This is a genomic window from Novosphingobium sp. TCA1 (assembly GCF_009811895.1).
Taxonomy (GTDB): Bacteria; Pseudomonadota; Alphaproteobacteria; order Sphingomonadales; family Sphingomonadaceae; genus Novosphingobium; species Novosphingobium panipatense_A.
Genome location: NZ_BLJH01000007.1, coordinates 1 through 56498 on the forward strand (window position 1 = coordinate 1; position 56498 = coordinate 56498).

General features: G+C 65.9%; 50 protein-coding genes and 2 pseudogenes (1 of these 52 running past the window's edge). 28 read left to right on the plus strand and 24 right to left on the minus strand.

Going from position 1 to position 56498, the window contains the following annotated elements:
• Window positions 1–120: 120 nt before the first annotated feature.
• The 3 genes from NTCA1_RS10455 to NTCA1_RS10465 form a co-directional block, all read right to left on the minus strand.
• A complete protein-coding gene (locus tag NTCA1_RS10455) occupies window positions 121–2178 on the minus strand; it encodes a TonB-dependent siderophore receptor (protein WP_159830449.1) in 2058 nt (685 codons plus the stop codon).
• Window positions 2179–2285: 107 nt separating this feature from the next.
• Window positions 2286–3632, minus strand: coding sequence for a sensor histidine kinase (locus NTCA1_RS10460; RefSeq protein ID WP_159830575.1), 1347 nt, complete (start codon window positions 3630–3632; stop codon window positions 2286–2288).
• 59 nt (window positions 3633–3691) lie between these two features.
• A complete protein-coding gene (locus NTCA1_RS10465; RefSeq protein WP_201282465.1) occupies window positions 3692–4357 on the minus strand; it encodes a response regulator in 666 nt (221 codons plus the stop codon).
• 126 nt (window positions 4358–4483) lie between these two features.
• On the opposite strand from NTCA1_RS10465, the gene NTCA1_RS10470 reads away from it, so the two are divergent.
• The 6 genes from NTCA1_RS10470 (at window position 4484) to NTCA1_RS10495 (ending at window position 11424) form a co-directional block, all read left to right on the plus strand.
• The gene (locus NTCA1_RS10470; protein WP_159830450.1) at window positions 4484–5593 is read left to right on the plus strand and encodes an ABC transporter substrate-binding protein; all 1110 of its coding nucleotides are present in this window, start codon (window positions 4484–4486) and stop codon (window positions 5591–5593) included.
• A complete protein-coding gene (locus tag NTCA1_RS10475; protein ID WP_159830451.1) occupies window positions 5590–7074 on the plus strand; it encodes an OprO/OprP family phosphate-selective porin in 1485 nt (494 codons plus the stop codon). The genes NTCA1_RS10470 and NTCA1_RS10475 overlap by 4 nt, the downstream gene beginning before the upstream one ends.
• A 39-nt stretch (window positions 7075–7113) precedes the next feature.
• Window positions 7114–8415: a CitMHS family transporter gene (locus NTCA1_RS10480; protein ID WP_159830452.1), complete on the plus strand. Its 1302-nt coding sequence runs from the start codon at window positions 7114–7116 to the stop codon at window positions 8413–8415.
• Window positions 8416–8629: 214 nt separating this feature from the next.
• On the plus strand, window positions 8630–9697 hold the full coding sequence (locus NTCA1_RS10485) for an AbrB family transcriptional regulator (RefSeq protein ID WP_201282457.1): 1068 nt from the start codon (window positions 8630–8632) through the stop codon (window positions 9695–9697).
• On the plus strand, window positions 9694–10770 hold the full coding sequence (locus tag NTCA1_RS10490) for a biotin carboxylase (protein WP_159830453.1): 1077 nt from the start codon (window positions 9694–9696) through the stop codon (window positions 10768–10770). Before NTCA1_RS10485 ends, NTCA1_RS10490 begins: the two co-directional genes overlap by 4 nt.
• Before the next feature lie 6 nt (window positions 10771–10776).
• Window positions 10777–11424 (plus strand): YjbE family putative metal transport protein, encoded by a 648-nt coding sequence (locus NTCA1_RS10495; protein ID WP_086492495.1) that lies wholly within the window; start codon window positions 10777–10779, stop codon window positions 11422–11424.
• 50 nt (window positions 11425–11474) lie between these two features.
• Here the strand turns inward: NTCA1_RS10495 and epsC are convergent, their stop codons facing one another.
• Window positions 11475–12467, minus strand: a complete 993-nt coding sequence (epsC, locus tag NTCA1_RS10500) for a serine O-acetyltransferase EpsC (RefSeq protein WP_159830454.1) — start codon at window positions 12465–12467, stop codon at window positions 11475–11477.
• Window positions 12468–13073: 606 nt separating this feature from the next.
• Here epsC and NTCA1_RS10505 point away from each other — a divergent pair.
• Both NTCA1_RS10505 and NTCA1_RS10510 read left to right on the plus strand, forming a co-directional pair.
• Window positions 13074–13376 (plus strand): hypothetical protein, encoded by a 303-nt coding sequence (locus NTCA1_RS10505; RefSeq protein ID WP_086492493.1) that lies wholly within the window; start codon window positions 13074–13076, stop codon window positions 13374–13376.
• Window positions 13377–13515: 139 nt separating this feature from the next.
• Entirely contained in the window at window positions 13516–14232 is a 717-nt protein-coding gene (locus NTCA1_RS10510) for a hypothetical protein (RefSeq protein WP_159830455.1), read from the plus strand.
• Window positions 14233–14323: 91 nt separating this feature from the next.
• On the opposite strand, the gene NTCA1_RS10515 is transcribed toward NTCA1_RS10510, so the two are convergent.
• Window positions 14324–14806, minus strand: a complete 483-nt coding sequence (locus NTCA1_RS10515) for a MucR family transcriptional regulator (protein ID WP_159830578.1) — start codon at window positions 14804–14806, stop codon at window positions 14324–14326.
• 255 nt (window positions 14807–15061) lie between these two features.
• On the opposite strand from NTCA1_RS10515, the gene NTCA1_RS10520 reads away from it, so the two are divergent.
• The 6 genes and pseudogenes from NTCA1_RS10520 to NTCA1_RS10540 all read left to right on the plus strand — a co-directional run bounded on the left by NTCA1_RS10520 (window position 15062) and on the right by NTCA1_RS10540 (window position 22328).
• Entirely contained in the window at window positions 15062–15730 is a 669-nt protein-coding gene (locus NTCA1_RS10520) for a YceI family protein (RefSeq protein WP_159830456.1), read from the plus strand.
• 191 nt (window positions 15731–15921) lie between these two features.
• On the plus strand, window positions 15922–17967 hold the full coding sequence (locus tag NTCA1_RS10525) for a bifunctional diguanylate cyclase/phosphodiesterase (protein WP_236549230.1): 2046 nt from the start codon (window positions 15922–15924) through the stop codon (window positions 17965–17967).
• Between the two features lie 295 nt (window positions 17968–18262).
• Window positions 18263–18814: a hypothetical protein gene (locus tag NTCA1_RS10530; protein WP_159830458.1), complete on the plus strand. Its 552-nt coding sequence runs from the start codon at window positions 18263–18265 to the stop codon at window positions 18812–18814.
• Between the two features lie 12 nt (window positions 18815–18826).
• Window positions 18827–19174: pseudogene (locus tag NTCA1_RS29125) on the plus strand (PAS domain-containing protein); the annotation flags it as partial.
• 9 nt (window positions 19175–19183) lie between these two features.
• Window positions 19184–20929, plus strand: coding sequence for a putative bifunctional diguanylate cyclase/phosphodiesterase (locus tag NTCA1_RS29130; RefSeq protein WP_374705179.1), 1746 nt, complete (start codon window positions 19184–19186; stop codon window positions 20927–20929).
• Between the two features lie 232 nt (window positions 20930–21161).
• On the plus strand, window positions 21162–22328 hold the full coding sequence (locus NTCA1_RS10540; protein ID WP_236549231.1) for a winged helix-turn-helix domain-containing protein: 1167 nt from the start codon (window positions 21162–21164) through the stop codon (window positions 22326–22328).
• A 22-nt stretch (window positions 22329–22350) separates the two neighbouring features.
• Here NTCA1_RS10540 and NTCA1_RS10545 read toward each other — a convergent pair whose 3' ends face one another.
• From NTCA1_RS10545 to NTCA1_RS10555, 3 genes are read right to left on the minus strand one after another with little or no spacing between them, the layout of a single operon-like run.
• On the minus strand, window positions 22351–22884 hold the full coding sequence (locus tag NTCA1_RS10545; protein WP_159830461.1) for a GNAT family N-acetyltransferase: 534 nt from the start codon (window positions 22882–22884) through the stop codon (window positions 22351–22353).
• A gap of 8 nt (window positions 22885–22892) precedes the next feature.
• Window positions 22893–23951: a LacI family DNA-binding transcriptional regulator gene (locus tag NTCA1_RS10550; protein WP_159830462.1), complete on the minus strand. Its 1059-nt coding sequence runs from the start codon at window positions 23949–23951 to the stop codon at window positions 22893–22895.
• Between the two features lie 53 nt (window positions 23952–24004).
• On the minus strand, window positions 24005–24667 hold the full coding sequence (locus tag NTCA1_RS10555) for a pentapeptide repeat-containing protein (protein WP_159830463.1): 663 nt from the start codon (window positions 24665–24667) through the stop codon (window positions 24005–24007).
• A gap of 94 nt (window positions 24668–24761) precedes the next feature.
• Between NTCA1_RS10555 and NTCA1_RS10560 the strand changes: the two genes are divergently transcribed.
• Window positions 24762–26114, plus strand: a complete 1353-nt coding sequence (locus tag NTCA1_RS10560; RefSeq protein WP_236549232.1) for an MFS transporter — start codon at window positions 24762–24764, stop codon at window positions 26112–26114.
• 208 nt (window positions 26115–26322) lie between these two features.
• Here the strand turns inward: NTCA1_RS10560 and ftsH are convergent, their stop codons facing one another.
• From ftsH to NTCA1_RS10575, 3 genes are all read right to left on the minus strand, one after another.
• Window positions 26323–28254, minus strand: a complete 1932-nt coding sequence (gene ftsH / locus NTCA1_RS10565) for an ATP-dependent zinc metalloprotease FtsH (protein ID WP_086492484.1) — start codon at window positions 28252–28254, stop codon at window positions 26323–26325.
• 276 nt (window positions 28255–28530) lie between these two features.
• The gene (locus NTCA1_RS10570; RefSeq protein WP_159830464.1) at window positions 28531–30609 is read right to left on the minus strand and encodes a hydantoinase/oxoprolinase family protein; all 2079 of its coding nucleotides are present in this window, start codon (window positions 30607–30609) and stop codon (window positions 28531–28533) included.
• Between the two features lie 130 nt (window positions 30610–30739).
• Window positions 30740–32560, minus strand: a complete 1821-nt coding sequence (locus NTCA1_RS10575) for a hydantoinase B/oxoprolinase family protein (protein WP_159830465.1) — start codon at window positions 32558–32560, stop codon at window positions 30740–30742.
• A gap of 137 nt (window positions 32561–32697) precedes the next feature.
• Here NTCA1_RS10575 and NTCA1_RS10580 point away from each other — a divergent pair, with 137 nt between their 5' ends.
• A complete protein-coding gene (locus tag NTCA1_RS10580) occupies window positions 32698–33924 on the plus strand; it encodes an aminotransferase class I/II-fold pyridoxal phosphate-dependent enzyme (RefSeq protein ID WP_159830466.1) in 1227 nt (408 codons plus the stop codon).
• A gap of 29 nt (window positions 33925–33953) precedes the next feature.
• Here NTCA1_RS10580 and NTCA1_RS10585 read toward each other — a convergent pair whose 3' ends face one another.
• On the minus strand, window positions 33954–34661 hold the full coding sequence (locus NTCA1_RS10585) for an SDR family NAD(P)-dependent oxidoreductase (protein ID WP_236549233.1): 708 nt from the start codon (window positions 34659–34661) through the stop codon (window positions 33954–33956).
• A gap of 22 nt (window positions 34662–34683) precedes the next feature.
• Complete coding sequence (locus NTCA1_RS10590) at window positions 34684–36195, minus strand: replicative DNA helicase (RefSeq protein ID WP_086492479.1); 1512 nt, start codon at window positions 36193–36195, stop codon at window positions 34684–34686.
• A 328-nt stretch (window positions 36196–36523) separates the two neighbouring features.
• Here NTCA1_RS10590 and NTCA1_RS10595 point away from each other — a divergent pair, with 328 nt between their 5' ends.
• From NTCA1_RS10595 to NTCA1_RS10610, 4 genes are all read left to right on the plus strand, one after another.
• Entirely contained in the window at window positions 36524–37006 is a 483-nt protein-coding gene (locus NTCA1_RS10595; protein ID WP_086492478.1) for a UPF0262 family protein, read from the plus strand.
• A gap of 13 nt (window positions 37007–37019) precedes the next feature.
• Entirely contained in the window at window positions 37020–37739 is a 720-nt protein-coding gene (locus tag NTCA1_RS10600) for a glycoside hydrolase family 25 protein (RefSeq protein WP_159830467.1), read from the plus strand.
• Entirely contained in the window at window positions 37736–38173 is a 438-nt protein-coding gene (locus tag NTCA1_RS10605; protein ID WP_159830468.1) for a cytidine deaminase, read from the plus strand. The genes NTCA1_RS10600 and NTCA1_RS10605 overlap by 4 nt, the downstream gene beginning before the upstream one ends.
• A gap of 182 nt (window positions 38174–38355) precedes the next feature.
• Window positions 38356–38988, plus strand: a complete 633-nt coding sequence (locus NTCA1_RS10610) for an alpha/beta hydrolase (protein WP_159830469.1) — start codon at window positions 38356–38358, stop codon at window positions 38986–38988.
• A 48-nt stretch (window positions 38989–39036) separates the two neighbouring features.
• Here NTCA1_RS10610 and NTCA1_RS10615 read toward each other — a convergent pair whose 3' ends face one another.
• The 3 genes from NTCA1_RS10615 to NTCA1_RS10625 all read right to left on the minus strand — a co-directional run bounded on the left by NTCA1_RS10615 (window position 39037) and on the right by NTCA1_RS10625 (window position 41631).
• The gene (locus NTCA1_RS10615; protein ID WP_159830470.1) at window positions 39037–40194 is read right to left on the minus strand and encodes a M14-type cytosolic carboxypeptidase; all 1158 of its coding nucleotides are present in this window, start codon (window positions 40192–40194) and stop codon (window positions 39037–39039) included.
• Window positions 40191–40814 (minus strand): DUF4136 domain-containing protein, encoded by a 624-nt coding sequence (locus NTCA1_RS10620; RefSeq protein ID WP_159830471.1) that lies wholly within the window; start codon window positions 40812–40814, stop codon window positions 40191–40193. Before NTCA1_RS10620 ends, NTCA1_RS10615 begins: the two co-directional genes overlap by 4 nt.
• A 67-nt stretch (window positions 40815–40881) precedes the next feature.
• A complete protein-coding gene (locus tag NTCA1_RS10625) occupies window positions 40882–41631 on the minus strand; it encodes a hypothetical protein (RefSeq protein ID WP_159830472.1) in 750 nt (249 codons plus the stop codon).
• A gap of 264 nt (window positions 41632–41895) precedes the next feature.
• On the opposite strand from NTCA1_RS10625, the gene ykgO reads away from it, so the two are divergent.
• Window positions 41896–42021, plus strand: a complete 126-nt coding sequence (gene ykgO, locus NTCA1_RS10630; RefSeq protein WP_021235112.1) for a type B 50S ribosomal protein L36 — start codon at window positions 41896–41898, stop codon at window positions 42019–42021.
• Between the two features lie 121 nt (window positions 42022–42142).
• Here ykgO and NTCA1_RS29135 read toward each other — a convergent pair.
• Window positions 42143–42256, minus strand: a pseudogene (locus NTCA1_RS29135) (hypothetical protein); the annotation flags it as partial.
• Between NTCA1_RS29135 and NTCA1_RS10635 the strand changes: the two are divergent.
• The 5 genes from NTCA1_RS10635 to NTCA1_RS10655 all read left to right on the plus strand — a co-directional run bounded on the left by NTCA1_RS10635 (window position 42204) and on the right by NTCA1_RS10655 (window position 47078).
• The gene (locus NTCA1_RS10635) at window positions 42204–42752 is read left to right on the plus strand and encodes an HAD-IA family hydrolase (RefSeq protein ID WP_374705180.1); all 549 of its coding nucleotides are present in this window, start codon (window positions 42204–42206) and stop codon (window positions 42750–42752) included. The pseudogene NTCA1_RS29135 and the gene NTCA1_RS10635 overlap by 53 nt on opposite strands.
• A gap of 217 nt (window positions 42753–42969) precedes the next feature.
• The gene (locus NTCA1_RS10640) at window positions 42970–44406 is read left to right on the plus strand and encodes a circularly permuted type 2 ATP-grasp protein (RefSeq protein ID WP_159830474.1); all 1437 of its coding nucleotides are present in this window, start codon (window positions 42970–42972) and stop codon (window positions 44404–44406) included.
• A 10-nt stretch (window positions 44407–44416) separates the two neighbouring features.
• On the plus strand, window positions 44417–45364 hold the full coding sequence (locus NTCA1_RS10645) for an alpha-E domain-containing protein (protein ID WP_159830475.1): 948 nt from the start codon (window positions 44417–44419) through the stop codon (window positions 45362–45364).
• A 15-nt stretch (window positions 45365–45379) separates the two neighbouring features.
• On the plus strand, window positions 45380–46249 hold the full coding sequence (locus NTCA1_RS10650) for a transglutaminase family protein (RefSeq protein WP_159830476.1): 870 nt from the start codon (window positions 45380–45382) through the stop codon (window positions 46247–46249).
• 67 nt (window positions 46250–46316) lie between these two features.
• Window positions 46317–47078 carry a proteasome-type protease gene (locus tag NTCA1_RS10655; RefSeq protein ID WP_086492467.1) on the plus strand — a complete coding sequence of 254 codons (762 nt, stop codon included), beginning with the start codon at window positions 46317–46319 and terminating at the stop codon, window positions 47076–47078.
• A gap of 13 nt (window positions 47079–47091) precedes the next feature.
• On the opposite strand, the gene NTCA1_RS10660 is transcribed toward NTCA1_RS10655, so the two are convergent.
• The 4 genes from NTCA1_RS10660 to NTCA1_RS10675 are packed head-to-tail and all read right to left on the minus strand — an operon-like array spanning window position 47092 to window position 52999.
• On the minus strand, window positions 47092–48735 hold the full coding sequence (locus NTCA1_RS10660) for a family 43 glycosylhydrolase (RefSeq protein WP_159830477.1): 1644 nt from the start codon (window positions 48733–48735) through the stop codon (window positions 47092–47094).
• A 46-nt stretch (window positions 48736–48781) separates the two neighbouring features.
• Complete coding sequence (locus NTCA1_RS10665; protein WP_159830478.1) at window positions 48782–49783, minus strand: alpha/beta hydrolase; 1002 nt, start codon at window positions 49781–49783, stop codon at window positions 48782–48784.
• 58 nt (window positions 49784–49841) lie between these two features.
• Entirely contained in the window at window positions 49842–52730 is a 2889-nt protein-coding gene (locus NTCA1_RS10670) for a TonB-dependent receptor (RefSeq protein WP_159830479.1), read from the minus strand.
• Between the two features lie 44 nt (window positions 52731–52774).
• A complete protein-coding gene (locus NTCA1_RS10675) occupies window positions 52775–52999 on the minus strand; it encodes a hypothetical protein (RefSeq protein ID WP_133084159.1) in 225 nt (74 codons plus the stop codon).
• 131 nt (window positions 53000–53130) lie between these two features.
• Between NTCA1_RS10675 and NTCA1_RS10680 the strand changes: the two genes are divergently transcribed.
• Window positions 53131–54459 (plus strand): polysaccharide lyase family 1 protein, encoded by a 1329-nt coding sequence (locus tag NTCA1_RS10680; RefSeq protein WP_236549247.1) that lies wholly within the window; start codon window positions 53131–53133, stop codon window positions 54457–54459.
• Window positions 54460–54476: 17 nt separating this feature from the next.
• Window positions 54477–54848, plus strand: coding sequence for a cupin domain-containing protein (locus NTCA1_RS10685; RefSeq protein WP_374705181.1), 372 nt, complete (start codon window positions 54477–54479; stop codon window positions 54846–54848).
• Window positions 54849–54867: 19 nt separating this feature from the next.
• Here the strand turns inward: NTCA1_RS10685 and NTCA1_RS10690 are convergent, their stop codons facing one another.
• The 3 genes from NTCA1_RS10690 to NTCA1_RS10700 form a co-directional block, all read right to left on the minus strand.
• The gene (locus NTCA1_RS10690; RefSeq protein WP_159830481.1) at window positions 54868–55740 is read right to left on the minus strand and encodes an acyl-CoA thioesterase II; all 873 of its coding nucleotides are present in this window, start codon (window positions 55738–55740) and stop codon (window positions 54868–54870) included.
• Window positions 55733–56131, minus strand: coding sequence for a MerR family DNA-binding transcriptional regulator (locus NTCA1_RS10695; protein WP_159830580.1), 399 nt, complete (start codon window positions 56129–56131; stop codon window positions 55733–55735). Before NTCA1_RS10695 ends, NTCA1_RS10690 begins: the two co-directional genes overlap by 8 nt.
• Before the next feature lie 86 nt (window positions 56132–56217).
• Window positions 56218–56498, minus strand: the final stretch of a protein-coding gene (locus tag NTCA1_RS10700; protein ID WP_159830482.1) for a long-chain fatty acid--CoA ligase. Its footprint extends 1438 nt past the window's final position; only the last 281 of its 1719 coding nucleotides appear in the window; the start codon falls outside the window, past its right edge; its stop codon occupies window positions 56218–56220.

Below are 56498 nucleotides of genomic sequence, written 5' to 3' on the forward strand. Positions count from 1 at the left end.
CATGCTCATCCGCAGAACCGCAAGGTATTGCTACGCTTGAGACACTTTTGAATCGGGCTCTGAGAGCTTTCTCAACCTCGCCGCAGTGCGCCTATGGCTGAAATCTTATGTCAACGCGGCCTAGATCGCGCGGGAGAGGACCAGCGTCACCGTGCTGCCGTCGCGCATGGTGCGGGCGTCGGTTCCGGTCAACGGGTTCGCGCGGCTGGGTCTGTAGAAGCTGCGCAGGCGGGTGCTGTCGATCCCGGCGCTGGCCTTGAGCGTGATCTTGACGCCGGCCAGCGCCGTCGTCTCGACATAGGCGCTCCACTCGTCGCCGCTGCGTTCCGTCAGGTGTTCGTCGACATAGTAGATGTCGTAGCGTTCGGAGAGCGTGTAGCTCACGCCCCATGAGGTGCGCAGGCGCGGCAGGTCGTGGCGGAATTCGCCGGTGAAGCTGCGCGGCGCCATGTCGTCGATGCGGCGGTTGCGGCCGGTAATGGGATCGCGCAGGCTTGTCTTGCGCAAGGTGCCGTCCAGGGTCAGGCGCGCGCCGGGCAGGAGGGCGGTTAGCGGCAGGCTGGCCTGCGCCGTGGCGCCCCATTGGACGGCATTGCCCACGGTCCCCAGCGCCTGGTCGCCGCTGGGCAGCAGGATATAGCCGAGCATGCCCTGATGGCGCTGGTGAAAGGCCTCCACGGCGATGGCGCCGCCCTGGCCCCAGCGGTGGTCCAGTCGCAGCAGGGCGCGGCTGATCCGTGCCGGACGCAGGCGGGCATTGCCGCCGAGCGGCCGCCCGTCCGCCTGATCGACCGAAGCGGCAAAATCGCTGAAGTCCAGCTGGTCTACCGTGCGCCGCCACCCGAGCCGGACCTGGGTGGATTTGCCGGGCGACCAGACCAGCGCGCCCGAGGGCTTGAGATAGGACAGGCTCTGGCTCTGCTGGCTGTCCCCGGTGACGCGAATGCGCGAGAATTCCACTGCCAGCCCGACCTCCGCGTCCAGCTTTCCGGCAAGGCGCAAGTTGGCATTGGCGAAACCTTCTCCGCGCAGTTCGGTCACGCGGGTATCGGCATTGGTGAGGTCGACCGGCACCATGCCGCCGCCCAATCCGTCGTCCTCGCCATAGGCCAGTCGGCTACCGAGCCGGTTATAGGCCAGTTCCCCGCCGAATTCGGGGCGCAGGGCATGGTCCCCCTCGCGCGAGACGGTCGAGCGGGCCACGAGTTCCAGCGGTTTCTGGTCCTGCTGGGAAAGGCTGCGGAAGCCGTCCTGCCGGTAATCCTCGTCCTGCGAGGCCCGCTCGCCCCGCGCGAGGCCGACGAGCTTGGTGGACCAGTCGTTGCCGAGCGGCCGGGTCCAGTCGGCGCCGAATTCCGCGCTTGTCGATGTCTCGGTGTAGTCGATCAGGCGCTCGGCATCCGGGGCGCCTTCCGTGCTCTGCTCGCGGATGGCGATGCGGCGGCGGGACGAATATTCATCATGGTTGAGCCGCAAGTTCAGCGTCAGCGTGCCGCCCGCGAAGGGGCGCGAGCCGGAGGCGGTCAGGCCATATTCGGGCGCCTTGGCGCGGATCGCCTCGGCGCGCGATTCCTGGAGCGCGCCGTCCGCGCCGCGCGTGAGATAGTTGGCATCGGTGACGTAGCGTTCGTGGACGGCCGAGAGTTCGAGGCTCGCCTGCCAGGCGCCGATGCGGCGGGCATGGCTGATCCGCGCGGTCGGGGAAATGCGCCCGTCCTCGGTGCGCGCGAGTTCCAGCACGGCATTGCCCGAACCGGCCGCATCGGCCTTGCGGATCACGTTGGCCACCAGGGTCTGGCCTTGCGCCTCGGCCGCCTCGCTGCCGCGCAGCAGGACGATGCGGTCCACCTGCCGGGCGCCGATCCGGCGCAGGACTTCGGTGATGCCGCCTGCCTTAACGGTCGGGCGCTGGCCGTCGATCAGGACATTGCCCGCCGCGCCGCCGAAGCCGCGCACCGCGCTGCCTTCCGAAAGCAGGAATCCCGGTGTGCGCTCCAGCATGTCGAGCGCGGTCTGCGGCTGAAAGGCATCGTAGAAGCTGGCGGGATAGACCGGATCGGGGCCGGTCGGCACGACGGATGCGGGCTTTTCGCCCTCGGGCCGGGGCAGGGCTTCTTGCGCTTCGGCAGGACCGACGGCCACGGCCAGGCTTGCCAGCATCCATCGCATCGTCGTCATTCGTCGCTTTCGAAATACTGGAGGCCGAAACCCGGCATCCCGCAGCGACCTAATGTTGATATTGCGACCTATTAGCAACTTAAAACATGCTGCAAGGGATCGATTTCTCAGGAAAAATCCATAGCCTCGCTGTGGTTCGGGAAGATGACGGTAACCCGCAGGCCGGGCAGGGCATCCTCCAGCAGGAGGCCCGCGCCCAGCCGTTCTGCCGAGGACTGCACGATGGCGAGGCCCAGCCCGCTGCCGGAAGGCCCGTTCTCGCCCTGAAGGCGGGTGAAGCGCGCCATGGCCTGCTCGCGCTGCCCGGGGGGAATGCCGGGGCCGTCGTCGCTGACGATCAGGCGGGTGCCCCCGACGTCCTTCCGCAGACCGATGGTGACCTTGCCGCCGGGCCGGTTGTAGCGGATCGCGTTGTCGACAAGGTTCGAGAGCATCTCGTAGACCAGCGAGCGATGGCCCTGCACCTGGAATGCGGTCTGTTCCGGGCTGTCCAGTAGCAGTTCCACTTCGGCCTCGATCGCTTGCCGGATCCTGCGGGAAATCGCCCTTCGGCTGACTTCCACGAGATCGACCTGTTCCAGCGGCGGCAGGGCTCCGGCCTCGTCGGCGCGAGCGAGGGTGAGCAGCTGGGTCAGCAGGCGCTCCAGCCGGTCGCTCGCCTCGTCGATCTCCTGAAGCGCTTCCGCCGAACCGCGGCGGGCCAGCGCGACCTGCACTTTCAGCACCGAGAGTGGGGTGCGCATCTGGTGGGAGGCATCGGCGGTGAAGCGGCGCATGGCGCTGGTGGCGAGGTCAAGACGGCCGAGCAGTCGGTCGAACGAGCGCGAGAGCGGCAGCAGTTCGGCGGGCAGGGGGCCGGTGCGCAGCGGGGAGAGATCCGGCGCCGCGCGGGTGTCGCGCGCCTCGATGGCGGTGCGCAGTTCGGAAAGCGGGCGCAGGCTCCAGCCCAGCGCCGGACGGATCAGCGCGAGCGCGGCGCCGACCAGCACGGCCTCTCCCAGCAGCAGCGCCGCCATCAGCCGCTGGCGCAGGGCGTTGCGGTTGTCGAGCGTCTCGGCCACCTGCACCACCACCGGCGCCGGGATGCGCGGCAGATCGCGCCGCACTTCGCCGATGCGGATGCGCTGGCCGCGATAATCGGCATAGCGAAACTGCGGCGTCTCGGCCGAAAGGCGGGCAGGATCGGGCGCTGGCAGGTCGGCATAGCCGGTCAGCAGTTCGCTGCCCACGGCGATGCGGTAGTAGACGTTGTCGCGCTCGGAATTCTCCAGCATGCCGAAGGCGGCGGGCGGCAGGTCCAGCGTGACTTCGCCGCGCTCGACCTGCACCGTCTCGGCGATGGCGCCCAATGCGCCGCCCAGCACGCGGTCGTTGGTGCGGCGCACGACGTCGGAAATCAGTGCCCAGCCGATCAGGCCCAGCGCCAGCGCGGCGATCACCAGCGGCCCCAGCATGGCGATGCCTAGGCGGCGGCGCAGCGAAAGCGCTCGCTTCCTCCTGTCGTTTGCGGCTTTCACGAACGGTCGAGCATGTAGCCGACGCCGCGCACGGTGCGGATCGCCGGGCCGTCCGGCGCCAGCTTGCTGCGCAGGCGCGTGACGTTGACTTCGAGGGCGTTGGAGCCGACCGGATCGTCGAAGCCGAAGACTTCGGCCTGCAATGTCTCGCGCGAGACGATCTGCCCGGCGCGCGCCGCCAGCGCTTCCAGCACGGCCCATTCGCGGCGCCGCAGTTCGACCAGCCGTTCGCCCACTTCCACGCGTCCGGTCGAGCGGTTGATGGTCATCGCGCCGATCCGCACCTCTGGCGCGGCATCGCCGCCCCGCCTTCGTCCCAGAGCGCGGACGCGGGCTTCCAGTTCCTCGACGTCGAACGGCTTGCGCAAGTAATCGTCGGCGCCGAGGTCCAGCCCGCGCACCCGGTCGTCCAGCCCGTCGCGGGCCGTCAGCATCAGCACCTGCACCTGATCACCCCGCGCGCGGAGGCGGGCGAGCACTTCGAATCCGTCGATATCGGGCAGGCCGACGTCGAGAATCACCAGCGAGTAGGGCTCGGTGGCGATGACGGACAGCGCGTCCTCACCGCTGGCGACATGGTCGATCGCATGGCCCGCCGCGCGCAGCAGGGAAACCACGCCGCGCGCGAGCTGCGCGTCATCCTCGACGATCAGTACGCGCATGGGCAGGACGCGCATGGGCGAGACTCGGGATGCCGGTTTTCGTGAAAGGTGGATGACAGCTTCGGATCGTAGGGCATGTCTATCAGCTTATCCGACATGAGACGCGGAAAGCGAGAGGATACGGGAATGCGCAGCTTCATAACGGTTCTGACACTTGCAGCGATGATCGCCGTTCCGGCCGCGACCGCGCCTGCCGAAGCCCAGCGGCAAAGGGTCGAGCGCCCGGCTGGCTACCCGCGCTCCTACGATTCCCTGATCGCCGATGCCCGCGCCGAGGGCACCGTGCGAATCTACGCGAATGCCGACAAGGCGGAAATGGTGCCGGTGGTTTCGGCCTTCCGCCGCGCCTTTCCCGGCATCCGGGTGCTCTATGCCGATCTCGGGTCGGCCGAACTCTATCGCCGCTATACCGCCGAAGTGCGCGCGAAGCAGTATTCCGCGGACATCGTCTGGTCTTCCGCGATGGACCAGCAGGTCAAGCTGATCAACGATGGCTACGCGCAGCAATATGCCAGTCCCGAAAAGCCCGCGCTGCCGGAAGCGGCGGTGTGGAAGAATATGGGCTTCGGCGTTACCGCCGAGCCGATCGGCGTGGTCTACAACAGGAAGCTGGTGCCCGCCGCCCTGGTGCCGCAGAGCCACCGGCAGCTGGAGCAGCTCCTGCGCAAGCGCCGCGCGGCCTTCATGGGCAAAGTCGCGACATTCGATCCCGCCCGTTCCAACGTCGGCTATCTCTATCTCTCGCAGGATTTCCAGATCACCCGCGACACGCGCGGACTGGTGGAAGCCATGGCGGCCACGCGGCCGGTGCTCATGACCCATACCGAGGAGATGCTGCAAGGCGTCGCCTCGGGCAAGCTGGCCATGGCCTACAACGTGATCGGTTCCTACGCGCTCGAACGGGCGCGGCGCGATCCGAACATCGGCGTCGTCTTTCCGCGCGACTATACGATCGTCACCTCGCGCATCGCCTTCATCTCGCGCGAGGCGCGCCATCCGGCGGCGGCGCGACTGTTCCTCGATTTCCTTCTCTCCCGTGCCGGGCAGGCCCAGCTCGCCCGGCATAGCCTCTGGCCGGTGCGCTCCGACGTGCCCGCTTCTCATCGCCTTCCTGCCGGACAGGCGCGCCCCGTGCGCGTGGGTCCGCAGCTTCTCGTCAATCTCGATCGCCTGACCCGCGCCCGCTTCCTGCGCGACTGGAACGCGATCCTTGCCTCTGGACAGAACATCAGATGAAAATCCTTGCAGCGGGCACTGCCCTTGCCGCCCTGATCGCGGCGACGCCTGCCCTTGCCCAGGAACCGAGCAAGGAAGACCTTGCCGAACTGGTTCGCGCCCAGGCCGCCGAAATCGCCTCGCTGCGCCAGCGGGTGGAGAAGCTGGAGGCGGGAGCCACTCCCGCGCTGGCCGCCGCTCCGCAAGCGCCTGCCGCAACGCCGCCAGCTGCCGCACCCGAGCCCGCCCCGCAAGTCGTGGTGACCGAGCCTTACGCGCCGCAGCTTGTCCCCCCTGGACCGGCCGAGCGCGATATCGAGCGTGTGCGTGCTGCCGCCGTCTCGGCTTCGGGCGTCAGCACCGAATGGGGCGCGGGCCTGCCGGTGTTCCATTCGGCGGACGGCATGTTCAGCTTCAAGCCGCGCGGGCGCATCATCACCGATGTCAGCACCACCACGGGCTCGAAGTACAGCGGCCGCAACCTCACCACCACCGGCATGCGCGCGCTGCGCATGGGCCTCGAAGGCACGGTCGGCACGCATTTCTTCTATCAGTTCGAGAGCGACTTCTCCGAGAACGAGGTGGATGTCGTCACCGCCTTCATGGGCTGGCGCAACCGCATCGCGCCGGGCATGGACTATGACGTGCGCGTCGGCCACTTGTTCAACGACCGCAGCTTCGACGGCTCGACGGGGTCGGACTCGACGCCCTTCACCGAACGCTCGGTAGTCGCCACCGCGATCATCCCGCAGCGCGCCTTCTACGGCCTCGGCATCATGCCGCGCCTGTTCTGGAAGACCGGCCACGCCTCGCTGACCGTCACCGGCGACCGGATCGACGGCGACCAGAGCACGTCCGACAACCGCACCGTGCTGGCCCGCGCGCACTGGAATCCGGTGAAGTCCGACCGTCAGGTGCTCCACCTTGGCATTTGGGGCTTCGACGAGATGCTCCATCCGGGCAAGAACACGTTGACCCGCAACACCGTGATCGGCGGCCGCTTCAACGGTGCCTTGCGCCTTTCCACCGGCACGCTGCTCGGCGGCACCGGCACCACCGGCTATGGTGTGGAAGTGGGCGGCTATTCCGGCCCGCTCTGGATCATGGGCGAGGCGGGCGAGCGCCATGCCCGGCTCGACGGCGGACGGCCCGATTTCGTCAGCCGCGCCTGGAGCGTTTCGGGCGGCTGGTTCCTCACCGGGGATCTGCCCCCTTACAATCCGCGCCTCGGCAGCTTCGGCCAGCCCAAGGTCCTGCGCCCCGTCTTCGAAGGCGGCCCCGGCGCGATCGAGTTGACCGCACGCTACGAGAACCTGGAGTTCGACGACATCGTCACCCCCGCGCAAGGCTGGGCGGCGACGCTGGGCGTGAACTGGTATCTCAACAGTTTCACCCGCTTCCAGGTCAACGCGATCCACTGGAACACGCAGAACACCGCCGGTGCCTATACCGGGAAAGACGATGGACAGACTTTGACCGCCCGCGTCGGCGTCACGTTCTGATCCGTCCCATCCATCCATGACAGACATTCGGGGACAATCATGAGTCTCGCCCTTATTGGCTTCCTGATGGTGGCCACTTTCATGACGCTCATCATGACCAAGCGGATGACCCCGCTGGTCGCGCTGGTCGTCGTGCCTACGACGTTCGCCCTGCTCGCCGGTTTCCACGCGGGCCTTGGCGACATGATGATCGAGGGCCTGACCAAGCTGGCGCCCACCGGCGTCATGCTGCTCTTCGCGATCCTGTTCTTCAGCACCATGACCGACACCGGCCTGTTCGATCCGCTGGTGGGCCGCCTGATCCGGCTGGTCCACGGCGATCCGATGCTGATCCTGATCGGCTCGGTGGTGCTCTGCGCGCTCGTCAGCCTCGATGGCGACGGGTCCACTACCTACATCATCACGATGGCCGCCATGCTGCCGCTCTACAAGCGCTACGACATGAACCGGCTCTACCTCGTCTGCCTGCTGATGGTGACCAGCGGCGTGATGAACCTGACGCCCTGGGGTGGGCCGACCGCGCGCGCTGCCAGTGCGCTGAAGCTCGATCCCTCGACGCTGTTCGTGCCGCTGATCCCGGGCATGGTCGCGGGCCTGGCCTTCCTGATCCTGCTGGCGATCCATTTCGGCCGCAAGGAACGCCGCCGCATCGGCCGCGTCGAGGCCGCCACGCCCAAGGAACTGGCCGACTTTGCCGTCTCGCAGTGGCCCGAGGCGCGTCGTCCGAAGATGATCTGGTTCAACGCCGCGCTCGTCGTCGCGCTGCTGGTGCTGCTGGTCTGGGGCGTGCTGCCGCTGCCGATCCTGATGATGCTGGCCTTCGCCATCTCGATGATCGCCAACTATCCCCATGTGAAGGAACAGAAGGAGCGCATCGCCGCCCATGCGGGCAACGTGCTGGCGGTCGTCTCGCTGATCTTTGCGGCGGGCATCTTCACCGGCATCCTGTCGGGCACCGGCATGGTCGAGGCGATGAGCCGCGAAGTGGTGAGCTTCATCCCGCCCTTCCTCGGCCCCTACATGGCGCCGATCACCGCGCTAATCAGCCTGCCGGGCACGTTCTTCATCTCCAACGACGCCTTCTACTTCGGCATGCTGCCGATCCTGGCCGAGGCAGGCGCGCATTACGGCGTGGAGCCCATGGCCATCGCCCGCGCCTCGCTGATGGGCCAACCGGTCCACCTGCTCAGCCCGCTGGTGCCCTCGACCTACCTGCTGGTCAGCCTTGCGGGCGTGGACCTTGCCGACCACCAGCGCTTCACCCTGATCCCGGCGGCGCTGTGCTGTCTGGTGATGACGGTGGTGGGCATGCTGGTGCTGGCCTTCCCGTTCGTGGGGTGACGCGGTGACGTTCGCTCCCTTTGCTACCTTCGCTCTCCACCTCACGCCTCGTCACCCTGAACTTGTTTCAGGGTCCATCGGGCAGTCATGGCCGGAGTGTTGGACAGTAAACCGCGAATGCCGCAAGCGCTCGAAGCGTCCGGTTGAGGCTGAGGAATGGATCCTGAAACGAGTTCAGGATGACGGACTTCGGGCCTTGGATGACGAGTGACGTATGACGGGTACGCTGCGTATCTTCCCTGATCCCCGCATGATCCTGCGCTTCCTTGCCGCGCTTGCCCTCGGCGCGGCGGGAGGGGCCGCGTTCTGGGCTATCGGCGCGCCGCTGCCCTGGGTGCTTGGCGCGATGAGCGCCTGCGCGGCGGGGAGCATCGTGGGCTTGCCGATAGCCGCCTCGTCCGCCACCCGCCGCCCGATGTCGGCGGTTATCGGCGTCGTGCTGGGCAGTGCCTTCCATCCCGGCCTGATGACACAGGCGGCGGAGTGGATCGTGCCCATTGCCCTGCTGCCGCTGTTCCTCGCCAGCGCGGCGTTCCTCTGCGTGCTCTATTTCCGCCGCGTCGCCCGGTTCGACCCGCCCACCGCCTATTTCGCAGGCATGCCCGGCGGCATTGCCGAGATGGTGCTGATGGGCGCCGAGCGCGGCGCGGACGAGCGCATGGTCGGCTTGATCCACGGCGCGCGGATATTCCTCGTGGTCTTCATCCTGCCGTTCCTGATCCGCGCCTTCGAGGCGGACGTTCATGCTCCGGTGCTCGCGCCGCCGATGCTGACGGAGGCGACCGGCTGGCCGCTGCTGTTCTGGGGTCTCGGCTGCGTGATCGTGGGCGGCGCGATCGGCCGCGCGCTGAGGCTGCCCGCCTGGCACCTGATGGGGCCGCTCTTCGCCAGCGCGCTGGTGCATCTGACCGGCCTGTCCGATTTCCATATCCCCGCCTGGGCCATCGCCGCCGCGCAAGTGGGCCTGGGCGCCACTATCGGCTGCCGCTTCGTCGGCCTCGACCTCAGGACATTGACCCGCACCCTGCTGTTGGCGGCGGGATCGACCGCGATCCTGCTCGTCATAACCTTCGGCTGGGCCTTTGCGATCGGTTGGGCTACGGGGCTCAACCCGGCGCTCGTCGCGCTGGCCTATTCGCCCGGCGGGGTGGCGGAAATGAGCATGGTCGCGCTGAGCCTCACGCTGGAGGCGGGCTTCGTGATCGTTCACCATCTCGTCCGGGTGATGCTGGTCATCGTCGGCGCGCCGCTTTCGTTCCGCATCATGGGAGCCGCCCGATGACCCCGCCCGATCCTGCCGAGCAGATTATCGCCATCCTCTACCAGGCGCTCGAACCGCCGGTGATCGACGGTGCGCGCAAGGAAGCCAAGCCGGGCGGCTATTCCGACAGCGGCGCCGACATCGGCGTGGCCCTGCTGGCTGCAGGCTGCACTCTGGCGACGCCGGTGGCCGATCCCGACCCCACGCGCGTGTTCGACTGGGTCTGGCCCGATACCGAGCAGGGCATTGCCGCCGCGCTGGAAGCAGGCGCCACGCTGCTCTGGGCCAATACCGTGGTCTTTGAAGGACACCCCATCGAGCAGGCGAGCCGCAAGGCCTGGATCGTCGGGCCGGACCCTCAGGCCATGCAGGAGATCGACGACAAGGCGGCCACCAATGCGCGCCTGCTCGCAGCAGGCCTGCCGGTCGCGCAATCCTGGCTGATCGATGGCGACGGCGATCTCGACGCGCAACTCGCGCCCTTTGCAGACCGGACACCGCTGGTGGTGAAGCCGCTGCGCGGGCGCGGCAGCCAAGGCGTGAGCGTCGCCCGGACCACGGAGCAATTGGCCGCGCAAGTCCGCGACCTGGCTGAGAGCCGCCGCTTCGGCGCGGCGATCATGCTGGAGCAGTTCCTGCCGGGCCAGGAAATCACCATTACCGTCATGCCTGCCGCCTGCCGGGAAGGGGCCGCGTCGCCTTTCGCGCTGCCGCCCGTGCGCCGGTTCGACCAGCACGGCGACGTCGCCCCCTATAACGGCGACGTCCCGGTCAGCCGCAACAGCGCCGCGATGACGCCCGAGGAATGCGCCGATCCTGCCGTGACCGCCGTGACCGCGGCCTGCGAACAGGCCGCTGCCCTGCTCGAAATCCGCGGCACCATGCGGATTGACTGCCGCGCGGATGCCGAGGGGCGTTATTTCCTCTTCGACGTCAACGCGAAGCCCAACCTCACCGGCTCCGGCCGTCCGGGGCGCGAGGACGAAGACAGCCTTTCCACCATCGCCGCCGCCGCTTGCGGCTGGACTTATTCGGACTTCCTCCTTGCAGCCGCGCGCGGCGCCTGGAGAGAACCCCGAGATCAACAGGGATAATACCGCATGACCGACTTGTGGCAGCACATCGTTGCCGATTTCTCCAACCTCGGCTCACCCGCCGCGCTGGCCGCCTTCGGGCAGGTGGTGCTGATCGACGTGATGCTGGCGGCCGACAATGCCATCGTCGTCGGCGCGCTGGCGGCCGGGCTTCCCGCCGCCATGCGCCGCAAGGTCATCATGATCGGCGTGGTGGCCGCGCTCGTCCTGCGTATCGCCTTCGCGCTCGTCGTGACCCAGCTGATGCAGCTTGTCGGCCTGGTCTTTGCAGGCGGGTTGCTGCTGGTCTGGGTGGCGTGGAAGATGTGGCGCGAACTGCGCGAGGACGTCGGCGGCGAGGATGACCCCGTCGCCAAGGCCGCCCCGCGCAGCTTTGCCGCTGCCGCCTGGGCCGTGGCCGTGGCCGATATCAGCATGAGCCTCGACAACGTGCTGGCCGTGGCCGGCGCCGCGCGCGACCATCCCGGCATTCTCGCCATCGGCCTGATCCTCTCGGTCGCGCTGATGGGCCTTGCCGCCAATGTCCTCGCCCGCGTGATCGAGCGCTATCGCTGGATCGCCTATATCGGCCTGATGGTGATCCTCTACGTGGCGGGCAAGATGATCTGGGAAGGCTTGGTCGATCCCACGCGCGGCCTGCTCGTGCTGTTCTGAGAAATGTAACCTTCGGGATCACGGTGCATCCAGCACCGTGATCCCGTTTTTTAATTCAGCTGCCCGGCAGAGGGCAGCGCATTGCCCGTCTGCATGTTCGTCACCACGGCGCGGGCCTGCGATACGCGGCTATGCGGCGGAACGCCGTGGGTCAGCCAGACATTGCCGCCGATCTCGGATCCCTTGCCGATCGTCACCCGGCCCAGGATCGTCGCCCCCGCGTAGATCACCACGTCGTCCTCCACCACAGGATGGCGCGGCAGCGACCGGACGAGCGCGCCGGAACCCTCCTTGGTGAAGTCCTTGGCGCCCAGCGTTACCCCCTGATAGAGACGCACATTGTCACCCACGACGGCGGTTTCGCCCACGACCACGCCGGTGCCATGGTCAATGAAGAAGCCGCGCCCGATCGCGGCGGCGGGGTGAATGTCGATCCCGGTGGCGCCGTGCGCGATCTCCGTGAGGATGCGGGCGACCAGCGGCGCGCCCAGCCCGTGCAGGGTGTGGGCGAGCCGGTAATGAATGATCGCCAGCAGCCCCGGATAGCAGATCAGCACCTCGTCGAGACTGCGTGCGGCCGGGTCGCCGCGATAGGCCGCGTCGATGTCGAGGTCCAGCATGCGGCGGATCTCCGGCAGGCTTCGCGAAAAAGCCAGCACGATGGCATCGGCCTGCTGCTCTGCCTCGTCCGCGCCCTCTTCTGCATAGTTCAGTTCAAGCCGCACTTGCGCCTGCAAACGGCTGAGGGCGACCTGCAGGGACCGGGTGACGAAAGTTTCCTCGTTGTGGGGGCGCACGAAGTCCGGGCCAAGCCGCAGCGGGAAAAGCGCGCCGCACAGTTCTTCCGCCACTTTCGCCAGCCTCGTGCGCGAGGGAAAGCCCTGGGCGCCGTATTCGGCATGATGACTGCTGGCCGCGCGGCGGCTGCGGCGGACCTGGGCGAGTTCGCCCACGATCCCCGCGACGTTCCAGAAGTCGTCTTCCTGTGCGGGATCGGCGTAAAGATCGCTGCTGTCGGGTAAGGTCGGGTTCGGCGGTGACATCGTTCTACCTCATCGATGAGGGATCACGAAGCCTGGCGTTGTCGCCCCAGCGTCGCGCGCTTTAGCCGTTGGTAACGCGGAGCAAGCTGCATCCCGATCAAAAGCCGCGGGTCGACCGGATGAAAAGGCGGCACGTCGACCGGGCGCCGCCATCCCGGTTTATTCGGGCAGAGGCCCTGTCAGTCAAGGAACTGCGTCCGTTTCGGGAATAGAAATTCTGGCCGAGCCGAAACGGAAAATCGCGGCGTCCCCCGGAGCGGATGGCACCAGGCGCCTTGTGAAGCGTTTTGTTCATATCGTGTCCATCCACGGACGTTCATACCACGCCTAACCGGACACCTCTGGAATGCGTCCCGTGGGAGGAAAGCATAGCCTGGAACCGAGCGCATGGCGGCATCGGAAAGCAAGCATGCGTTTTGCAAGTTCCTGTAAAAACCAAGTATTATTCTGAGTCGCGAACAACTTATTGGCCCTGTTTGGCGTATGCCAAGTATCGTCCATCTTCAATTCGACCGATGGAATGCACAGTCGGACAGAATCGGATTGTCGAAACCGCGATGCTGGGCTTGGGAAAATGGACTGATACTAACCAATTGGAGGAAATCCATGTCGCCGTCTATGACGAAACTTGCCCCCGCGGTCGTAATGCTGGTTGGCGCTCTGGGTCTGGGTGGCTGCGCCACCAAGGGTTTCGTGCGCGAACAGGTCGCGGCTGTTAACCAACGGGTCGACGGACTCGAAACCAAGCTGCAGGCTACCGACACCACGGCGCAGCAGGCTCTCTCCGAAGCGCAGGCCGCTTCCGGTCAGGCCCAGCAGAACGGCCAGCGTCTCGACCAGCTCAACGCGCGCGTCGATGGCGTGGAACAGCAGCTGCAGCAGGCCCAGCGCAAGCGCGCCCGCAACTGATCTTGCGGCCGGGGCCGAGATTGGGGCGGGTATCGCCTTGATCGCCTCGGCCTGATAGGAAGTCCCGAACTTTCCGCGTCGGCGTCCTTTTGGCGCCGACCGTATTCCTGCCGTCTCTATCCCTGAGTTCATCGAGAATATGATCAATGTCTTCCCGGCACTTGCCGGATTTGGCGCCGGATTTGCGCTTCTTGCCGCCGTGCCTGCCCGTGCGGCGGAAGCTGCGCGTGCTGCCGATACCAAGTCCGAAGTGCCCGCCGAAGTCGTCAAGGCCGAAGCCGTTGCCGTCGAGCGGTCCGAAGACGCCACGCGCGTCGCCAACTGGATCGCCTCTTCGGGGGACAATCGATCCTTGCCCTATGTCATCGTCGACAAGAAGGCGGCCAGAGCCTACCTGTTCAGCGCGAAGGGCAAGGCACTCAGCGATGCGCCGGTACTGATCGGAGTGGCGCTTGGAGACGATGCCACGCCCGGCATCGGATCCAAGTCCCTTTCGGAGATCGGCCCGGCGGAGCGTACCACGCCCGCCGGTCGCTTCCTGGCGAAGTTCGGGATCGCCGCCGGAAACAACAAGGTGCTGTGGGTCGATTATGCGACCTCCGTGGCGCTTCACACGATCCCCGTAGGCAACAAGGAAAAGCGCCGCGAAAGGATGCTGTCCAAGACGATCGAGGACAATCGCATCACTTTCGGATGCATCAACGTTCCCAAGGTTTTCTACAACAAGGGGGTCGTGCCGCTGTTCCAGAAGAAGGGCGGCTATGTCTATGTGACGCCCGATATCAAGCCGCTTGAGGAAGTGTTCCCCCGGCTGCGGGTCCAGCCTTTCCTGGATGCTGCTGCGGCGGCGAATTGAGGGCTCTAAGCCCCCGACAGATTCTCAACGAAAAGGGCCGCCTCGAAACTTCGAGGCGGCCCTTTTCGTTGCTTTGCTGTGATCAGCGGGATTATTCGCTTACGGGAGCAGCCTCCGCCTTCTTGCGGCCTGCGCCCTTCGCCTTGGCGGGGGCCTTGGCGGCAGGCTTGGTGCCTGCCGATTCCTGCGGCTTGCGGCCGAGGCCGATCTTGTGTGCCAGTTCCTTGCGGCGCTGCGCATATTCCGGTGCCACCAGCGGATAGTCGGCCGGCAGGTTCCAGCGGGCGCGGTAATCCTCGGGCGTGAGGCCGTGGTCGGTCATCAGGTGGCGCTTGAGCATCTTCAGCTTTTCGCCGCATTCCAGGCAAGTCACGGTATCCGGCTTGACCGAGGCGCGCACCGATACGGCCGGCTTGCGCTGCTCCTCGACCGGCTCGGGCGCCTGGCCAAGCTTCGCCAGCGATCCGTAGACGGACTGGATCAGGCCGGGCAGGCGATCCGCCTCGACCTTGTTGTTGCTGACGTGCGCCGTGATGATGTCGGCAGCAAGTTCGAGAAGAGCTTCATTGACCATAGTATCGTGCATACCCGTTTTCATCGTTGCTTCCCCCGTCGTGTTCTTGAGCACTGTAAAACCCGTAGTGCAAGGTGTTTTTCTATTATTTGCGAAGGGTTTTTCGGATCATGATACGTTTTGGCACGTAAGCCCAATTTAGTATTCTTGTCATAAACCATGACCTAGCGCTGCGCCGGGTTGCGAATGGCTTTGACAGGGGATTTCCGGCGCGGCACCATCCGGTCAGACTGTGCAACAGGCGAAGGACCGAGCATGCGACGCTTCCTGGTACTTTCCACCATCATCGGCATGACCATCGCGGGCGGCGCCGTCGCCACCGCGCCGCTCTGGGCCCAGGGGCAGCCCTCCGCGCCTCCGGGCAAGCGCGACGCGGCTCTGGTAAAGAGCGGCACCTATGAAGCCGACCCTCATCATACGCTGGTGGAATGGCAGGTCGATCATATGGGCTTCTCGCCCTATTTCGGCCTGTTCGGGGACATTACGGGCACGCTGCAACTCGATCCCAAGGCGCCCGAAAATGCCAAGGTCTCGGTAACGATCCCGGTTGCCAAAGTGACCACCGCTAGCCCCGGCCTTACGGAACATCTTTTGCGCGGGCCGAAGGAAGCAGGCGGCAAGGCCGATTTCTTTGGGCCTTCACCGGCGGCGGCCACTTTCGTTTCCACCGCGGTCCGCCGCAAGGGCGCGGATGAAGCCGAGGTCACGGGCAATCTCACGCTGAACGGCGTGACTAAGCCGGTCACCCTGTCGGCGCGGTTCTATGGCGCCGGTCCGGTGCCTGCGCAGATGGGCGGCGGTGAAAACGTCGGTTTCGAGGCCACGACCAAGATCAGCCGCAGCGCTTTCGGTATCGGCTTCGGCGTGCCGATGGTTTCGGATGAAGTGCAGTTGAAGATCGCGGCGGCTTTCATCAAGAAGTAGCAGCACAGCGCGGCCTACCAAGTATTATGACAAATTGATGACGGTTTGCACTGGTTAATTATCTGACAGAATTAGAAATTGTTAGTGATTGAGCCTTAGCGGCACCTAGCGGGTGGTTTGCGAATCCGGTCGGATCGCGAAGAAACGTCGGGTGCATGATGTTCAGAATTTCCAGAAGCATGAATTGGGGCATGGGGCGTTTCTTCGCGTCTCTGGAAACCAGGCTGATCGGGGCGCTGTGCCTGATCGCGGCACTCAGCGTGCTGCTGCAGGTCGTGACCCAGCGCGAGGCTTTCGCGCTCCGCAAGGAGAGCGAGGCGCTCATCCAGATGTCGGGGCTGGCGGAAAATGCCGAGCAGTTCTCCGAAGCCGTGGGCAAGCTGCGCATGGCGACCAATCGCGGATTGGTGGCCAGCAATGCCAGCAGCACCAGCGACGAACTCACCGACGCCGCGATCGCTATCGGCGACCAGCTTGCCAGGCTGCGCAGCAGCGGCACTTCGCTTTATGACCTTCCCGAAGCCTCCAACCCATTCGCGGACCTCGACCGACACGTCGCGGCGATCCTGGAGGTCCAGAGCGGCGCCGCCGGTGGACAGAAGCTGATCGCGCGGATCGAGAAGCGCAACAGTGCCATGGCCCGCTTCGCCGACGAACTGGTCGATCGCGCCCGCGCCAACCGGGAGGCCGCGCAAAAGCGGTTGATCGCCTCCATCGAGCGCTGGCAATTGCTGGTCTTCGGCACGGGACTGGTGACGATCCTGGTCGTGCTGCTGGTCCTCTTCGATATCCTGCGCAACATCCTGCCTGCGATCCGCCGCATGCACGGCCATCTCCAGGGGCTAGCCGAAGGCGATCTCGATCAGGAGATCGGCACGTTCCGGCTGAAGGAACTGAAGGCCTTGTCCGGCCCGCTGGAAACCTTCCGTCGCAATGCCAAGGCGGTGAAGAACCTTGCCTTCAGCGACGCGGCCACCGGCCTGCCTAATCGCCGCGCCTTCCAGGAAGACGTCGGCAGGCTGCTGGCGGCAGGCGCGGGGCGCCGGTTCGCCTGCATGGTGATCGACATCGACCGCTTCAAGCATATCAACGACGACTACGGCCATGCCGCGGGCGACGAACTGGTGCGCCTGATCGGAGAGCGGATGAAGACGATCCTCGGGTCCGAAGGGATCATCGCCCGCGTCGGGGGAGACGAGTTTGCACTGTCCATGCCGCTTGCCGCGCGTGGAGATGCCGTGGATGTGGCCAACCGCCTGGTCGATGCGGCCTGCGCGCCCTTCAGTCTCGGCGCCTATTCCGTGGTTGTCACCGTTTCGCTGGGGGTGGTCGAACTGGACGGCGGCGAGCCGGTGGACATCGACGAGATCCTGCGCAACGCCGACATGGCGCTCTATGCCTCCAAGAAGAACGGCCGCAACTGCGCGACTCCCTTCTCGCCATCGATGGCGGAGGAGCGCGCGATCGACCGGGCGCTGGAAAAGGACCTGGAATCGGCTTTCGACAAGGACCAGCTGCGCATGGTCTACCAGCCGATCCATTCGGTGCAGGACAGTACGCGCGAAGTCGAGGCGCTGGTGCGCTGGAAACATCCCGAGCTTGGCGAAGTGCCGCCGTCCACGTTCATCCCGGCCGCGGAACGCAGCGGGCTGATGGTGCGGCTGGGCGAATGGATCATCCAGCGGGCACTGCGCGATTTCGCGCACTGGCCGGACATGGACATGAGCATCAACCTCTCGCCGCTGCAACTGCAGCACGACGGTTTCAGCACGTTCCTGCTCGACTGCTGCCGCCAATACGATATCGCGCCGCGTCGCCTGTTCCTGGAAGTGACGGAATCGCTCTCGATCGAACGCAATACGCGGGCGCTTCTGACGCTGAACATGCTGCGCAACATGGGCTTCCGTATCGCGCTGGACGATTTCGGAACGGGCTATTCTTCGCTTTCCATGGTGAAGAGCTTCAAGTTCGACCGCATGAAGCTCGATCGCAGCCTGGTCATGGACCTCGGGCAGGATCCCGCATCGGTAGCGGTGCTGGAAGCGGCAGTGACCATGGCGCGCCATGTCGGCGCCGAAGTGGTGGCGGAAGGTATCAGCGACGCGCACCTGATCGGCGCCACCAAGAGCGCCGGCTGCACCCATCTGCAAGGCTACTTCTACAGCCGCCCGATCGAGGCGGACGCCGTGCAGGACTATTTTGTGGACAGCGAGGCGCGCGCCTCCGCAATGGCGTGATCGGATTCTAAGCTTCTGGTTTTGCGCGCTTTCCCAAATTTTCGCCGTCTGCAAATATTAAATCCGGCAGTGGGAATTTGTTCGAGGGCGTTAGTTCCCTTTGCGTACGCAAAAACCGAAATGCGTGCGCACATTTGCCCGGATTGATTCTTAATTATTCTGTGCGAGCACTTTCGTCCCGGAACATGCTATATGGACGAGAGTGAAAATACTAGAAAGCCTTCGGGAGCCGGAGGGGCAGTCTGAAGCCCTGATAAGGGAGCAATACCTGAGCCTGCGTCAGCAGATTCCGCTCATGTACCTGCTCATGACCGTCAATGCTGCGTTCCTGGCCGCCGTCGCCAGCCGCGATACGCCGTTGGTGCTGAGCCTGGGCGTACCGGCGGCGCTGGTTATGGTGACCAGCCTTCGCGCGGTAGTCTGGCTGGCGCGGCGGCGACAGGAACCGTCGATCGCCCGTATGCGCCGCCAACTTCGCGGCACCAAACTGGCCGCGGCCGTTCTCAGCCTGCTGTTCGGTGCCTGGGGACTCGTGCTCTTTGCGCAGGCCGATGCGCTGCGCGGAAGCTCCATCGCGCTCTACGTCTTCGTCGGCGCCATCGGCTGCTGCTACTGCCTCCAGGCACTGCCCTCGGCGGCGCGTCTGGTGCTGCTGTTCGGTGCGGCGCCGGTGACGGCGCGGCTGCTGCTGTCGGGGAACTGGTACTTCTTCGGCACCGGCGTGACCTTCCTGCTTGCCGCCGCCGTCATACTGCGCACCCTGGCGACCAACCGCTCCGCCTTTTCCGAAGTTCTGCGCTCCCGCTCGGAGATGAGCGTGCTGCTCCATGCGCTCGAACAGAGCTAGGAACACTATCGCTACTCGGTGGATCTCAATCCCCAGATCCCCTGGATCAGCGACCCGGACGGTTCGATCTGCGAGATCAGCCCGCGTTGGACCTTGCTGACCGGCATGACGATCGAGGAAGGGCTCGATGCGGGCTGGACCCGCGCGGTCCACCCGGAGGACCTGCCCCGTGTGCTGGAGCAATGGAACATCGCGCTCCATTCGGCCGATCAGCCGGTCGCCGATGTGCGCTATCGCCTGCGGCGGGCCGACGGCCACTATTGCTGGGTGCGTGCGCGATCCTATCCGCGCCGCGACGCCGAAGGGCGGATCGTCAAGTGGTACGGCAACCTGGAAGACATCGACGATCAGGTCGCGGCCGAAACGGCGCTGCGCGACAGCGAGGAACGCTACCGGCTCGCCTCGCGCGCGACCAACGACCTTATCTGGGACTGGTCGCACATTACCGACCGGATCGAATGGGCCGACAGTGTCGAGAGCATCTACGGCCATGTCGAGGCGGCGGCGGGCGTCGACATGGAATGGTGGCGGGCCCATATCCATCCCGAGGACCTCGCCAGTGTAGACGCCACCTGGGCTGCCGTTCATGGGCGCCGCCGCGATAGCTGGAGCCACGAATTCCGCTTTCGTGCGGCGGATGGCTCCTACGTTCACCTGCTGTCGCGGGGCTACGTCCTGCGTGACGAGCACGGCAGGGCGCGCCGCTCCATCGGTGCCTTGCAGGACGTCACCCAGGCCCGGCGCGCCGAAGCCGAGCTGCGCCGCGCCGCCTACCATGACGTTCTGACCGACCTGCCCAACCGCGCCCATTTCGCCGCCCGCCTCGAACAGGCGCTGGCGGCGGCACGGGCCGACGACACACGGGTTGGCGTGGTCGTCTTCGATGTCGACAATTTCAAGGCGATCAACGACAGCCTCGGTCACGGCGCGGGAGACACCGTGCTGCGGGCGGTGGCGCAGCGGCTTTCCGCCGGACTTCCCCCGGACGCCTTTGCGGCGCGGCTCGGCGGGGACGAATTCGCGATCATCCTGCCCGGTCTCGACGAAAGCGCATCGGCGCTGATCCGGCGCCTGCTCGAAGCCGTGGGACGGCCGATGACCATCGACGAGAGCGTGGTGGAAGTCGGCGTCAGCGCAGGCGCGGCGGTCTGGCCTGCCGACGGCAATGATGCCGAGGCGATCCTCAAGAGCGCGGATCTGGCGCTCTACACCGCCAAGGCCCGTAGCGCCGGTGATGTGGAGAGCTTCCATCCCGAACTGCGCGATGCCGTGGAAACCCGCAATTCGATGCTGCGCGATGCGCGCGATGCCCTGGGCGAGGAGCGGATATTCCCGTTCTACCAGCCGAAGATCTCGCTCGCTTCCGGCGAGATCGTCGGCTTCGAGGCGCTGCTGCGCTGGCAGCACCGCGAGCGGGGCCTGCAACCCCCCGGCACCATCCACGCCGCTTTCGAGGACAGCGCCCTGTCCACCCAGCTGACCGACCGCATGCTGGAACGGGTCCTGCGGGATCTGGCGGACTGGCAGGAGCAGGGATACGAAACCGGCCGCATCGCCATCAACGGTTCGCCGGTCGATTTCCGGCGGGACGATTTTGCCGAGCGCATCCTTTCGCGTCTCCATGCCCTGGGCCTGCCCGCCCGGCTGCTGGAACTGGAAGTCACGGAAAGCGTCTTCCTGGGGCGCACTGCGGAGACTGTGGAGCGGGCATTGCGCACGCTGGCCGGAGAAGGGGTGACGATCGCGCTCGACGATTTCGGCACCGGCTATGCCTCGCTGACCCATCTCCAGCAGTTCCCGGTGGACGTGCTCAAGATCGACCGCTCCTTCGTCTCGCGCCTCGGCAGCACGAACAGCGCGGACTTCGCGATCGTCCACGGGGTGATCGACATCGCCCAGCGGATGGACATCCAGACCGTGGCCGAGGGGGTCGAGAACGAGACGCAGCTGGACCGGCTCTGCGAACTGGGCTGCGACGTGGCGCAAGGCTTCCTGTTCGGCGGCGCGCTGGGCGCGGGGCGCATCGGCGCTTTCGTGCGCGGCTGGCCGCAGGCGCGGCAGGGCTATTGCTGGCAGGGCGCTTCGAACCGGCCGCGCTCGTTCGGGCAGGGGTGATAGAGGGTTTGCTAGCGCGCGATACGGTTCGCCGCGTCGCCATAACGTGTCGTCGTGCTACGGGATTGTGCATATTTGAACAGTTGGTCTAGGGGCGCGCTGCGGCCCGGTTGCGCCCCAATGCAACTGGCCGCCCTCGAGGAAAGGACCGTCTCGGCCCCCCGGACGGTCCTTTTTACCTCTCCTCCCTTTTCCCTTTCGATGTCGCAATTTACGGCATAGCTTGCCTCGGGTGACGAACCTCGAACGCATTGGCCTGCCGCTGGCACGGCGCATCGCGCTGGCTGCGCAGGGATTCGGGGCGGGATTCGGCGCACGGCGACCCGATTCGTCGAAACCGGCCCATCTTCGCCGCGTTCTCGACCATGTGCAGTTGTTCCAGATAGACAGTGTCAACGTCCTGTCGCGCGCGCACTATCTGCCGGCTTTTTCGCGGCTGGGCGCTTACGAGCGCACCGATCTGGATCGGATGGCCTGGGGAACCGGCCGGGCGCGCAAGCTGTTCGAATACTGGGCGCATGAGGCCTCGCTGCTGCCGTTCGAGATGCAGCCGATGCTGCGCTGGCGCATGGCCCAGGCCAATCGCGGCGAAGCGGGCTGGAGCGGCATGCGCGTCTACGCGCAGGAGCGCCGGGCCGAAGCCATGGCCTTGCTCGACCGCATCCGCATCGACGGCCCGCAGGCGACGTCGGACTTCGAAACGCACAAGGGCCAGTCCGGCTGGTGGGAGTGGAGCGACACCAAGCGCGCGCTCGAATGGCTGTTCTGGGCGGGGCACATTACCACGGCCACGCGGCGCGGCAATTTCGAGCGAGTCTACGACCTGACCGAGCGCGTCATTCCCGCAGAGGTACTGGCGATGCCGACCCCGAGTGAGGCGGATGCGCACCGCGCGCTCATTGCCCGTGCCGCCGCCGCGCACGGCATCGCCACGGGCGGCGAACTGCGCGACTATTTCCGCCAGTCGCCCGAGCAGGCGCGCGCGGCGATCCATTCGCTGGCGGAGGAGGGCGTGCTGGTGCCGGTCGAGGTGCCGGGCTGGCGCCACGCCTGGCTTCACCGCGACGCCCGCCGTCCGCGCCGGATCGCGGCGCAGGCCTTGCTGGCGCCATTCGATCCGCTGATCTGGGAGCGTGACCGGACCGAACGCCTGTTCGGCTTCCACTACCGGATCGAGATCTACGTGCCCGCCGGGAAGCGGCGCCACGGCTACTACGTGCTGCCGTTCCTGTTCGGCGACCGGCTGGTCGCGCGGGTGGATCTCAAGGCGGATCGGCAGGCTTCGCGCCTGATCGTGCAGTCGGTCCATTTCGAACCGGGCGCCCCGGAAGAGGCAGCGGGTGCGCTGGAGCAGGAACTCGCGCGGATGGCGGGCTGGCTGGGTCTCGAAAGCCCCTGACCTCCAGGATTACTCCGGCGGGTTACTCCGGCAGGTCAAGCCGATAGAAGCGCGTGTCCACGTTCATGCGGGGAAAGCTCTGGGGCAGGTCTGCGGGCGGGACGGGCGTGAAGCCATGCTTTTCATAGAAACGATGGGCGGCGAGAAACCTGTCGGTCGTTCCCAGAAAGATCCGGTGCAGGCCGTTCTCGCGGGCGAGATCCAGCACCGCGTGCAGGAGCCGCCCGGCAAGGCCGCTCCCGCTGCCCCGATGGTCTGCGGCAACGAACATCTTGCGCAGGGCGCCGTTTTCTGCGCCCCCGTTTCCCTGGCCCCCGTTTCCCTCCCCAATGTCCTTCATGCCGATGGTGCCGACGATCCGGTTCCCACTCTCGGCAACCAGGAAGGCACCTCTGCCGGTCTGGTAGAAGGCCGGAACCGTGCGCAAGTCGGGCTGGTCCGCAGCGGTGATGGCAAGCCCGAATTCCTCGCGCTGGATCTGCAGGATCAGGTCGATCACGCCTTGTTCGTCGCCGGGCCGGAAAGCTCTGATCCGCGCCTCATCCGGTACGGGCATCGCCGCCGTCATTGCCCGATCGGCGGCACTGCGTCCGACTGGCGGCGGCGCAGCTCGAACGGCAGGCGCAGATGCTCGGGATCTGCGGAAGCCTCGTCCTGCCCGTCGGGCCAGAGCCGCGTGCAGAGTATCGCCATGGCCTTGCGGCTCATTTCCTTGATCGGCTGGCGGATGGTGGTGAGGCGCGGCCAGATTGCGTCGGCCAGCGGAGTATCGTCGAAACCGCAGATCGAAAGTTCGCCGGGCACGCTGATCTTCATTTGGTGCGCGATGGTGACGGCGGCGGCGGCCATGTCGTCGTTGCAGGCGAAGATCGCGGTGGGGCGCTCGGCGCGGCCCAGCAGGCGTTCGGCGGCGATCAGGCCGGAGCGGTAGGAGAAATCGCCTGCCTCGATCAGGTCCTGCTCCAGCGCCATGTCATGGTCGCGCAGGGCATCGACATAGCCGTGGCGGCGGCGGGTGCTGCTGCGGTGGCGGCTGGTCCCCTCGATCAGGGCGATGCGGCGATGGCCGAGTTCGATGAGATGCCGGGTCATTTCGTAAGCGGCGCCGCGATCGTCCGTCGAGACAGAGGCCAGGGCTTCGGTCTCCCGGTCGGGCGCGATCGCCACTACGGCGATCCCGGCGGCGGTGAGGCCCTCCACTAGCTCAGCGCGGTCGCACAGGGGCGGGGGCAGGATCACGCCCGCGACATGCGCCTCGACGATCTGCGCGACCAGTTCCGGCATGGTGGCGCGGTCCGGGCACTGTTCGACGGTGAGGTGGACGTTGCGGGCCGGGGCTTCGTCCAGCGCGCCCAGCAGCAGTTCTCCGAGATAGGCCGAAGTGGTGGCGCCGCCGTGGAGCAGGGCGATGCGCCGCACGGTCCTGCCCGCCAGCATCCTTGCGGAGGTGTTGGGCACATAGCCCAGTTCCGCGACGGCCGCCGCGACCGCCTCGCGCGTTTCGGCGCTGACACGCGGTTTCCCGTTCAGCGCGCGCGATGCGGTCATGGCGGAAACGCCTGCGCGCTGCGCGACATCGTGAAGGGTGGGAGGCTTGGGCCTGCTGGGATCGTGTCTGGACATCGGACACTGCCTTTAATGCATGTGTCCGGCAGGTAAACAAGGACTCTTGTGGTTCAGCGAACCTCCAGGCCGAGCTGGGACAGGAGTTCCGCCGCCTGGATGCGGGAGATCACGGCGCCGCGGAACAGCCGCGCGTCGCGAAGTTCGATCCCGCCGAGGTCGGCGCCGCGAAGGTCCGCCTGCTCGAACCGGCAGCCGTCGAGCGTGGCATTGCGCAGCGAGCAATCCTCGAAACTGGCCATGCGGAAGTCGCATTTGCGCAAGTCTGCGTCCGAAAAGTCGATGCGGTGCAACCTGGCCTTGCGGAAGGACATGCCGGGCAGCTTGGCGAAAGACAGCAGGACTTCGGCAAATGTCGCGCCCAGCAAGCCTGCATCGGTCAGGTCGGCGCCGGTCAGCTTGGTGCCTTCGAAGCGCGTTCCGGTCAGCCGGGCATGGCGGAACAGGCCGTTGCTGAAATCGCAGCCGAGGATCGCCGCATCGCCGAGCTCCGCTCGGACGAACCCGGCTTCGGGACCTCGGCAGCGCAGGAAGCGCGCGCCGGAAAGGTCGGCGCCGTCAAAACTGGCACGGGCCATGGTGCAGCGTTCGAACGTCGTGCCGCTGAGGTCGAGGCCGGAAAAGTCGCCCTCGTCCAGATTGCAGCCGGTAAGGGTCCTTGGCCCTTCGGCGGCAGGTTCCAGCAGGGCTTCGCGCGTGACGGTGCATTCGATCATGGGCGTCTTATGCCCGAGCGGCGCGCCGCCGCAAGTTCCGGTCCATTCAGGGCGGTCATGGAAACGTCATCGAGCGCCCTTAACGGCATGCGCCGTGGAACCGCGCGATTCTTCGCAAGCCCAACGCAAGCCCGGCCGCCTCGGTCCGGCGCGGCTGGCCGTGTTCTCGCTTCCCGTGCTGCTGTTTCAGGCTGTCGAACTGGCCTGGCGTTCCTACCTGCCTGCGTTTCTGACACAGACGGTCGGCGTGTCGCTCGCGCTGGTCGGGGGGCTGATGCTGGGCGTGCGCGTGTTCGATGCGGCGGCCGACGTCGTGCTCGGCTGGGTCAGCGATACCACCACGACGCCGCTCGGCCGCCGGGCGCCGTGGATGGCGCTGGGGGCGATCATGGTGCCCGTAGGCGCGCTTGCGCTGTTCCTCGCGCCGCCGGGATCGGGGGTCTTGCGGGTGGTCGGCGCGGGTGTTCTGCTCCACATCGGCTATTCGTTCATCGTTACGCCGCACGGCGGCTGGGGGCTGGAACTGTCCGAGGACGAAGCGGAGCGCACGCGGATCATGGGCGCCAAAGTCTGGTTCGGCGTGATGGGCTCGATCGGCATGTTGGCCCTGATCGGCCTGCTGGAGCGGCGCTTCGGCTTCAGCATCGCTTCGCTGGCGGCGATGCTGGGCATCGTCATCGCGGCGGCCGCGCCGCTGGCCGTCTTCGCGGTGCTGGCCACTTTCCGGGAGCCGCGCCCGAAAGCGGCAGGGACCGTGCTTGCTGCGCCGTCGCTGGCCGAACTGCTCAGGGTCATGATCGGCGATCCCGACCTTCGCAGGATTCTTGTCCTCTACATGCTGTGCGGCATGGCGGATGCCTCGACCGCTGCGGTTTTCCTGTTCCTCGCCGAGCCGGTGCTGGGATTGAAGGGGCTGGGGGCGATGCTCCTGCTGATCCAGCCGGTCATGGTGCTTTTCACGCTTCCTCTTTGGGCGATCATGGCCGACCGGTTCGGGCGGCGGCGCGTCCTGGCGGTCGGTTTCGGGTGGCAGGCCCTGACGATGCCGCTGGTGCTGCTGGTGCCGACCGGCAATGCCGCGGCATTTGCGCTGTTCCTGGCGCTACGGGGTCTGACCTTTGGCATCGACTACATGCTTTTGCGCGCCATGGTGGCCGATATCGCCGAAAAGGGCTCCGGCAGCGGTCCCCGGATGTCGGGTAGCTACTATGCCCTGTCCAGCGTGACCCTCAAGCTGGCGCTGGGGCTGGGGGCGGGTTTCGGTCTCTGGCTGGTGAGTGCGTCCGGGTTTCAGGTGGGCACTGCTCCGGGGGCGACGGCAAGCCTGGCGATCCGTCTGGCCTATACCCTGCCTTCCGCCTTTGCCGGGCTTTGCGCGCTTCTGGTTCTTGGCGGACGGGGGGCAGCTGCTCCGCAAGCGATGGTGCATGATTTGCAATTGAGCTGACGCTCGCCCGCGTCCATTGCGGCCGGGCCTTTCAGGCATCCTCTCCCAAGACTTTTAAAAGCCGGCCCCTTCTTTGGTGGCCGGCTTTCTTTTTGCCTGCCGCACCGAGGACCTGCGTTCGAGGCCTGGAAACGGCAAAGGGGCGCAAGACCGTGAAGTCTTACGCCCCCTCCTGCATTCTCCCGAGGGAGAACTCCTGTTCGGGAAATCAGGCGCCCTGCGGCGTCGCGCTGCCGGAGAAGCGGCGGCCTGCCTTGGGAATGGACGAACCCGTCAGCGGACGGGGCGCACCGGGGCCGCGCGGCTCGCTGGGGCGGTCGATCCGGCCGGTTTCGAGGAGCTGGTTGATCTCGTCGCCGGACAGCGTCTCATATTCCAGCAGGGCCTGGGCCAGCGCTTCAAGCTGCTCGTTGTATTCGTTGAGCAGCTGGGTGGCGCGGGCGTGGGCGGTATCCACCAATACGCGGATCTCGCTGTCGATCACCTTGTTGGTCTCGTCCGAGGCCATGGTGCGGTGCGTCCCGCCCATGCCGAGGTAGCCTTCCTGGCTTTCCTCGTATTGGAGCGGACCGAGCTTGTCGGACATGCCCCACTTGGTGACCATGTTGCGCGCCAGGCTGGTGGCGTACTGGATGTCGGACGAGGCGCCCGAGGAAACCTTGTCGTAGCCGAAGATGATCTCTTCCGCCACGCGGCCGCCCATGGCGACCGAGAGGTTCGCCAGCATCTTGTCGCGGTGGTACGAGTAGCTGTCGCGTTCCGGCAGGCGCATGACCATGCCCAGCGCGCGGCCGCGCGGGATGATCGTGGCCTTGTGGATCGGATCCGAAGCCGCCTCGTGCAGCGAGACGATGGCATGGCCTGCCTCGTGATAGGCGGTCATCTTCTTCTCGTCGTCGGTCATGACCATGGAGCGGCGTTCCGCGCCCATCATGACCTTGTCCTTGGCGTCCTCGAATTCCTGCATGGCAACGAGGCGCTTGTTGCGGCGCGCGGCCAGCAGGGCGGCCTCGTTCACGAGGTTGGCGAGGTCGGCGCCCGAGAAGCCCGGCGTGCCGCGCGCGATCACGCGGGCATTGACGTCGGGCGCCAGCGGCACCTTCTTCATGTGGACGGCAAGGATCTTCTCGCGACCCTCGATGTCGGGCACGGGCACCACGACCTGGCGGTCGAAGCGGCCCGGACGCAGCAGCGCGGGGTCCAGCACGTCGGGGCGGTTGGTCGCCGCGATGATGATGATGCCTTCGTTGGCTTCGAAGCCGTCCATCTCGACCAGCAGCTGGTTCAGCGTCTGTTCGCGCTCGTCGTTCGAATTGCCGAGGCCGTGGCCGCGATGGCGGCCGACCGCGTCGATTTCGTCGATGAAGACGATGCAGGGCGCGTTCTTCTTGGCCTGTTCGAACATGTCGCGCACGCGGCTTGCACCGACGCCCACGAACATCTCGACGAAGTCCGAGCCGGAGATCGTGAAGAACGGCACGCCCGCCTCACCGGCGATGGCGCGGGCGAGCAGGGTCTTGCCGGTGCCGGGCGAACCGACCAGCAGCGCGCCCTTGGGGATCTGGCCGCCCAGCTTCGAGAAGCGGGTGGGATCGCGCAGGAACTCGACGATTTCCTCCAGTTCCTCGCGCGCTTCGTCGATGCCTGCGACATCGTCGAAAGTGACGCGGCCGGAACGTTCGGTCAGCATCTTGGCCTTGGACTTGCCGAAGCCCATCGCGCCCGAACCGCCGCCCTTCTGGACTTGGCGCAGCGCGAAGAAGGCGATGCCCACGATCAGCAGGAAGGGAAGGGTCTGCGCGAGGATGTAGACCAGCAGGCTGCCTTCCTCGGGCGTCTTGCCGGCATACTGCACGCCGCTCTGCTGAAGCAGCGGGGTCAGCGTGGTGTCGCCGGGGACGGGGACGGTGCGGAACGAATCGCCGTTCTTCATCTTGCCGTCGATGCTGTCCTCGCCCACTTCGACGCTCTGGACGCTGCCTTCGGCAACTTTGGCGCGGAAATCGGAATAGGCGATCATGGGCCCGCTCTCGCTGCGGGTATTGAACATGGATACCACCATGAGAAGCGCGAGAAAGATGCCGCCCCATACGAGCAGGCTCTTGACCCAGGGATTGCCGCTAGGCTGGTCGTCGTTCATCTTAGGAGAAACCGTCCTTTCGCCCGTCAATGTAGGGTCGGGCGCCTGAATCGCAAGTTAGCAGAGGCCGTCAGTGTAATCGTTTCGGCTCTTCGACGCGACATTGCTGACCGAATCGCCGGACGATTTGCGGTGCGGGCGGCGGATAGGCGCGATTTTCGACGTGTTTTCGGGTGTTTCGCAGGCGTGGAGAACTGCCGTTCGATCTTCGTCCGGCCATGGCGATGGACTCAGCGCGACGTTTTCCAGAGGAAATCGGAGCGAATCGGAACGAAATCAGCCGCATTTCAAAAGCTGATAATCGCCTGCGCTGTCGACCTGGGCGCGCCAGCCGGGATAGACGACGATGGTGGTAAAGGTTTCCTCGATGATCGCGGGCGAGCCGACCTCCATGCCGGGTGCGAGGTCGGCGCCGCGATAGACCGGGATTTCCTCGAAGCCAGCCCCCAGATTGGCGCGGCGGTGACGGATCGGTTGCGCCTGCGCACCGGTCGGGACCAGTTCTCCACCGGCTGGGGGAGAGGGCGTCTCGACGTGTGCGGCAAGGCGCAGGCCGGAAATCTCCGGCACTTCGTGCTCGCGGATGTGTCCGTATTCGGCAAGGTAGCGGGCATTGAACAGGGCGATGGCGTGCGCAGCGAAAGTCTCGTCGATAAAGCCGAGATCGCCCAGTGGGGAGCCGGCGGCAAAGTCGAACGAGAGCGAGAAGTTCTGCCCCGGATAGCGCATGTTGAGCCGGTAATCGGCGCGGATGTCCTCCGCGCGGAACTGCGCGGCGGTGAAGTAGCGCGCGGCGCGGTCCGACAGTTCGGTCCAGAGCTTGCGTATGCGTGTCATATCCAGCGCCGAGGCGGGGGCGATGTAGGAGCGTTCCTCGTCGATGGTCGGGTTCGCGACTAAAGTGCCGAGGGCCGAGAAGGTCGGCGATGCCTTGGGCACCAGCACGCGGGTGATGCCAAGGTCTTCGGCCTGAATCGCCGCGAAAGCGGGGCCGTTGCCGCCATAGGCGAGCATGACAAGGTCCTTGGGATCGATGCCCTTGCCCGCCGTGGTGCGGCGTACGCCCTGGCTCATATGGGCATTGACCACGCGCCAGCAGTCGAAGGCGGCGCGTTCGGCGTCGTCATGGCCGAGGTCCTGCGCGATCTTGCGGAAGGCTTCCTCCACGCCCCCGCGGCTCAGGCGGAAGCTGCCGCCGGCGAAGCCTTCCTCGGTGGAAAGGATGCCCAGCATGACCAGCGCATCGGTCACAGTCGGCTCGGTGCCGCCGCGTCCGTAGCAGATCGGGCCGGGCTCCGACCCCGCCGAGCGCGGGCCGACTTCCAGCGCGCCGTTGTTGACGTGGCAGATCGAGCCGCCACCCGCGCCCAGCGTCTCCACTTTCACCATCGGCACACCGACGAGATAGCGGTGGTGCATGTTCCAGCCCGCCTCGGCCGGGGCCTCTCCGTTCAGCACCAGCGCCATGTCGTAGCTGGTGCCGCCCATGTCGACGCAGAGCAGGTCCGGGCAGCCCTTCGCGCGGCCCGCATGGGCCGACCCGACCACGCCGCCTGCCGGGCCGGAGGCGAGCACACGGATCGGCGCGCCGTCGATATAGTCCTTTGTCATCACCCCGCCGGAGGCCTGCATGACCATCAGCTGATTGCGGTATCCGCCTTCGCCAAGCCGCTGCACCAGCCGTTCGAGATAGCCGGTGACGCGCGGGCCGACATAGGCGTTGACCACCGTGGTCGAGGTGCGGTCGTACTCCGGCGCGCGGGGCAGCACTTCGTGGCTGGCGGAAACGTAGGCGTTCTGGATTTCCTGCTGCACGATCTCCTTGGCGCGGCGCTCATGCTCCGGATTGACGAAGGAGAACAGGAAAGAGATCGCCACCGCTTCCACGTTCTGCAGCCGCAGCTTGCGGCAGGCTTCGCGCAGCGCCGCTTCGTCCAGCTCCTTGTGGATCGATCCGTCGTGCAGCACGCGCTCGGGCACCGTCAGGCGGCGGCGGCGCGGGGTGATCTGCTGCGGCGCTTCGAGGCGGACATCCCAGATATCCTCCTTGTAGCCGCGGCGATATTCGATCTCGTCGCGGAATCCCTCGGTGGTGATCAGGCCGGTGAGGGCGCCGTTCATCTCGATCAGGGTGTTGTCGGCCACGGTGGTGCCGTGGACGATCGCCTCGCAGCGGCGGAGGAATTCGGGGAGGGGCAGGCCTTCCTTCTCGGCCAGCTTGCCGAGGCCTTCCATCACCCCCAGCGAGCGGTCCTCCGGGGTGGAGAGGTTCTTGTGGAGCACCACTTCGTTCCCCTTCAGGAGCGCGAAGTCGGTGAAGGTGCCGCCGATGTCGATGCCGACCCTGTAATTCATGGAACGTCCTCTCCGAGCCCCACCCCTTTAGGGAGAGGTGGGGGCTTTCGATCGGGCTCCGCGTAGCCGGAGAGCCCCCACCCCCCGACTCCCTCCCCTGAAGGGGAGGGGGAGTGGCTCCGTATTTTCGCTATTCCGCGGCCTCGGCCATGCTCGCCATCTCGGCCCTGAGCGCCTCGGTTGCGGGGTGATCCACCGCCAGCGAGTAGTCGTCGAGGCTGCCGGTCAGCACCACGCCGTACTTCGCCTGCGCGGCCTCCGGGCTGACGTACTCGTCGAGCACGTCCTCCTTCACGGCCTCCGCATCGCGCTGGAGCGGACGGCCGAACCCGGCGCCGCCGCCGTGCTGGTAGGCGATCACCGCGCCCTCCGGCAGCAGGTCCTGCGCGGTGTGAAGAATGGCACGCTCGTTGGGGGAGCCTACCTCGAAGCGGTTGGTGTAGGGGATCGCATCGTCCCCGCCGCATAGGCCCCGCAAGGGGTGGTCGGCCGAGACCATCCACGCCATCGCCGAAGTCGGCCGCAGCACTTGCTTGACGTTGAGCGAGCCGGGGCAGCCGCGCCACTGGCCGGCGCCGCCGCCATCGGTGGTCATCTCACGGCTGATATTGAGGATCGGAAAGCGGCTTTCCGCGTCCTCCGCTTCGGACAGGATCAGGCTGCCCAGCGCGGAAGGGCAGGAGCCCCAGCCATCGAGCCCTTCCACCGCCGAAACGTCCATCGATCGGCAATCGACGCCCTGGTCCATCCACATCATGCCGGCCTCGTCGAAGCCGACGACCATGTTGGGCATGCCGATCTTGTAGAGCTGCGGCTGCGCGCGTTCTGGCGCCACATTGGACAGCGCGATGCAGACCGCCTCGGTAATCTCGCAGGCCGGGTGGAACGATCCCAGTGCGGCGGGCTTGTTCGGCGGCGGCTGAGCGATGCAGCCTTCGGGGATCAGGATATCGACGGCGTTGAAGAAGCCTTCGTTCTTCACGATCGTCGGGTCCATCGCCGCGACCACCTGACACATCACGTAGCTGCGCGAATTGGCGAACGTGTTCCACACGCCGACAAGGTTCTGCCGATCGTCGGTGCCCTCAAGGTCGACGGTCAGCTGGTTTCCGGCGATAGTGCAGGCGACGTGGACCTTGATGTCCTTGGTCCCGGCCGTGTCGTGGTCGATCCAGACGGTCGCCTCGTGGCACCCATCGGGCCATTTCGCCACTTCTTCGCGTACGCGGCGCTCGGTGTGTTCGATCGAGTGGTTGATCGCCGCCTTGATCGTCTCCCCGCCCCACTTGGCAATAAGGTCGTCCAGCATCCGCACCGCGTGCTGCACGCCGCCGATCATCGCCGCGATGTCGCCCGCGAACGTGGCGAACCGGTTGTTGCGCACCACCGTATCGAACACGTCGCGGCGCAGTTCGCCACGGTGGACCAGCTTGAGGCACGGGTAGATCACACCCTCGGTGAAGACGTCGGTAGCGTCGAGCGAGAAGCCGCCCGGATCCTTGCCGCCGGTGTCGCCTTGATGCGCCTGCAAGGTCTGGATGCAGATCAACTCGCCCTTGTCGTCATAGACCGGGCCGTAGATGCAGTAATCCGGCAGATGGCCGCCGCCGTGATCGGGATCGTTGCCCAGAAGGACGTCGCCCGGCCCCCAGTCGTAACGGTCCTGATTCATCAGCCCCCAGCGCGTCTCCATTTGGTTGACGAAAGTCAGGTGCGGCGTGCCCACCGCGCCCATGGCAAGGCGGCCGTGGGCATCGACGATGGCGGCATTGCGCTCGTTCGACTGGTTGATGATCGGGCTGGAGGCTGCGCGGCCGAGGTAAGTCGCAGCCTCGAAACAGACTGTTTCGAACGCGCCGCGAATGATGTCGCCGGTTACCGGGTCGATTTCCGCCGCGGTCGGCAGGGGCCCGCGCCGCTCGGCGAGCTTGCGGTTCAGCGCGTAGGACACGTCTTGCTCTCCCTTGTGGTTTGTCCGAGGTAGGAGCGGAGAGGGCGCGCTTCTCGACAGCGAGCGCATCGGCCCATGCAGATCACGAAACACCGGCGCCGGTCTTGTCCATGGCCGCCATTGGAGCAGCACTGAGAATGAAGACGGCTGGCCGCATCCACCCGGTCTATGCGGAAATGGAGCGCACGGTGTTCGATCGCATGTCGGCACTTGCGCGCGAGCATGGCGCGATCAACCTGGGGCAGGGCTTCCCGGATGGCCCGCCGCCGCCCGCGCTGATCGAGGCGGCGAGCCGGGCCCTGTACGAAAGGTCCAGCCAGTACCCGCCCGGCGCGGGGCTTATGGAACTGCGCGAGGCGATCTGCGGCTATTATGCGCGGCGCCAGGGGCTGGAGCTTGCACCCGAGCAGGTGACGGTCACGTCCGGCGCAACGGAAGCACTGGCCGCCGCCGTCTTCGCTTTCGTGAAGCCTGGGGACGAGGTGATCCTGTTCCAGCCCGCCTACGATGCCTATGCCCCGTTGGTGCGCCGGGCTGGCGGCATTCCGGTCTCGGTCCCGCTCCTGCCGCCCGATTTTCGCTACCCGGCCGAGGCGCTGGAGGCTGCCTTGCAGAAGCGGTCCACCCTGCTGGCGCGTTCTGGCCTGCCCGATCCGGCACCGGCGAAGCCGCGCGTGCTGATGCTGAACGATCCGCTCAATCCGGCGGGCACGGTCGCCAGCCACGAGGAATTGGCGATGATCGCCAAGGCCTGTGTGGAGCACGACCTGATCGCGATCTGCGACGAAGTCTGGGAGGACGTGCGCTTCGACGGGGTGCCCCACCGCTCGCTGTTGCGCTTTCCCGGCATGGCCGAACGGACGGTGAAGATCGGTTCGGCGGGCAAGATCTTCGGGCTTACCGGCTGGAAGATCGGCTGGATGATTGCGGCGGGTCCTCTCGCGACGGCGTTGGCCGGCGCACACCAGTTCCTGACCTTTGCGACGGCCGTGCCGCTGCAGTGGGCCGTGGCCGAGGGGCTTGCCCTGCCGGATGCGGTGCTGGACGGGCAGCGCGGGCAATGGGCCGCCGCCCGCGAACGGCTGAAGGCCGGGCTGACCGGGGCAGGCTACGCGGTTCTCCCCAATGCGGCGACATGGTTCCTGACTGTCGATCTTGCGGCTTCCGGGATCGGGCTGAAGGACCGCGTGTTCAGTGAACGCGCGGTGGTCGAGGCCGGGGTGGCGAGCGTGCCGGTATCCGCGCTCTATCAGGGGGAAGAGGTGCCCGAGCACCTCGTCCGCTTCTGCTTCACAAAGCCGATGGACGTGCTGGATGAGGCCGCCGCGCGGCTGGCGCGGTTCAGGGCGGAAATCGCGGGTTGAAAACCGCGCCTACGCGTTGAGCCCGCCGTTCACGCTGTGATCTTCGCCGCCCCGTCCGAACAGAGGAACAGCGCCAGCGGGGCTATGTCGTCCGCCGTGGGCAGGCCGAGCCCTGCCTTGCGCGCGGCACGGGCCATGCGCTCCGAACCCATGCGGACGGCGCTTTCGCTGCCTTCCACGAAGCTGGTGGAGAGCGCATGGGCGCGGATGCCGTCGCGGGCGGATTCGACGGCGAAATTGCGGATGAAGCCGATCGTGCCTGCCCGCGCCGCGCCGATCAGGCTCTGGCGCGGGGCGGCATAGATCCCGGCATCGGAAACGAGGGCGATGAACGTGCCGCCCTGCGTGGAGAGAAAGCCGTAGCTGGCCAGCGCCAGGCGTTCCACCCAGCCCACCGAGACATTGAGGAAATCCCCGAAGGTCTCGGGCGCCGTTTCCGGCAGGGGGCCGGTGATGCCGAGCGGGCCGGTGGCGACGCAATCGATCACCGCGTCGATCCGGCCATATTGCTCGCCGACTTCCGCGATCAGCGTTTCCGCGGCGTCCTCTTCCCAGACATCGGCGATGAAGCCGTCCACGGTGCCGAGATAGGACAGACCGGTGACGAGCGCGGCGACCTTTTCCGGCGTCCGTCCGTGGAGAGCGACCTTCCAGCCGTGGGCCAGGGCCTGCCTGGCCAGGGCACTGCCGATCGAACCGCTGCCGCCGGCGAGAAGCAGGACTTTCTGGTCGCTCATTCTTGTCCTTTTTCGGGGAAGATCAGTCGCTTTCGAAGGCCGATCGCATATCGTCGTGGGCGAGGTCGGAGAACTTGGTGATGCGGGCTTCGAAGCGCAGGCGCACTTTGCCGGTGGCGCCGTGACGCTGCTTGGCGATGATCAGTTCGGACAGGCCGGTAACTTCTTCCATCTTGGCGCGCCAGGATTCCCACTTGTCGCGCACGTCCGGGGAATCGGTGTCGCTGGGAAACTTCGGCTCGGTGGCCTTCACGTAGTAGTCTTCGCGGAACACGAACCAGACCATGTCCGCGTCCTGCTCGATCGAGCCCGATTCGCGAAGGTCGGACAGCATCGGGCGCTTGTCCTCGCGCGATTCCACCGCACGGGAGAGCTGCGAGAGCGCGATCACCGGAACGTGGAGTTCCTTGGCCAGCGTCTTGAGCCCGCGCGAGATTTCCGAGATTTCGTTCACGCGGTTGTCGGTGGCGCGGCCCGAGCCTTGCAGCAGCTGCAGGTAGTCGATGATGACCAGGCCGATGTCATGGCGGCGCTTGAGGCGGCGGGCGCGGGTGCGCAGGCCCGCGATGGTAAGGCCGGGCGTGTCGTCGATGAACAGCGGCAGTTCGGCCAGGCGCTGGCTGGCGAAGGAGAGCTGCTGGAAGTCCTCGCGGCTGATCTTGCCCATACGCAGGGCTTCCGAGCTGATGCCCGACTGTTCCGCCAGGATACGCGTGGCCAGCTGGTCCGCGCTCATTTCCAGGCTGAAGAAGGCCACGGCCGCACCCACCGATTTCTCGGTGGCGATGCCGTCGGCATTGTCGCGCTGGAGGCGGTCGGCCGCGTTGAAGGCGATATTGGTGACGAGCGAGGTCTTGCCCATGCCCGGACGACCGGCCAGGATGATAAGGTCGGAATCGTGCAGGCCGCCGATCTTGTCGTTGACCGAGGTAAGCCCGGTGGTCTTGCCCGAGATGTGACCGCCCGAGTTGAACGCCTTCTCGATGGCGCCGATCGCGGTGCGGGTGGCGGCGGCGAAGCTCTTGGCCTCGTTCGCGGTGGAGGCGCCTTCGGCCACTTTGTAGAGCGCGGCCTCGGCGCGTTCCACCTGCTCCATCGGCTCCACCGATTCGGAGGTGTCCATGGCTTCGGCCACGAGATTGCGGCCCACCGAGATCAGTTCGCGCAGCAGGGCGAGGTCGTAGATCTGGTCCGCCAGTTCGCGCGGGGCGAGCAGGCCCTGGCCGTCGGCCGTCAGGCGCGCGAGGTAGGACACGCCGCCCAGCGCCTTCAGCGCCTCGTCCGATTCGAAATAGGGGCGCAGGGTCACCGGCGTCACCACGGCCTTGCGGTCCAGCAGCTGGAGAATGCGCTCATAGATGCGGGCGTGGACGGGTTCGTAGAAGTGCGTCGGCGAAAGCTGCGTCTGCAATTCCTCGATCACGCGGTTGTCGATCAGGACGGCGCCCAGGAAAGCGGCCTCGGCCTCGACGTTGGCAGGCAGGGTGCGGGCTTCGGCCTCTGGGGCAAGCGCAATGGTGGCAGGTTGTGACATGAGGTTGCCGACAATGCCTCATCTCGCCCCCCGCCAGCAAGCGAGCAGGAAGAGGATATTAATCCACAGGCTGTTAATGGAGGGGGAATTGTTTGAAAATCCGCCATGGGCGGATTTTAGCGGCACCAGCCCACGCCCCCACCCGACCTCCCAACGATTGTACCCTAGTGGGAGGTCGGGTGGGGGCGTGGGCTGGTGCCGCAAGCCTTCGACGGATGTCGAAGGCGTACCAAACAAAGACTCGGGACGATTTGAAAATCAGCCTCCAGCGAATTTTCAAACCGTCACTTGCGACCCCATGCTGCGAACGCGTAAAGGCCAAGGGAATATGTCCGATCCGCGCATCTCCCATATCGAACTGGACGACGCGACCATCCTGTGGCGCAATGCCGATATCGAGCAGGAGCGGCGTATCGCCATGTTCGATCTCATCGAGGACAACGTCTTCAAGCCGGTCCGCGCCTTCGAGGCGGGGCACGAGGGGCCTTATCGGCTGCGCCTTTCGGTGCGCGACGGGCGGCTCTCGCTGGAACTGTGCGACGACGCGGGCGAGCTGCTGGAGACGATGGTGCTGGGCCTTGCCCGTTTCCGCCGTCCGGTGCGCGAATACTTTGCCGTCTGCGAAAGCTACTACCAGGCGATTCGCAAGGCTTCCGCGCAGGAGATCGAAACGATCGACATGGCCCGGCGCGGCATTCACGATGCGGCGGCCGAACTGCTTCTAGAACGGCTCGACGGCAAAGTAGAAACCGACCACCCCACCGCGCGCAGGCTTTTCACGCTGATCTGCGTCCTGCATATTCGCGGCTGAAGGGGGCTTCACGATGATCAGGAAGGGTTCGGCCGCAAAGGCGCGCGCGCGCATCCTGTGGCGAATCGGCGCGGCATTGCTGCTGGCCGTGCTGATCGCCGGGGCGTGGGGCTGGTGGCATCTGCGCCACTGGACGCCGGAACGCGCGATCTATCCCGTGCAGGGCGTCGAGATCGGCGCGGCGGACGGCGAGGTGAACTGGAAGTCGCTGAAGGCCGTGGGCGTGGACTTCGCCTATATCGACGCCAGCGCAAGCGTCAGTGCCTTTGCCCGCGACCCGCGCTTCGTCGCCAATTTCGGCGCGGCCCGGTCGGCGGGGCTACAGGTGGGGGCGGTCCACCGCTACGATCCCTGCCAGCCCGCCGAGATGCAGTCGGCCAATTTCGTGACGACCGTGCCGCGCGATTCGGCGCTCCTGCCGCCCGCCATCGATCTCGATATCCTGGCCGATCATTGCCCCACCCCGGTTTCCGACGCCAAAGTGGAAAGCGAGTTGATGACGTTCATCAACCAGATCGAGACTCACGCGGGCAAGCCGGTGATCCTCAAGGTCAGCAAGGCTTTCGAGGACCGCTATCGCATCGCCGCCAAGCTCGACCGCAACCTCTGGCTGGTGCGCGACCGGCTTCTGCCCGACTACGGCGGGCGCCCCTGGTCGCTGTGGACGGCGAACGGGTCGCTCGCCAGCGAGATTGCGCAAGGGGGCCTGCGCTGGGTAGTGGTGCAGCCATGACTTTCACCACCCAGCAGCGCGACGCGCTGATCTCCGCCGCGCGCGAGGCCGCCACGCGGGCCTATGCGCCTTATTCGAAGTTCCATGTCGGCGCCGCGCTGCTGATGGCGGACGGCTCGGTCGTCACCGGCGCCAATGTCGAGAACGCAAGCTACGGCCTGTCGCTCTGCGCCGAGACGGTGGCGGTCTCCGCGATTCTCTCGTCGGGCGACCGCAAGAAGCTGGAAGCCGTGGCGGTTACCGGCGGCGCGCCCGGCGCGGCGGGGCAGGGCGACACCGTCACGCCCTGCGGGCGCTGCCGCCAGATCCTGAACGAAATCGCGCAGATCGGCGAGACCGATCCGGTGATCTGGTGCGACGGCGCCGAGAGCGTGCTGGAAACGCGCCTGTCGGAATTGCTGCCCCACGCCTTCGGTCCGGCGAACCTGCTGTAAGAAAAAGCGGCTTTCAGTACCGTACACGATCTGCAGCGTCCGCTCCGTTTCGGAGCGACGTGGCAGATCGTCGTTTCGTCGGAATCCTATTGTCAACTTGATTGGTTGAGTTATGGTGCTGGCTGTCGGGACGTAGACAGAGTCGACCGGCGGTATCCCAACAGCGTTGGAGCACCTCCCTCATGACACACTATCGCTATCCCCGTGCGCAGGACCACGTTCCGCTCATTCTCCTGGTGCCCGGCGCGCCGCTTTCCGATGGCCACTGGATGAACCGCTGGGCCGGATGGAGCGAGCATTGCCGCGTGCTGGAACTCGGCCTCTGGGACGAGCCGCACCGCAATACCTGGGTCAACAAGCTGAACCTGGCCATCCGCCGGGCCGACCGGCCGGTGGTGATCGTCACCGATGATATCGCCGCGCTGGCCCTGGCCTGGTGGGTGGAGTTCGAGGCGGTGGCACAGGAAAACCCCGTGCTGGGCGCCATCGTCGTCAATCCGCCGAACATGGACCTGCCCGGAGCCGACCGGCGCCTTGCGCGCTTCGGCGCCTGTCCGCGCCAGACGCTGCCGTTCACTGCCTTCATGGTCGGCGATCTCGATGCCTCGGCGGCGCAGCAGCGCTCGACGATCCGGCTTGCCAAGGACTGGGGCGCCTCGCCGGTCTGCGATCACGTTCGCGGAGACTGGTCGGCGGGCTGGATGATGCTTCAGGACCTGCTGGGCGAAGTACCCAGCACTGCGGTTTCACCCGACTGGACGTATGACGAGAACCTCGCCGTGCGGCAGGCCCTGCGGCAATGGGCCGGAATCTGAGTTTCCAGGGCCATGCAGCGGACTAGCCCGCTGCATGGCCCGTGCAATTTACTTCTTTTCCCGTTCCACGAACCATTCGAGCAGGGCGCCCATGCAGTCCTTGCCGAGCTGGGCCGAGCGTTCCGGGCTCCAGCCCTGGCGCGGGTCGGCGGCGTCGTCGTGGTCCTTGAAAGGCATTTCCAGCGTCATCGAGACCGCGCCGTAGCGTTCGGCCAGCTGGTTGGTGGACATCGTCAGGTTGCCCTTGCCCGGCTGCGAGAGCGAATAGCCGAGCTTGCGCTGGAAGTCCGGCGTGCGGCGGTAGAGAATCGCGGCATAGCTGTCGTAGCCGGCCTTCTGTTCCGGCTTCAGCGAGGGGATGCCTTCGAAACCGGCCAGGAACACGGCGGGGATCGCCTCGTCGCCGTGGATGTCCATGGCAAAGTCCACGCCGGTTTCGTCCATCGCGTCCAGGATCGCCAGCACTTCGGGAGATTTCTCGGCGCTGGGCGCGGCCCATTCGCGGTTGAGGTTCACGCCTGCCGCATTGGTGCGCAAGTGCCCGCGCGCCGAACCGTCGGGGTTCAGGTTGGGCACGACGTGGAAACGGCAGCGCTTGCGCAGTTCGCGGCCCACCGAATCGGCGGGGTCGGCCAGCACTTCCAGTGCGCCTTCCATCCACCATTCGGCCATCGATTCGCCGGGGTGCTGGCGGGCATAGAGCCAGACTTGCGCCTCGCCCTCGCCCATCGAGAGGCAATCGAGCGGGCGCCCGTCGAGCGTGGTGCCGAGCAGGCGGTATTCCACATCCTCAACCCCGGAAAGCGAGGAGATCAGGTCGTAATGGCGCTCCATCGAATAGGGGGCGAAATAGGCGAACCATGCCAGTTCGCCTTCGGGCCGGTGGCGGATGGTCAGCGTGCCGCCATCCTTGCCGCCGTCCCAGGTGGTCTCGGCGCGGCCCCAGAACTGGCGGTCTTCCGAGGCGCAGGCGCGGTAGCCGGGCCAGCCCATCGGATAGGCGGAGCCGTTGAGCCCGGTGATCTTCAGCGTCAGTTCCTCGCCCGCGATGCTCTGGCCCGGCGCGGCGCTGACGCGGAAATGGAACCACTGGAAGAAGTCGGAGCCGTGGTCGCGCCTGATGGCAAGGCGGGCGGTGGTGCCGTCGATGGAGAGGACTTCGATGTTGCCGGAATCGAAAGCGGAGGAAATCTGGATGCTGGTCATTTCACCAGGATAGTTTCGCCCGACCTGCCCGGAAAGCCCCTGAACAGCGCTTCGGCCATTTTTGCGGCGCCCAGCGAGGTCTGGGCGACGGGAGACTTGGAGCCGACCGTGAAGGAGGCGCGGCCTTCCCAGATCGTGCGGCCCTCCGGGCGGTCCTTGATCATGACCTGCATGCGGGTATCCACCTGATCCTGCGGCTTGCCCGCGAGATTGATCCCGAGGCCGAGGCCCAGCCCCGAACCGTAGCTTCCGGTGCTGCCGCCGACGCCGACCGAAACCGGATTGCGCTGCGGACCGGGCTGGTAGACCTGGCGCTCCACCGAAAGGACCGCCACCTGAGGATCGCGCACGGTTTCTCCGGGCAGGGCCTGCCGATAGCCGAGTTTCGCCAGTTCTTGCCCCACGGCGGCGGCATATGTGCGGAATTCCAGGCTGGCGGCATCCTGCGGATTGGCCGGATCGACGCGGATGACGCCCCGCCCGAGCATCGAGGCATCGGCGGCGCTGAAGCGCGTCACTTCCACCGGCCCGACTTGCGCCGCGCATCCCGCCAGCGCCAGCCCCGCGGCGAGGCAGAGAGCGATCGAACGAGCGGCAGGAATGATGGTGAGGCGGGTCATGTCAGGCTCTTTCGAAGACAAGTATCTCAAGCATAAACGTTTAAGCCGACGCCCGCCATGTTTTGATTTACCCCTTGGGCGCGTCCGTGCCTACGGCATCGGCCTTGGGGAACCCGTCGAAGAGGGCGGCGGCGAGCTTTCCGGCGATGCGGTAGTCCGGCCAGTCGTCGTCGCCTTCGCGGGTGGCGATCGTGGCGTATCCTTCCCACAGTACCTTGCCGCTCGCCTTGTCGACGATTCGGGTGTCGAGTCGGGTGCCGATCAGGGCCGAGCGCGGCTTGGAAAGGTCCACGTTCACGGCCAGCCCATAGGCCGAGCCGCGATTGCTGACGCCCATTGCGGCGGTTCCGCTCACCGGATTGCGCTTTTCCTCGGCCGGGGTGAGGACCTGGCGGCTGATCTTCAGTTCGGCGACCTGTCCGCCGCCTTCGTCCTTGTGCTGGGTATCGTATCCGGCGCCGACGAGTGCCTCGACGATGGCGGCCTCATAGGCGGCGCGCTGCGCGCCGGGTACCCACTGGCCCTCTCCCGAATCGGACTGGACCGCAACCGCGCCGTGGCCGAGATCGGCGGCTTCCGGCCCCTGCGCCACGAATCGGCTGACTTCGACGCGGCCTTCGCGCGAATCCTTGGACCGGCTGGAGGACATCGGCGGTCCGGCGGGGCCGCCCATCAACGGGTCGTTCCAGCCGCCGCCCCATCCCGAACCATATCCGCCCCAGGGCGAACCCCAGCCCGGACGCGCCTGAAGGGCAGGAGCGGCAAGGAGAGCTGCGACCATTCCGGTGGTGAAAATCGCGGTTTTGAGCGTCTGCATGATGGATATGGGTCCGAAAAGGCGATTGGCGAAGAATCGGTTGGGTCGCACCCGAACCTGGGTTATCTGGGCTTCGCGATTGCCCAGTCATGAACGGCGTGATGAACGGTGTCATGAACGGCAAAACGAAATTCCTGCAAGAGGGGGAATGGCTCCTCGGGCTTGACTTTGCAAGCCGCGCCCACTAACGGCGCCACTTCAAATTTTTGCGGCGGCCCCAGTTTGCTTGGTGCAACCGCCGGACCACGCAAGACGAGACTAGACATGAAGATTACGAACAGCCTGAAGTCGCTCAAGGGTCGTCACCGGGATAACCGCGTGATCCGCCGTCGCGGCCGTACTTACGTCATCAACAAGACCAACCGTCGCTTCAAGGCCCGCCAGGGCTGATTTCGTCTGCCTGTCCCCGCGCCTGGCGTGGGGATGTTTCAAGGCGGACGGGCGACAGCGTCGATGACATTGAGGCCCCCGCCATGCGCGGGGGTCTTGTCATGTCTGCCATCCACGAAAATCATCCTGTAGAAGCCGTCGTGTTCGACGTCGGGCGAGTCCTTGTCGAGTGGGACATGCGCCTGCTCTTCGCCAAGCTCATTCCCGAATCCGATCGCCTGGACTGGTTCTGCGCGAACGTGGTCACCGAGGAATGGCATTTCGAGCATGACGCGGGCCGCGACCTTGCGGAATTGGTCGCCGAGCGGAAGGCCGCCTTTCCCGGCAACGATCACCTGATCGACGCTTACGCCACGCGCTTTCTCGAAACCATTCCCGGCAACGTCCCCGGCAGCCACGAGATCGTGCGCGAACTTTCGGCCCGCGGGATGCCGCTTTTCGCCATCACCAATTTCGCCAGCCCGTTCTGGCGCGAATACCGCGCCACCGAGCCGTTGTTCGACCTGTTCGGCGACATCGTCGTTTCGGGCGACGAGAAGCTGGTCAAGCCCGATGCCCGCATCTTCGACCTCGCTGCAGGCCGCTTCGGCCATGAACCGCAGGCGATGCTGTTCATCGACGACAATGCCGCGAACATCGCCTCGGCGCGCGACCTGGGCTGGCAGGTCCATCATTTTCAAGGCGCACCTGGGCTGCGGGCGGATCTGACGGCGCGAGGGCTGCTGAGCTGACACGCGCGGAAACGCCGCTCCGTTCAGCCCATTAGCCAACGCGTTTTCGCCGTCGCAACATGCGCAGGCCACTCGAGGATTGCTGAGAACGCGTTGATCGTGACCAAATCAGTCCGATTTCCGCCACTGCAAGCAGGAATTTTTCTTTCGCACTTGCAGCGTAACCGCTTGGCAAGACCGTTTCCGTGTTGCATCACATGGACAAACGGGAGTCACAATGACGGCTGCGGGCAGAACCAACTACGACGAAATGCTCAACGAGGACGGGTCGGTGAGGCCTGCCTACGCAGACTTCAGAAACTGGTACGACTCGCAGGACAAGGCCTGGCTCAAACGTCAGGACGCGGAAGCCGAACGCTTCTTTCGCCGCATCGGCATCACCTTCAACGTCTATGGCGACGATGCCGCCGAAGAACGGCTGATCCCCTTCGACATGATCCCCCGCATCGTCACTGCCCGCGAATGGCGCAAACTGACCCAGGGGATCGAGCAGAGGGTGCGGGCGATCAACGCCTTCCTCCAGGACCTTTACCACCGCCAGGAAATCATCCGCTCCGGCCGTCTGCCGGTCCACGCCTTGCGCAACAACGAGGCGTTCCTTGCGCAGATGATCGGCATGACGCCGCCGGGCGGGGTCTATACCCATATCGTCGGCATAGACCTCGTGCGCACCGGGCCGGACGAGTTCATGGTGCTGGAAGACAATGCCCGCACCCCCTCCGGCGTCTCGTACATGCTCGAGAACCGCGAGACGATGATGGCGATGTTCCCGGAACTGTTCACGAAGATCCCGGTGCGTCCGGTTTCGGACTATCCGCGCCGCCTTGCCCGTTCGCTGCGGGCCTGTGCGCCGTCCGCGTTCAAGGGCTCCGGCCGCCCGACCGTGGCCGTGCTCACGCCGGGAATCTACAATTCCGCCTATTTCGAGCATGCCTTCCTGGCCGACCAGATGGGCGCCGAACTGGTGGAAGGCAGCGATCTTCGCGTGGTGGACGGGCGCGTGGCCATGCGCACCACCACCGGCTACAAGGCGATTGACGTGATCTATCGCCGGGTGGACGACGATTATCTCGATCCCCTGAGCTTCAACCCCGATTCGGTACTGGGCGTGGCGGGGATCATGGACGTCTACCGCGCGGGCGGCATCACCATCGCCAATGCGCCGGGCACCGGCATTGCCGACGACAAGGCGATCTACAGCTACATGCCCGAGATCGTCGAGTTCTACACCGGCGAGAAGCCGATCCTCTCCAACGTGCCGACCTGGCGCTGTTCGGAACCGGATGCGCTGGCCTATGTGCTCGACAATCTGGCCGAACTGGTGGTCAAGGAAGTCCACGGCTCGGGCGGCTACGGCATGCTGATCGGGCCGACGTCCTCCAAGAAGGAACTGGCCGATTTCGAGGCCAAGCTGCGGGCGCGGCCGGACAATTACATCGCCCAGCCCACGCTTTCGCTCTCGACCGTGCCGATCTTCAACAAGGAAGGCCTGGCCCCGCGCCATGTGGACCTCCGCCCCTTCGTGCTGGTTTCGCCCGAGGGCATCGACATCACGCCGGGCGGGCTGACCCGCGTGGCGCTGAAGAAGGGATCGCTGGTGGTCAATTCCTCGCAGGGCGGGGGCACCAAGGACTCGTGGGTACTGGACGAGTGAGAACGCACTGATGCTGGGACGGGCCGCCAACGGCGTCTACTGGATGAGCCGCTACCTCGAACGCGCGGAGAATACCGCGCGGCTGATCGACGTGGGCTTCCACCTCGCGCTGACGCGCGGGAACAAGCATTCGCAGGACGAGGAGTGGAAATCGGTCCTGACGACGACGGGCCTGCTGGAAGACTATTGCGCCCGGCATGCCGACATCACCGGGCCGCAAGTGTTCAACTACCTGCTGCGCGATCGCGACAATCCCGGCTCGGTCCTCGCCATGCTGGAGAATGCGCGCACCAATGCCCGCATGGTCCGCAACAGCCTGACCAATGCCGTCTGGGAAACCACCAACGAAGGCTGGATGCACCTCAGCGAGCTGCTTTCGCGGCCGGTGCGCGAAACCAACCTGGGTGAGGTGCTGGGGCAGGTTCGGCGCACCGGCACCCTGGTGCGCGGGGCGCTGGAAGGCACGATGCTGCGCAACGAGGTGTTCAACTTCTCGCGCATCGGTACCTTCATCGAGCGGGCGGACAGTACGGCGCGCATTCTCGACGTGAAGTATTACGTCCTGCTGCCCTCGGCCGCCTGGGTGGGGTCCAGTCTCGACAATGTGCAGTGGGATACCCTGCTGCGTTCGGTGGCGGGCAACCGGGCCTATTCCTGGCTCAATGCCGGGGCGATGGACCCGCGCGGCATCGCCAGGTTCCTGATCCTCGACGGCCAGTTCCCCCGCTCGCTGGTGTTCTGCTACGAGAAGATCCGCAGCAATATGGCCGGGCTTGTCAAGGAATATGGGGAGGAGACCGGCGCGCACGAGATTCTCCGCGCCACCGGCACCGGCCTGCACCAGACCACGATCGAGGATATCTTCGAGATGGGCCTCCATGAATTCCTCCAGGATTTCATCGGCAAGACCCAGCATCTCGGCAATGCCATCGCCGCCGATTATCGCTTCATCGAATAGAGGGACGGCTTACCCATGCTGCTGACCGTCACGCATACCACCCGCTACGCCTTCGCCGATCCGGTCGCGCATGGATTGCAACGCCTGCGGCTGAAACCGAAGACCACGCATGGGCAGGAAGTGCTCGACTGGCGGATGGAACTGACCGGCGCGCGCCACGAGGCGCAGTATGACGACCATCACCAGAACCACACCGCGCTGGTTTCGATCGAGCCGGGCGCGCCGGAAGTGATCGTCACCTGCACGGGCACGGTGCGCACCAGCGACAACAACGGGATCACCGGCGCCCACTCGGGGCATACGCCGCTCTGGTGCTTCCTCCGCCCGACGCCGCTGACCCGCGCGGGCAACCGGGTGCGCGCCCTGCTGGCCTCGGTGGATGCGCCGCGATCGGATACACTGGGGTTCCTCCATGCCCTGTCGAGCGCGGTGGCCGCGCAGATCGACTATGTTCCCGGCGCCACCGATGCAGGCACCACGGCCGAGCAGGCTCTCGCGGCCGGACAGGGCGTGTGCCAGGACCATGCCCATGTCTTCATCAGCGCCGGGCGGCTGCTGGACATTCCGATGCGCTATGTCGGCGGCTATCTGCGCATGAACGACCGGGTGGAGCAGGAGGCCGGGCATGGCTGGGCGGAAGCCCATGTGCAGGGGCTCGGCTGGGTAGGTTTCGACATCTCCAACGCGATCTGCCCGGATGAACGGTATATACGCGTAACCAGCGGCTCAGACTATGCTGAGGCCGCGCCGGTTACAGGTATTGCCATGGGAGCGGGGAAAACCCGGCTCGACGTGCATTTGTCGGTGGGCGAGAATCTGCTAGGTCAGCAGCAACAGCAGTCCGCCGGTGGCGGTGGACAACAACAAAGACGGCAGCAGACATAGGGCGGCTGAACGGGCCGCACCCCGCAAAGGTCGCGCGGGGCTTCAGAATTCAGGGGTTTTTGGTTCCATGACCTATTGCGTGGGCATGATGCTGGATCGCGGGCTCGTGCTGATGAGCGACACCCGCACCAATTCGGGCGTCGACAACATTTCCACCTTTCGGAAGATGTATCACTGGGAAATCCCGGGCGAGCGGATCATCACGTTGATGACGGCGGGCAATCTGGCCACCACGCAGGCGGTGATCAGCCAGCTTGAGGAACGCAACAAGGCCCCGGCCGAGCGGCACAATACCCTGCTGGAGGCGCCGACCATGTTCCAGGTGGCCACGGTGGTCGGCAACCTGCTTCAGGATATCATCAGCGAACGCGCCGCGGACAATGGTCAGAACGCGGCTTCCGGCACGTTCAGCGCCTCGATGATCGTCGCGGGCCAGATCAAGGGCATGGAGCCGCGCCTGTTCCTGATCTATCCCGAAGGCAATTTCATCGAGGCCAGCTTCGATACGCCCTTCTTCCAGATCGGCGAGACCAAGTACGGCCGCCCGATCCTGATCCGCGGCTACGACCGCAAGATGACGTTCGAGGAAGCGGTGAAGCTGCTCTGCGTCTCGTTCGATTCGACGGTGAAGGCCAACCTTTCGGTGGGCCTGCCGCTCGATCTGCTGGTGCTGGAGCAGGACCGCTTCACGCCGCTGCACGAACGCCGTATCGAAGCCGGCGACCCCTATTTCCAGTCGATCTCGGAAGGCTGGGGCGAGGCCCTGCGCGCGGCCTTCAATGCCCTGCCGGACTACCGGATGGAAACGAAGCTGGACACCTCGGTCTAGGGTCGATCAACCCTTAGTCTTCCAGAGCCGTGAAGCGGAAGTCGCGGAATTTCGCCTCGCCGGGACCGGCGGCGTAGAGGCCGGGGCGCAGCATCAGGAAGCCGCCGCGTACATTGTGGTGGTAGCCTGACACTTCCATGCCCCTGTCGAAGCGTTTCCACGTCTTGCCGCCATCGCCAGAGGTGTGGAACGAGACGATGTGGCGGCGGTTGGTGAGGCGCATTCTCATGCGGCGGCCGTGCGGATTGGCCGGACGGCCGCGTTCCATGCCGTATTGGTGGGTGACGAAGCGGTTCTCGTCGAAACCCAGCCCGGCATAGAGCTTGTCGTCGTAGAACAGGACGAGGCCGGCCGTGCCGCCCGGCGCCAGTTCGATGTCGCACTCGAACCGGTAGCTAGTGTCGCCTGCGATCAGCAGCAGGGGCGATCCGCTGGACGGGGCAAGGCCCTTGCCTGCGAAGTGGAGTGCGCCCTCCGCCACCCGCAGGCGAGAGGCTTCGTCCGGGCCAGGGCGGAAGAACGACCATTTTGATCCCAGCGCCAGCGGTGCGGAGAAGTCGTCCGACAGCGGCATGCCGTGGGGCAGGGGGGTGGCCACTTGCGGCACCGGCAGGGGCTGGGACAGGTCGCCCCCGGTCATGCGGAACCAGCCGTCCTCGGTCCATTCGATGGTATCGAGCAGGCACTGGCGGCCGAGCGTCCAGTAGCCGTTCTCGAAGCCGTGGTAGAGCGTGTACCAGCGCTTGTCCGGCCCCTCTACCAGCGAGGCATGGCCGCGCGACCACCAGGCTTCGGACTGGTCCTCCGTGCGGACCAGCGGGTTGCCGGGGTGCTGCTCCCACGGTCCGTGGATCGAGCGGGCGCGGGCGGCGATCACCATGTGGCCGGTGGGCGGACCTGCCGTGCCGCCTACGGCGGTGAGCATGTAGAACCAGTCGCCATGGCGGTGGATCTTGGGGCCTTCGGGCGAAAAGCCCTCGACGTCCCAATCCTCGGGATAGTGCCAGGGATCGTAGACATGCTCGACCTTGCCGGCCAGCGAGAGGCCGTCCTCCGACAGGCGCACCCGGTCTCCGCCCGAAAGGAACAGCCAGCGTGAGCCGTCCTCGCCCACCGCGTGGCAGGGATCGATATGGTCGTGCAGGCCCAGCGGCTTCGGGTCACTCCAGGGGCCGTCGATGTGATCGGCCCAGATCACGTAGATCTCATTGGGCTCGGCCTTGACCGGGATGTAGAGGAAATAGCGGCCCTTGTGCTTTTCCAGGCTGACCGCCCAGACTGAGCCGATATTGCGGGTGAGCGCCGGTTTTCTCGGCTGCCAGTTCACCAGGTCGCGGCTGTGCCAGATGGTGAGGCCGGGATAGGAATCGAAGCTGGAGAAGGTGAGGTAATAGTCCTTGCCGTCCTTGAGGATGGCCGGGTCGGGCCGGTCGCCGGAGAGAACAGGGTTGAGCATCGTCCCGTTGCCGAGATCGGAAATGCGCTGACCGTCGAAGCCGCGCCTCCAATTACGGGCGGGAGCCGGGGAGGGGACCGGAGGAGTGGTCCCCGTCCCCGGCTCCCTTGCGGCAGCGTCTCTCCCCGCGAGAGTCGGTGCCGCAAGGCCGATACCGCCGAACAGGGCTGTCTTGAGTGCGTCGCGTCTGTCGAAAGTCATGCTGCCTCACGTGTTCTTACAGCCCAGTTCGATCAGGCCAGTCCGATCAGCCCAGCCCGACCGAGCGTGCCCAGGCGCGCCAGAGTTCGGGCCATGCCTCCACGGGTTTGCCGATCGTGCCGCGCAGGCCGAAGCCGTGGCCGCCCTGCGCGAAGAGATGGGTTTCCACCGGCACGCCCTGCGCCTTCAGCGCGGCGCGCAGGCGCAGGCTGTTGTCCACCGGGACGGCCGGATCGTCCTCTGCGTGGAGCAGGAAATGCGGCGGCGCGTCCTTTGGTACGGCGCGGTCGGGCGAATGGGCTATTTCCAGTTCCGCCGTGGGCGCGGGGCCAAGCAGCAGGTCGCGCGATCCGGCATGGGCGATCGCGGGGTCCATCGAGACCACCGGATAGATCGGCGCCGCACAGAATGGGCGGGCCGAGAGCTTGTCTGCCGCATCGACGGGATCGTAGACTTTCGCAGCGAAGCGGGTGGAAAGGCTGGCGCAGACGTGCCCGCCCGCCGAAAAGCCCATGGCGGCGACGCGTTCGGGCTGGACGGCGTAGTCCTTCGCGCGGTGCCGGATCAGGCGCATGGCGCGCTGCGCGTCGGCCAGCGGCACGTCCTGCCGGTCCTTCCAGCCTTCTCCGGGCAGGCGGTAGAACAGCACGAAGGCGGTGAAGCCGCGTGCCGCCAGCCAGCGGGCCTCTTCGTAGCCTTCCTTGTCGATCACCACGAGGCGGTAGCCGCCGCCCGGCGTGATCAGCACCGCAGCGCCGTTGGGCCGGTCGGGCCGGAACACCACCATGCGCGGGCGGGTGGTGCCGGTGACGGAACGGTCGTTGACTTGTGTAGTGGTGGAGCGCTCGGTGACGGTTTCGACCGGGGGGCTGGCGGGCATTCCCGGCGCGCCCTTCGGCCATAGGTCGATGGTTTCTACAGGTTCCGGCAGACCCGCAGGCGGCGTTTTCGCGGCGTCCGATGGGGGCGCGGTCTGCGCCAGCGCTCCTGTCGATACGAGCCCGGAAGCGAGAGAAGCCGCCATGAACGATCGGCGGTCGATAGTCATGGCGGCTTCCTCTTCGTTATTGCAGTTCAGGCTATTGCGCCGGTTTTTCCTGCCAGCGTCAATACTTGGCCCGCGCGCCGAACAGGATGGTGCGGCCGAAGTGGTTGTTCTCGTAGTTGCGCTGCGCGTAGATGTCGTTGGTGCGGTAGCGATACTCGTCGGTCAGGTTGTTGCCGTCGATCGACAGTTCCAGCCATTCGGTGGCCTTGTAGCGGATCGCCGCATCGACGCTGGTGTAGGAGCCATAGCCCTCGAAGATGTTGCCGGTGGCGCTGGTGGCGTCGCTGAAGGGGCCGCGATAGCTGACCGAGCCGCGAATGCTGAACTTGCCGTCGTCATAGTAGAGCGTGGCGTTCCAGGCCTTTTCCGACACGCCGAGGAGGGTGTTGTTGTAGATCGCGGAAACGCCGGTGAGCCCGCAGGCGTTGGTCGTGGGATTGCGGGTGCAGGCGGACACCGCCGGGCCGGTGATCTGGTAGTCGGCGCTGCTGTCGATGAAGGTGGCGTTGCCCTGGAAGCCGGTGTGGCTGAGCAGGCCCGGCAGGAACGTGAAGGGCAGTTGCAGCGCCACTTCCACGCCCTTGAGCGTCGCGCCTTCGCCGTTGACCTGCGAGGAGACCACATATTCCTGGTTGGGATCGTAGTTGATGTAGGCAGGCGTGCTCTGGCCCAGCACATCGCGGCCGAGGCCGAGCTGCGGCAGGGTGGCGACGTAAGTGCCCGCCACCGGGAAGCTCTCGATCTTCTTGATGAAGCCCGCCACCGACAGCAGGGCCTGCGGGGCGAAGTACCATTCGACCGAGGCGTCGAAATTGGTGGCGCGGTAGGGATCGAGGAACGGGTTGCCGAAGGTGACGCGGTAGTTGAACCCGTCCACCGAGCCGCCGGGGTTGAGGTTGCCCAGCGAAGGACGGGTGATCACCTTGGCGACGGCGCCGCGCACGATCACGTCGTGGCGCGGATAGAACGCGATGTTCATGGCCGGGAGCCAGTCGTCGTAGCTGCGCTCCACCGTCGCGGCGACGCCTGCGGTGTAGCCGGTCGAGGTCTGCTTGGTATGGGCGTAGCGCATGCCTGCGTTGCCCGCGAATTCCAGGCCGAATATCTCGCCCTTGACGTCGAACTGGAGGTAGCCGCCCGAGGTTTCCTCACGCACGCGGCGGTTGTTGCCCAGATCCTCGATCGCGGTGCGGCCGTAGAGGTTGGTATAGTCGGCGGCCTTGTCGATGTCGGCCACCAGCCAGGAACTGGTGGTGCCGTTCGGCTGCCCGGCATCGCCGAGGTCCACCAAACGCGAAAAATCCGAAGTTACCGGCAGGCCGTAGACGTTGGCCGAGCAGGTTACCTGTCCCAGGATCAGGTCGCGGGTGCCGTTGGCGCCGCAGGCGGCGGTGTCGCGCTGGAACAGCTGGGTGCGGAAGTCGTAGCGACGCCACACCGCGCCCGCCTTGACGGTGAAGCCGTCCGTCATGTCCCATTCGGTGCGCAGCTGCGCGGTCTTGAACTGGTTCTTGACGTAGGAGGGGCGGTCGCGGATCTCGGCGAGCTGGAAGTTCGCCGGATTGGTCACGTCCAGGCCATAGTCGAGCACGGGCGACTTCATGTCCGAATAGTCGAAGTTGAAGCCGTTGGCATTGCGGTTGTCGTAGGCGAAGGTCGTCTCGACCGGGATGTCGGCATTGGACTGCGAGAAACCGCCGAGCGCGGTGAAGCGGAAGGTGTCGGTGACGTCCTGGTCCCAGGTGGCGCCGAACTGGTAGAATTCGGTTTCGGACTTGCGCAGATAGCTTTCGGTGCGGACCCAGGTGTTGTCGTAAGTACCCGCGATCATCGTGCCCTTGTCGTCGTAGACCGGGTTCACGAGGTTGAAGCGGCGCTCGTTGGAACGGGCCAGCACTTCCAGCCATTGTTCGGCGCGGTCTTCCTTGAACGAGGAATAGAGGCCGTCGATCGAAAGCTTGGTGCGGTCGGTCGGTTCGAACTGGATCGAGCCGGTCAGGCCCAGTCGGCGGCGGTCATGCTCGACCACGCCGTAGCGCGGGATGCGCGCGTGGAAGGAAAGGGCCGCCGCGTCGCAGGCCGCCGAGGGCCGGTAGCCGCCGCCCGAATTGACCGGATTGCCGCCGGTCGGGCCGACGTTCGAATAGAAGCAGGGATCGCCGTTCACCGAATTGAAGTAGGCCTGCGCCCAGCGGACGGTGTTGTTGCCGGTTTCCAGCGTATCGGTGTGCGAATAGGCGGCCGAGAGATTGACGCCGAACGTGCCCGCATCGTTCTTCCAGGAAAGCAGCCCGGCCACGCGCGGCCCGACGTTGTCCGACAGGTCGTTGTAGGAACCCTGCACGTTGAGCACGGCGGAAAGGCCGGTCTTGCCTGCCAGCGGGTTGCCGGTGTTGAGATCGACCACGGCGCCCAGCGAGCCCTCGTCGAGGCTGGCTTCGGCGGTCTTGTGGACGACGAGGCTGCTGAACAGCTCGGACGCGAAGACGTTGAAATCGAACGCGCGATCACGGTTGGCGCTGGCACCGTCGGAGCTGGTGGCGATCGTTTCCAGCCCGTTCACGCGCACGCGGGTGAACTGGGCGCCAAGCCCGCGCACGGTGATCGCGCGGCCTTCGCCGCCGTCGCGCTGGATCGAGATGCCGGGGATGCGCTGGAGCGATTCGGCGAGGTTCTGGTCCGGGAACTTGGCCATGTCCTCGGCCACCACCGCATCGACCGCGCTGACGGATTCACGCTTCACGTTGAGCGCGGCTTCCAGCGATTTGCGGAAGCCGGTGACGATGATTTCCTGCGCGGCATTGTCGCTAGCGGTGGCTACGGAATCCGGAGCGACAGCGTTCTGAGCGGCAGTGTCCTGCGCGAACGCGGCCTGCGGCAGGGTCAGCGCGCTGCCTGCGACAAGAGCGGCCTTTACCAGCGAAATCCTCGTAACATGCCTTTGCATGATCACTCCCCCTGTTGCCGTTCGGCCTTTCGTGGCCGTATCGGTCAATTGATACCGGTGTCAGAAGCGGATGTAAGGAAAATCGGCGCATGGCCGCGCCTCACTTTCTTCGGCACCTGCTCCCGGCGTCTGTCGACGCCATCTTCCACGCCTTTCCGGCGCACTTTATCGAACTGGCAGTTCCATGGTCGAACTGCCGAAGCGCTGTCCTGTAATGACCGTCTTGTGATCTTCAGTTCGTTCTTGCCGGTATTGGTAACCGGTGTCATTAGTTATTGCCGCAGGGACGCCACCCTGTCAAGAACCCCTGTGACAAGCAGGGCAACGGGAGAGCAAAGTGAAAGCAAAGAGGCACTTCGGCCGTCTTACCCTTACGGTTTCCCTTACGATTTGTGGGGCGATCGTCGCGTTGGCGGGGGCTCCCGCAACGGCGGCCGCGGCAAGCTCGGTGGAGCCCACCAGGGGCGGCGACGGCGGGCGAATCATTCGCGTCACCACTCTGGCCAAGGACGGCCCCGGATCGCTCAAGGCCGCGGTCGAGGCGAAGGGCAAGCGCACGGTCGTGTTCGAGGTGGGCGGCGTGATCGACCTCGAACGCTCGGTGCTGGAGATCGACGAGCCCTACCTGACCATTGCCGGGCAGACCGCGCCTTCACCGGGCGTGACGATCGTTCGCGGCGGGATCGATCTCAAGGGCCACGACGTGAAGATCAGCCATCTGCGCGTGATGACCGGCGTGGACGGCCAGCCCAAGCTTTCGGGCTGGGAAGCGGATGCTTTCTCCACTGTGGCCGCCTACAACGTGATCGTGGAGCATTGCAGCCTGTTCTGGGCGATCGACGAGAACATGTCCACGTCCGGCCCGCGCTTCAACGGCAAGACCGTACATGAATGGCGCGCGGCCACCAGCCATGACGTGCTGTTCCGCGAGAACCTTGCCGCCGAGGGTCTCGCCGATGCCAGCCATCCCAAGGGCGAGCATTCGAAGGGGTCGCTGGTTCACGACAATGCCACCGGGATCGTCTTCTACCGCAACGTCTGGGCACACAACATGGAGCGTTCGCCGCTGGTGAAGGGCGGGGCGCAAGTGCTGATGATCAACAACATGATCTACGATCCGGGCCACCGCGCGGTGCATTACAACCTGATGAACCTCGAATGGGAGGGGCATCCCTATGTCACCGGCGAGATCACGGCGGTGGGCAACGTCATGCGGGCGGGCAATTCCACCGCGCCGGGCCTGCCGTTCCTGACTTTGGGCGGCGACGGCGACCTGGCCTGGTTCGGCAAGGACAACATCAATGTCGATCGCTGGGGCAATCCGGCGCCGATGTTCGGCCGCTACGGCGTGACCAAGGCCAGGCTGATCGAATCGCAGACGCCGCTGGCCCGTTTCGACGGCTACAGGGTCATGCCGGCCGCCGATCTGGAGACCGACCTGCTGGCCTCGGTCGGCGCCCGCCCCTGGGACAGGGCGGCGGACGACATCCGCGTGCTGTTCTTCGTGGCCGAAGGACGCGGCGAGATCATCGACGACGAGAAAGTGGTGGGCGGCTATCCGCATCCTGCCGCCACGCGCGCGGCCTTCGTGGAAAAGGACTGGAACCTCGATACGATGACGCCGAAATCCGGCCGCTATCCGGGTGAGAAGGCCGGTGCGCAGGAAAAGCTTTCCGAGCGTGACCGGGAAATGCGCGAAGGCGCCGGCGCTCAGGGAGCGCGGAAGTGATCGCCGGGCTGTTGCTGATGGCTCTTGCAGCGCCGCCGATGGCCGTGATCGACGAGAAGGACACCGTGCGCGAGGAGGCTCCGCCGCACGGCGCCATCGGCATGAGCACGGCCTATCGCATCTCCGATGCCGTGCCCGCGCCGCGGGCGATGGAGTTCCGCCGCCGGGTGCTGCACAAGGGCGCAGCGATCGGCGAACATCCCATCGCGCACGACGAAGTCTACTATGTGCTTTCCGGCGAGGGCGAGGTCGTGTCCGACGGCAAGCGCGCGCGGCTGGCACCGGGCATGACGGCCTATCTCTACAACGGCGCGGTCGTGGGAATCTGGCAGAGGGGCGAGGAACCCCTCTCGCTGATCATCGCCTATCCGAACCCGCCGGTGAAGTAGCGGGGACAATTGTTGCGGGTCAGTCCTGAGGCTTGACCCGCAGCAGGCCTTCCTGCGCGACGCTGGCCACCAGTTCGCCGGAGCGCGAATAGATCGCGCCGCGCGCGAAACCGCGGGCATGGCCGGACCAGGGGCTGTCCATCGTATAGAGCAGCCAGTCGTCGATCGGCGGATCCTGATGGAACCACATGGCATGATCGAGGCTGGCGCCCGAAACCCCCGGAGAGAAGAAACCGAGCCCCTGCGGCATGAGCGCGGTCGAGATGAGCGCGAAGTCGCTGGCATAGGCGAGGATCACGCGCTGCATCACCGGGTCCGCGCCCGATTGACCGGGGTTGAGCGACCGGGCCAGCCTGAACCACTGGTGGCGCTGCGGCAGGTCGCCAGCGGGCACCGGCGGGCAGGGCCGGATGTCGAAGGGGGCAAGCCGGTCGATCAGGAAAGCCGGGAGCTTCTGTCCGGCAGCGGCGAGTGCCTCCTGGAAATGGGGGCACTGTTCGGGCGCGAGGACTTGCGGCATGGGTACGGCGTGGGAGAGGCCGTCTTCATGGCGATGGAACGAGGCGGCCAGGTTCAGGATCGGCTTGCCGCCCTGCATGGCCACGACGCGGCGGTTGGAAAAGCTGCCGCCGTCGAAATCGGGCAGGACCCGGTAGATGATCGGGCGCCCGGCATCGCCCGCGCGCAAAAAATAGGCGTGGAGCGAATGGGCCTGCCGGTCGGGATCGACGCCCCGCGCGGCCGCCGCCAGCGCCTGGGCCACCACCTGTCCGCCATAGACACGGCCGGGCTGCTCCGCCGAAGCGGCGCCCCTGAATATCCCGGTATCGATTTCCTCGACCGTGAGCAGGTCGCGCAGGCCGTCGACGGCAATTTGGGGGGCGTCAGTCATTTGTCTGGTCTCCCGGCGATGTCATCGGCGTTTTCCTGAGCCAGGCGAGCGACTGGTTTTCGATCGAGAGTAGCTCTTCCAGGGTCTGCTCGATCGCGGTCTTCTGCTGGCGCAGTTCATCGATGCGATCGGTGACCCGGGCCAGGAGCGCGCGAACCTGCTCGTGATGCTCGGGATCGACGTCGTAGAGATCGAGGAATTCCTTGATCTCCCGGATCGAGAAGCCGAGGCGCTTGCCGCGCAGGATCAGCTGCATCCGGCCCATCTCGCGCTTGGAATAGATGCGCATGGTGCCCACCCGCTGCGGCGCGATCAGGCCCTTGTCCTCGTAAAAGCGCAAGGTGCGCATCGTCACGCCGAGTTCGGTCGCGGCCTCCTGGATGCCGAGCATGTCGCCGCCCGGCGCCAGCGTCGGCGCGGCGGGTTCCGGGCTTGCCGCTCCGGCGTCGTTAGGCGTGAGGGCTGCTCCCGTGCCGCTCACGCAGACGGGTCCTGAGCCGATCCGGCGGCCCGGCGCGCGTTTTCCTCTTCGACGAGTTCCTTCTTGGAAAGCTTGCCGACCAGTGTCTTGGGCAGGCTGTCGCGGAATTCGATGGCGGCCGGCATCTCGATCTTGTTGAGCCGCTCCTTGAGGAAGGCCATCAATGTATCCTGGTCCAAGACGTCCCCCGGGTGCAGCGCCACGAATGCCTTGGGGGCCTGGCCGCGATAGGCGTCGGGAACGCCGATCACGATCGCCTCGTGAACCATGGGATGCT

Bases quoted from the DNA above. Each gene is read 5' to 3' on its own strand.
- NTCA1_RS10465 (WP_201282465.1), bottom strand. From the start codon at position 4,357: ATGCGCGTACTGATCGTCGAGGATGACGCGCAGCTCGCGCGCGGCGTG.
- NTCA1_RS10655 (WP_086492467.1), top strand. From the start codon at position 46,317: ATGACCTATTGCGTGGGCATGATGCTGGATCGCGGGCTCGTGCTGATG.
- NTCA1_RS10525 (WP_236549230.1), top strand. From the start codon at position 15,922: ATGGGGCGTTTCTTCGCGTCTCTGGAAACCAGGCTGATCGGGGCGCTG.
- NTCA1_RS10595 (WP_086492478.1), top strand. From the start codon at position 36,524: ATGTCCGATCCGCGCATCTCCCATATCGAACTGGACGACGCGACCATC.
- NTCA1_RS10480 (WP_159830452.1), top strand. From the start codon at position 7,114: ATGAGTCTCGCCCTTATTGGCTTCCTGATGGTGGCCACTTTCATGACG.
- NTCA1_RS10660 (WP_159830477.1), bottom strand. From the start codon at position 48,735: ATGACTTTCGACAGACGCGACGCACTCAAGACAGCCCTGTTCGGCGGT.
- NTCA1_RS10675 (WP_133084159.1), bottom strand. From the start codon at position 52,999: ATGACACCGGTTACCAATACCGGCAAGAACGAACTGAAGATCACAAGA.
- NTCA1_RS10530 (WP_159830458.1), top strand. From the start codon at position 18,263: ATGTACCTGCTCATGACCGTCAATGCTGCGTTCCTGGCCGCCGTCGCC.
- epsC (WP_159830454.1), bottom strand. From the start codon at position 12,467: ATGTCACCGCCGAACCCGACCTTACCCGACAGCAGCGATCTTTACGCC.
- NTCA1_RS10670 (WP_159830479.1), bottom strand. From the start codon at position 52,730: ATGCAAAGGCATGTTACGAGGATTTCGCTGGTAAAGGCCGCTCTTGTC.
- NTCA1_RS10470 (WP_159830450.1), top strand. From the start codon at position 4,484: ATGCGCAGCTTCATAACGGTTCTGACACTTGCAGCGATGATCGCCGTT.
- NTCA1_RS10515 (WP_159830578.1), bottom strand. From the start codon at position 14,806: ATGGTCAATGAAGCTCTTCTCGAACTTGCTGCCGACATCATCACGGCG.
- NTCA1_RS10475 (WP_159830451.1), top strand. From the start codon at position 5,590: ATGAAAATCCTTGCAGCGGGCACTGCCCTTGCCGCCCTGATCGCGGCG.
- NTCA1_RS10495 (WP_086492495.1), top strand. From the start codon at position 10,777: ATGACCGACTTGTGGCAGCACATCGTTGCCGATTTCTCCAACCTCGGC.
- NTCA1_RS10645 (WP_159830475.1), top strand. From the start codon at position 44,417: ATGCTGGGACGGGCCGCCAACGGCGTCTACTGGATGAGCCGCTACCTC.
- NTCA1_RS10490 (WP_159830453.1), top strand. From the start codon at position 9,694: ATGACCCCGCCCGATCCTGCCGAGCAGATTATCGCCATCCTCTACCAG.
- NTCA1_RS10640 (WP_159830474.1), top strand. From the start codon at position 42,970: ATGACGGCTGCGGGCAGAACCAACTACGACGAAATGCTCAACGAGGAC.
- NTCA1_RS10545 (WP_159830461.1), bottom strand. From the start codon at position 22,884: ATGCCCGTACCGGATGAGGCGCGGATCAGAGCTTTCCGGCCCGGCGAC.
- NTCA1_RS10585 (WP_236549233.1), bottom strand. From the start codon at position 34,661: ATGAGCGACCAGAAAGTCCTGCTTCTCGCCGGCGGCAGCGGTTCGATC.
- NTCA1_RS10600 (WP_159830467.1), top strand. From the start codon at position 37,020: ATGATCAGGAAGGGTTCGGCCGCAAAGGCGCGCGCGCGCATCCTGTGG.
- NTCA1_RS10625 (WP_159830472.1), bottom strand. From the start codon at position 41,631: ATGCAGACGCTCAAAACCGCGATTTTCACCACCGGAATGGTCGCAGCT.
- NTCA1_RS10665 (WP_159830478.1), bottom strand. From the start codon at position 49,783: ATGACTATCGACCGCCGATCGTTCATGGCGGCTTCTCTCGCTTCCGGG.
- ftsH (WP_086492484.1), bottom strand. From the start codon at position 28,254: ATGAACGACGACCAGCCTAGCGGCAATCCCTGGGTCAAGAGCCTGCTC.
- NTCA1_RS10685 (WP_374705181.1), top strand. From the start codon at position 54,477: ATGGCTCTTGCAGCGCCGCCGATGGCCGTGATCGACGAGAAGGACACC.
- NTCA1_RS10505 (WP_086492493.1), top strand. From the start codon at position 13,074: ATGTCGCCGTCTATGACGAAACTTGCCCCCGCGGTCGTAATGCTGGTT.
- NTCA1_RS10485 (WP_201282457.1), top strand. From the start codon at position 8,630: ATGACGGGTACGCTGCGTATCTTCCCTGATCCCCGCATGATCCTGCGC.
- NTCA1_RS10590 (WP_086492479.1), bottom strand. From the start codon at position 36,195: ATGTCACAACCTGCCACCATTGCGCTTGCCCCAGAGGCCGAAGCCCGC.
- NTCA1_RS10580 (WP_159830466.1), top strand. From the start codon at position 32,698: ATGAAGACGGCTGGCCGCATCCACCCGGTCTATGCGGAAATGGAGCGC.
- NTCA1_RS10615 (WP_159830470.1), bottom strand. From the start codon at position 40,194: ATGACCAGCATCCAGATTTCCTCCGCTTTCGATTCCGGCAACATCGAA.
- NTCA1_RS10555 (WP_159830463.1), bottom strand. From the start codon at position 24,667: ATGATCGAATGCACCGTCACGCGCGAAGCCCTGCTGGAACCTGCCGCC.
- NTCA1_RS10550 (WP_159830462.1), bottom strand. From the start codon at position 23,951: ATGTCCAGACACGATCCCAGCAGGCCCAAGCCTCCCACCCTTCACGAT.
- NTCA1_RS10690 (WP_159830481.1), bottom strand. From the start codon at position 55,740: ATGACTGACGCCCCCCAAATTGCCGTCGACGGCCTGCGCGACCTGCTC.
- NTCA1_RS10455 (WP_159830449.1), bottom strand. From the start codon at position 2,178: ATGACGACGATGCGATGGATGCTGGCAAGCCTGGCCGTGGCCGTCGGT.
- NTCA1_RS10520 (WP_159830456.1), top strand. From the start codon at position 15,062: ATGCGACGCTTCCTGGTACTTTCCACCATCATCGGCATGACCATCGCG.
- NTCA1_RS10610 (WP_159830469.1), top strand. From the start codon at position 38,356: ATGACACACTATCGCTATCCCCGTGCGCAGGACCACGTTCCGCTCATT.
- NTCA1_RS10460 (WP_159830575.1), bottom strand. From the start codon at position 3,632: ATGCTGGGGCCGCTGGTGATCGCCGCGCTGGCGCTGGGCCTGATCGGC.
- NTCA1_RS10620 (WP_159830471.1), bottom strand. From the start codon at position 40,814: ATGACCCGCCTCACCATCATTCCTGCCGCTCGTTCGATCGCTCTCTGC.
- NTCA1_RS10510 (WP_159830455.1), top strand. From the start codon at position 13,516: ATGATCAATGTCTTCCCGGCACTTGCCGGATTTGGCGCCGGATTTGCG.
- NTCA1_RS10650 (WP_159830476.1), top strand. From the start codon at position 45,380: ATGCTGCTGACCGTCACGCATACCACCCGCTACGCCTTCGCCGATCCG.
- ykgO (WP_021235112.1), top strand. From the start codon at position 41,896: ATGAAGATTACGAACAGCCTGAAGTCGCTCAAGGGTCGTCACCGGGAT.
- NTCA1_RS10695 (WP_159830580.1), bottom strand. From the start codon at position 56,131: ATGCTCGGCATCCAGGAGGCCGCGACCGAACTCGGCGTGACGATGCGC.
- NTCA1_RS10605 (WP_159830468.1), top strand. From the start codon at position 37,736: ATGACTTTCACCACCCAGCAGCGCGACGCGCTGATCTCCGCCGCGCGC.
- NTCA1_RS10570 (WP_159830464.1), bottom strand. From the start codon at position 30,609: ATGAATTACAGGGTCGGCATCGACATCGGCGGCACCTTCACCGACTTC.